The organism is Paenibacillus daejeonensis DSM 15491, assembly GCF_000378385.1.
GTDB classification, from domain to species: Bacteria; Bacillota; Bacilli; order Paenibacillales; family Paenibacillaceae; genus Paenibacillus_D; species Paenibacillus_D daejeonensis.
The window spans coordinates 1-57,671 of record NZ_KB899660.1 but is presented as its reverse complement, the minus strand read 5'-3'; the positions used below and the strand labels follow the sequence as shown (position 1 = coordinate 57,671).

Annotated in this window: 53 protein-coding genes; 17 read left to right on the top strand and 36 right to left on the bottom strand. The window is 49.7% G+C overall.

What is annotated here, in order from left to right; all coding sequences use genetic code 11:
• Nucleotides 1-529: 529 nt before the first annotated feature.
• On the top strand, nt 530-787 hold the full coding sequence (locus F556_RS0107050; protein WP_020616213.1) for a hypothetical protein: 258 nt from the start codon (nt 530-532) through the stop codon (nt 785-787).
• Nucleotides 788-1,054: 267 nt separating this feature from the next.
• Here F556_RS0107050 and F556_RS0107045 read toward each other — a convergent pair whose 3' ends face one another.
• The 8 genes from F556_RS0107045 to F556_RS33430 all read right to left on the bottom strand — a co-directional run bounded on the left by F556_RS0107045 (nt 1,055) and on the right by F556_RS33430 (nt 12,297).
• Nucleotides 1,055-2,527 carry a sulfatase gene (locus F556_RS0107045; protein WP_020616212.1) on the bottom strand — a complete coding sequence of 491 codons (1,473 nt, stop codon included), beginning with the start codon at nt 2,525-2,527 and terminating at the stop codon, nt 1,055-1,057.
• Nucleotides 2,528-2,542: 15 nt separating this feature from the next.
• Entirely contained in the window at nt 2,543-3,847 is a 1,305-nt protein-coding gene (locus tag F556_RS0107040; RefSeq protein ID WP_020616211.1) for a hypothetical protein, read from the bottom strand.
• 27 nt (nt 3,848-3,874) lie between these two features.
• Nucleotides 3,875-5,080 (bottom strand): hypothetical protein, encoded by a 1,206-nt coding sequence (locus F556_RS0107035; protein ID WP_020616210.1) that lies wholly within the window; start codon nt 5,078-5,080, stop codon nt 3,875-3,877.
• Nucleotides 5,081-5,154: 74 nt separating this feature from the next.
• Nucleotides 5,155-6,831 carry an extracellular solute-binding protein gene (locus tag F556_RS0107030; protein ID WP_026297154.1) on the bottom strand — a complete coding sequence of 559 codons (1,677 nt, stop codon included), beginning with the start codon at nt 6,829-6,831 and terminating at the stop codon, nt 5,155-5,157.
• A 55-nt stretch (nt 6,832-6,886) separates the two neighbouring features.
• Nucleotides 6,887-7,756, bottom strand: a complete 870-nt coding sequence (locus F556_RS0107025; RefSeq protein ID WP_020616208.1) for a carbohydrate ABC transporter permease — start codon at nt 7,754-7,756, stop codon at nt 6,887-6,889.
• A gap of 13 nt (nt 7,757-7,769) precedes the next feature.
• Complete coding sequence (locus F556_RS0107020) at nt 7,770-8,747, bottom strand: ABC transporter permease (protein ID WP_020616207.1); 978 nt, start codon at nt 8,745-8,747, stop codon at nt 7,770-7,772.
• Between the two features lie 164 nt (nt 8,748-8,911).
• Entirely contained in the window at nt 8,912-10,474 is a 1,563-nt protein-coding gene (locus tag F556_RS0107015; RefSeq protein WP_020616206.1) for a response regulator transcription factor, read from the bottom strand.
• Nucleotides 10,471-12,297: a cache domain-containing sensor histidine kinase gene (locus F556_RS33430; RefSeq protein WP_020616205.1), complete on the bottom strand. Its 1,827-nt coding sequence runs from the start codon at nt 12,295-12,297 to the stop codon at nt 10,471-10,473. Before F556_RS33430 ends, F556_RS0107015 begins: the two co-directional genes overlap by 4 nt.
• Before the next feature lie 195 nt (nt 12,298-12,492).
• On the opposite strand from F556_RS33430, the gene F556_RS0107005 reads away from it, so the two are divergent.
• Nucleotides 12,493-13,566 (top strand): SGNH/GDSL hydrolase family protein, encoded by a 1,074-nt coding sequence (locus tag F556_RS0107005; protein WP_020616204.1) that lies wholly within the window; start codon nt 12,493-12,495, stop codon nt 13,564-13,566.
• A gap of 3 nt (nt 13,567-13,569) precedes the next feature.
• Here the strand turns inward: F556_RS0107005 and F556_RS0107000 are convergent, their stop codons facing one another.
• Nucleotides 13,570-13,938 (bottom strand): winged helix-turn-helix transcriptional regulator, encoded by a 369-nt coding sequence (locus F556_RS0107000; RefSeq protein WP_020616203.1) that lies wholly within the window; start codon nt 13,936-13,938, stop codon nt 13,570-13,572.
• A 135-nt stretch (nt 13,939-14,073) separates the two neighbouring features.
• Between F556_RS0107000 and F556_RS33425 the strand changes: the two genes are divergently transcribed.
• From F556_RS33425 to F556_RS0106985, 3 genes are all read left to right on the top strand, one after another.
• Complete coding sequence (locus tag F556_RS33425; protein WP_020616202.1) at nt 14,074-15,246, top strand: MFS transporter; 1,173 nt, start codon at nt 14,074-14,076, stop codon at nt 15,244-15,246.
• Nucleotides 15,247-15,393: 147 nt separating this feature from the next.
• Nucleotides 15,394-16,125, top strand: coding sequence for a polysaccharide deacetylase family protein (locus F556_RS0106990; protein WP_020616201.1), 732 nt, complete (start codon nt 15,394-15,396; stop codon nt 16,123-16,125).
• Nucleotides 16,126-16,288: 163 nt separating this feature from the next.
• A complete protein-coding gene (locus F556_RS0106985; protein ID WP_020616200.1) occupies nt 16,289-16,684 on the top strand; it encodes a LysM peptidoglycan-binding domain-containing protein in 396 nt (131 codons plus the stop codon).
• Between the two features lie 15 nt (nt 16,685-16,699).
• On the opposite strand, the gene F556_RS37670 is transcribed toward F556_RS0106985, so the two are convergent.
• Both F556_RS37670 and F556_RS0106975 read right to left on the bottom strand, forming a co-directional pair.
• Nucleotides 16,700-16,873, bottom strand: a complete 174-nt coding sequence (locus F556_RS37670) for a hypothetical protein (RefSeq protein WP_020616199.1) — start codon at nt 16,871-16,873, stop codon at nt 16,700-16,702.
• A 72-nt stretch (nt 16,874-16,945) separates the two neighbouring features.
• Nucleotides 16,946-17,356 carry a hypothetical protein gene (locus tag F556_RS0106975; RefSeq protein WP_020616198.1) on the bottom strand — a complete coding sequence of 137 codons (411 nt, stop codon included), beginning with the start codon at nt 17,354-17,356 and terminating at the stop codon, nt 16,946-16,948.
• 320 nt (nt 17,357-17,676) lie between these two features.
• Between F556_RS0106975 and F556_RS0106970 the strand changes: the two genes are divergently transcribed.
• Nucleotides 17,677-19,470 (top strand): sensor histidine kinase, encoded by a 1,794-nt coding sequence (locus F556_RS0106970; RefSeq protein ID WP_020616197.1) that lies wholly within the window; start codon nt 17,677-17,679, stop codon nt 19,468-19,470.
• A complete protein-coding gene (locus F556_RS0106965) occupies nt 19,467-20,075 on the top strand; it encodes a response regulator transcription factor (protein ID WP_020616196.1) in 609 nt (202 codons plus the stop codon). Before F556_RS0106970 ends, F556_RS0106965 begins: the two co-directional genes overlap by 4 nt.
• On the opposite strand, the gene F556_RS0106960 is transcribed toward F556_RS0106965, so the two are convergent.
• The 12 genes from F556_RS0106960 to F556_RS0106905 form a co-directional block, all read right to left on the bottom strand.
• On the bottom strand, nt 20,076-20,852 hold the full coding sequence (locus F556_RS0106960) for an ABC transporter permease (protein ID WP_020616195.1): 777 nt from the start codon (nt 20,850-20,852) through the stop codon (nt 20,076-20,078).
• Nucleotides 20,849-21,742, bottom strand: coding sequence for an ABC transporter ATP-binding protein (locus F556_RS0106955; protein ID WP_020616194.1), 894 nt, complete (start codon nt 21,740-21,742; stop codon nt 20,849-20,851). The genes F556_RS0106960 and F556_RS0106955 overlap by 4 nt, the downstream gene beginning before the upstream one ends.
• A 148-nt stretch (nt 21,743-21,890) precedes the next feature.
• Nucleotides 21,891-23,810, bottom strand: a complete 1,920-nt coding sequence (locus F556_RS33420) for a heparinase II/III domain-containing protein (protein ID WP_020616193.1) — start codon at nt 23,808-23,810, stop codon at nt 21,891-21,893.
• A gap of 20 nt (nt 23,811-23,830) precedes the next feature.
• Entirely contained in the window at nt 23,831-25,486 is a 1,656-nt protein-coding gene (locus F556_RS0106945; protein ID WP_020616192.1) for a right-handed parallel beta-helix repeat-containing protein, read from the bottom strand.
• A 26-nt stretch (nt 25,487-25,512) separates the two neighbouring features.
• Nucleotides 25,513-26,631 (bottom strand): amidohydrolase family protein, encoded by a 1,119-nt coding sequence (locus F556_RS0106940; protein ID WP_020616191.1) that lies wholly within the window; start codon nt 26,629-26,631, stop codon nt 25,513-25,515.
• Nucleotides 26,632-26,654: 23 nt separating this feature from the next.
• Complete coding sequence (locus F556_RS0106935; protein WP_020616190.1) at nt 26,655-27,029, bottom strand: Rieske (2Fe-2S) protein; 375 nt, start codon at nt 27,027-27,029, stop codon at nt 26,655-26,657.
• 24 nt (nt 27,030-27,053) lie between these two features.
• Complete coding sequence (locus F556_RS0106930) at nt 27,054-28,667, bottom strand: extracellular solute-binding protein (protein WP_020616189.1); 1,614 nt, start codon at nt 28,665-28,667, stop codon at nt 27,054-27,056.
• 56 nt (nt 28,668-28,723) lie between these two features.
• Complete coding sequence (locus F556_RS0106925; protein WP_020616188.1) at nt 28,724-29,593, bottom strand: carbohydrate ABC transporter permease; 870 nt, start codon at nt 29,591-29,593, stop codon at nt 28,724-28,726.
• Nucleotides 29,594-29,605: 12 nt separating this feature from the next.
• Entirely contained in the window at nt 29,606-30,466 is an 861-nt protein-coding gene (locus F556_RS0106920; protein WP_051108694.1) for an ABC transporter permease, read from the bottom strand.
• A gap of 297 nt (nt 30,467-30,763) precedes the next feature.
• Nucleotides 30,764-33,070: a helix-turn-helix domain-containing protein gene (locus tag F556_RS0106915; protein ID WP_020616186.1), complete on the bottom strand. Its 2,307-nt coding sequence runs from the start codon at nt 33,068-33,070 to the stop codon at nt 30,764-30,766.
• A 208-nt stretch (nt 33,071-33,278) separates the two neighbouring features.
• On the bottom strand, nt 33,279-33,680 hold the full coding sequence (locus F556_RS0106910; protein ID WP_157272667.1) for a hypothetical protein: 402 nt from the start codon (nt 33,678-33,680) through the stop codon (nt 33,279-33,281).
• Nucleotides 33,677-34,606: a tyrosine-type recombinase/integrase gene (locus F556_RS0106905; protein ID WP_020616184.1), complete on the bottom strand. Its 930-nt coding sequence runs from the start codon at nt 34,604-34,606 to the stop codon at nt 33,677-33,679. Before F556_RS0106905 ends, F556_RS0106910 begins: the two co-directional genes overlap by 4 nt.
• A 248-nt stretch (nt 34,607-34,854) precedes the next feature.
• On the opposite strand from F556_RS0106905, the gene F556_RS0106900 reads away from it, so the two are divergent.
• A complete protein-coding gene (locus F556_RS0106900; RefSeq protein WP_020616183.1) occupies nt 34,855-35,199 on the top strand; it encodes a winged helix-turn-helix transcriptional regulator in 345 nt (114 codons plus the stop codon).
• 100 nt (nt 35,200-35,299) lie between these two features.
• On the opposite strand, the gene F556_RS0106895 is transcribed toward F556_RS0106900, so the two are convergent.
• On the bottom strand, nt 35,300-35,926 hold the full coding sequence (locus F556_RS0106895) for an FMN-dependent NADH-azoreductase (RefSeq protein WP_020616182.1): 627 nt from the start codon (nt 35,924-35,926) through the stop codon (nt 35,300-35,302).
• A 197-nt stretch (nt 35,927-36,123) separates the two neighbouring features.
• On the opposite strand from F556_RS0106895, the gene F556_RS0106890 reads away from it, so the two are divergent.
• Nucleotides 36,124-36,762: a DNA alkylation repair protein gene (locus tag F556_RS0106890; protein WP_020616181.1), complete on the top strand. Its 639-nt coding sequence runs from the start codon at nt 36,124-36,126 to the stop codon at nt 36,760-36,762.
• An 87-nt stretch (nt 36,763-36,849) separates the two neighbouring features.
• Here F556_RS0106890 and F556_RS0106885 read toward each other — a convergent pair whose 3' ends face one another.
• The gene (locus tag F556_RS0106885) at nt 36,850-37,161 is read right to left on the bottom strand and encodes a hypothetical protein (protein WP_020616180.1); all 312 of its coding nucleotides are present in this window, start codon (nt 37,159-37,161) and stop codon (nt 36,850-36,852) included.
• An 82-nt stretch (nt 37,162-37,243) separates the two neighbouring features.
• Here F556_RS0106885 and F556_RS0106880 point away from each other — a divergent pair, with 82 nt between their 5' ends.
• On the top strand, nt 37,244-37,477 hold the full coding sequence (locus tag F556_RS0106880; protein WP_026297147.1) for a helix-turn-helix domain-containing protein: 234 nt from the start codon (nt 37,244-37,246) through the stop codon (nt 37,475-37,477).
• A 378-nt stretch (nt 37,478-37,855) separates the two neighbouring features.
• Here the strand turns inward: F556_RS0106880 and F556_RS38715 are convergent, their stop codons facing one another.
• The 4 genes from F556_RS38715 to F556_RS0106855 form a co-directional block, all read right to left on the bottom strand.
• The gene (locus F556_RS38715) at nt 37,856-38,173 is read right to left on the bottom strand and encodes a cohesin domain-containing protein (RefSeq protein ID WP_020616178.1); all 318 of its coding nucleotides are present in this window, start codon (nt 38,171-38,173) and stop codon (nt 37,856-37,858) included.
• Nucleotides 38,174-38,563: 390 nt separating this feature from the next.
• Nucleotides 38,564-40,597, bottom strand: coding sequence for an alpha-helical endospore appendage domain-containing protein (locus F556_RS39045; protein ID WP_051108688.1), 2,034 nt, complete (start codon nt 40,595-40,597; stop codon nt 38,564-38,566).
• A gap of 80 nt (nt 40,598-40,677) precedes the next feature.
• Nucleotides 40,678-42,702 (bottom strand): alpha-helical endospore appendage domain-containing protein, encoded by a 2,025-nt coding sequence (locus tag F556_RS39170; protein ID WP_063824358.1) that lies wholly within the window; start codon nt 42,700-42,702, stop codon nt 40,678-40,680.
• Between the two features lie 389 nt (nt 42,703-43,091).
• Nucleotides 43,092-44,222 carry a response regulator gene (locus F556_RS0106855; RefSeq protein ID WP_020616177.1) on the bottom strand — a complete coding sequence of 377 codons (1,131 nt, stop codon included), beginning with the start codon at nt 44,220-44,222 and terminating at the stop codon, nt 43,092-43,094.
• Nucleotides 44,223-44,386: 164 nt separating this feature from the next.
• Here F556_RS0106855 and F556_RS0106850 point away from each other — a divergent pair, with 164 nt between their 5' ends.
• Nucleotides 44,387-47,479, top strand: a complete 3,093-nt coding sequence (locus tag F556_RS0106850; RefSeq protein WP_020616176.1) for an ATP-binding protein — start codon at nt 44,387-44,389, stop codon at nt 47,477-47,479.
• A gap of 18 nt (nt 47,480-47,497) precedes the next feature.
• On the opposite strand, the gene F556_RS0106845 is transcribed toward F556_RS0106850, so the two are convergent.
• The 7 genes from F556_RS0106845 to F556_RS0106815 form a co-directional block, all read right to left on the bottom strand.
• Nucleotides 47,498-47,800, bottom strand: a complete 303-nt coding sequence (locus F556_RS0106845; protein ID WP_020616175.1) for a hypothetical protein — start codon at nt 47,798-47,800, stop codon at nt 47,498-47,500.
• Between the two features lie 62 nt (nt 47,801-47,862).
• Nucleotides 47,863-48,780 carry an MBL fold metallo-hydrolase gene (locus F556_RS33405; RefSeq protein WP_020616174.1) on the bottom strand — a complete coding sequence of 306 codons (918 nt, stop codon included), beginning with the start codon at nt 48,778-48,780 and terminating at the stop codon, nt 47,863-47,865.
• A gap of 27 nt (nt 48,781-48,807) precedes the next feature.
• A complete protein-coding gene (locus F556_RS0106835; protein ID WP_020616173.1) occupies nt 48,808-49,407 on the bottom strand; it encodes a hypothetical protein in 600 nt (199 codons plus the stop codon).
• Between the two features lie 18 nt (nt 49,408-49,425).
• Complete coding sequence (locus F556_RS0106830; RefSeq protein WP_020616172.1) at nt 49,426-49,788, bottom strand: alpha-helical endospore appendage domain-containing protein; 363 nt, start codon at nt 49,786-49,788, stop codon at nt 49,426-49,428.
• 16 nt (nt 49,789-49,804) lie between these two features.
• Nucleotides 49,805-50,131 (bottom strand): alpha-helical endospore appendage domain-containing protein, encoded by a 327-nt coding sequence (locus F556_RS0106825; RefSeq protein ID WP_020616171.1) that lies wholly within the window; start codon nt 50,129-50,131, stop codon nt 49,805-49,807.
• A 12-nt stretch (nt 50,132-50,143) separates the two neighbouring features.
• Nucleotides 50,144-50,467, bottom strand: coding sequence for an alpha-helical endospore appendage domain-containing protein (locus F556_RS0106820; protein WP_483823569.1), 324 nt, complete (start codon nt 50,465-50,467; stop codon nt 50,144-50,146).
• 16 nt (nt 50,468-50,483) lie between these two features.
• Complete coding sequence (locus tag F556_RS0106815; RefSeq protein WP_020616169.1) at nt 50,484-51,605, bottom strand: glycosyltransferase; 1,122 nt, start codon at nt 51,603-51,605, stop codon at nt 50,484-50,486.
• Between the two features lie 184 nt (nt 51,606-51,789).
• Here F556_RS0106815 and F556_RS0106810 point away from each other — a divergent pair, with 184 nt between their 5' ends.
• From F556_RS0106810 to F556_RS0106785, 6 genes are all read left to right on the top strand, one after another.
• Nucleotides 51,790-52,119: an alpha-helical endospore appendage domain-containing protein gene (locus F556_RS0106810; RefSeq protein WP_020616168.1), complete on the top strand. Its 330-nt coding sequence runs from the start codon at nt 51,790-51,792 to the stop codon at nt 52,117-52,119.
• Nucleotides 52,120-52,142: 23 nt separating this feature from the next.
• The gene (locus tag F556_RS0106805) at nt 52,143-53,228 is read left to right on the top strand and encodes a polysaccharide pyruvyl transferase family protein (RefSeq protein WP_020616167.1); all 1,086 of its coding nucleotides are present in this window, start codon (nt 52,143-52,145) and stop codon (nt 53,226-53,228) included.
• Between the two features lie 10 nt (nt 53,229-53,238).
• The gene (locus tag F556_RS0106800) at nt 53,239-54,336 is read left to right on the top strand and encodes a polysaccharide pyruvyl transferase family protein (protein ID WP_020616166.1); all 1,098 of its coding nucleotides are present in this window, start codon (nt 53,239-53,241) and stop codon (nt 54,334-54,336) included.
• A gap of 17 nt (nt 54,337-54,353) precedes the next feature.
• On the top strand, nt 54,354-55,424 hold the full coding sequence (locus F556_RS0106795; protein WP_020616165.1) for a polysaccharide pyruvyl transferase family protein: 1,071 nt from the start codon (nt 54,354-54,356) through the stop codon (nt 55,422-55,424).
• 20 nt (nt 55,425-55,444) lie between these two features.
• Nucleotides 55,445-56,392 carry a glycosyltransferase gene (locus F556_RS0106790; protein ID WP_020616164.1) on the top strand — a complete coding sequence of 316 codons (948 nt, stop codon included), beginning with the start codon at nt 55,445-55,447 and terminating at the stop codon, nt 56,390-56,392.
• 106 nt (nt 56,393-56,498) lie between these two features.
• On the top strand, nt 56,499-57,671 hold a 1,173-nt coding region (locus F556_RS0106785), incomplete at its 3' end, for a collagen-like triple helix repeat-containing protein (protein WP_020616163.1).

Below are 57,671 nucleotides of genomic sequence, written 5' to 3'. Positions count from 1 at the left end.
TTGTTCAGATTAGTGGGGAACCAATAATTAGTATTCCGTATATCGATGATATATGAAAAATCGGATATTTGTCAACTGGTGGTATACTAAATCTGAACTCCCCCAAAATGCGGTGATCGGTTGATAGTCAACTATACTCCAGGAGACATCTAAGTTCCGATCCTCACCAATAAGAGAATCTACAAAACCAAATAAATCTGTCGCCGCCCATCTTCCGTAAGAGCGGAAGTGAGCGGTAAGAGGATGATTCGTTGCAATAGACACCGTCATAGCGAAGCGAGCGTAAGTCCTCCAAACACGCTTCGCCTATTGGTTAGTCAAGCTCATTAAGAGCTTTTTGCCTGATGATATGCCTCATCATGTAGAATCCACCCAATTAAAACAATCACCATGCCTGCATGATTTTCAACTGCGCAATAGATTTTAGTCCTATTCTTTCCTATTTCATGTCTCGAGGTAGTCAAGACTGTTCATCTGAAAACTTAATGGTATATACTTGAAGCAACTAAGAACAGGAGGATTATCTTAAATGCATTATCAATTTTTTTTGAAACGACTTTGTAATCGGTTTCTTTCCGGAAAAGTCTCCTCGGAGAAGTTCTGCTCCACATTTAAAGAATTATCAGATAAATTTAATAAACCAGGTATGGGTGGCGGGACTGCATATGAAATGATTAACTTCGCTATATTAGATAAAATCGTGAATGATTACTTAATTGACCTAAATGAATCGCGTTTTAAACAAACTATTGAAGCACACCTTAACGATGGCATGTTCTGGGATTAGTATCTTTAAGCCTAATTCTTGGCACCTGTCCGCCCCCTTTCCTACAAAATTAAACATGACCTTATTTAGCCTCACGTAAGCGTCGAGGCACAATATGAACTTACTTAGTTAAACAAAAAAACCACGCTGGGCGTGGTTTTTTCAGAAATCTTATTGTCTATAATACAGAAGGAATACGGTCCATATAAGCGACAGGAGCTGCGTGCTTCAGGATACTCCAATGGCGGTTATTGATCGTCGGCTAATTTCTTGCACGACCTATTAACGCTACTCCTGTCCCAGTCCCACTCGGACATACTGCCATTCTGGCGCCTCATAGCGCCGCATCCATTCGCTCATCTGCGCTTCGTAGTGCGCATGCAGTGCGGCATCCTGAATGGGAGAGCGCTGGTCCGGATCGGTGGCAAGATCGTACAGCAAAGGCTCATGCGTAGCGTTATGATGCGGCTGTGAAGGCACGGGGAAACAGTACACAGGCATTGTCGTCTGGGGCAGGAAAGCCCCCACCTCGCACCTGTCGTAAGCGGCCATGCCCCCTGCGCCAGCACTCGCTCTCGGCGGCGTGGCTGTGTGATGATAAGCCATACTGCCTGGCACAGGCTGCCGGCAGTAGGTATAGCGGCCATCCGTCAGGTTGATGTCCTTCCCGAAGTAGCCGTAGAGTAAGGCCTCGTGATGTGATCCATCCTCAACGAAAAGTCCGTCAAACGAGCGGCCGTGCACATACGTTGAAGGAACGGCGCCGTGCAGCTGCAGCAGGGTCGGCATGATGTCGATGGTGGACGTTAGTCCGCCCACCCGCTTCCCGTTCATCGGCGCGCCCGGCACATAGGCGATGAGCGGAATGTGAACCAGCTCCTGGTAATCAAACATGTAGTTTTTGGCCCAGTAGCCATGCTCCCCGAGCAGATGGCCGTGATCCGTGGTCAAGATCACCGCGGTATCCCGCCATAGATCGAGCGCATCCATAGTGTCCAACAGCTTGCCGAGCCAGGCATCTGCCATGGTCAGTGTGCCTGCATAGCAGGCGCGGATATGTCGGATCGCCGCATCGTCCTCCTCATCGGCATCCACGGGAGCGTAGGCTGGCCAATCAAAATGATAACGATCATCCCAGTTGTCGTTATACAGCTCGCGATACTTGGTCGGACACATAAATGGCTCATGAGGATCGAACACCTCCAGTTGCAGATGCCAGCGATCTTCCATGTGATTGCGCTCCAAGAACCGAATCGCCCGCTCGAAGCATTGCGGCGTCGGGTAGTCCTCCTCCCGCTCGGCATCCATACTTCCACGGTTCACCCAATCTTGCCGCTTGCTCTTGCCCCGAAATTCGGGGATCTGGGGCTCTCCGACGCCGGGATGCCAGGGGTCGCCTTCCTGGCCGCGCACGAACTCCCACGTGTTGAACGGTGTATGGTATCCCGCACCCTGCGCTTCAAAGTAGTGATAGTGGTCCGTAATCAGATGGCTGTAGACGACCGACTGCCGACGCAGCTCTTCGGGATAGGCTTCATCAAATGGCTGCAGCGGACACCAGCGTGATTCCATGAAGTTTAATCTCCCGGTCATTAACTCACGCCGCGCCGGCATGCAGGGCAGCGAGCCGCTGTAGTGTTGATCGAAAACGATCCCTTTGGCTGCCAGCCGATCGAGATGCGGTGTGTGAACCCCCGCGTTGCCATAGCTGGAGAGGTAATGGCGATTCAAGGAATCCATCATAATCAGTATGGTTTTCAATGCTCTCTCTCCCCTTCAAATTTTGAAGTTCAACGTTTTCTTCTTGTCCCCCAAGTAGAGTGTGACGATGCCTGTCCCGTACGCTGCATAAAGATGCGGATTGTCAATGAGCGGATAGCCGTCATCTTCCTTGAGCCGCTGACCGCCGATCCGGCTTGGCTGCCCGTAGTGGAGCGTGATCTCCCCAAGCGATGGAGAATCATAGACGAGCGCCCCGTCCTCCGGCGACTGGATACGTGCGGAGACAACCGCTTCTTTGAAATCCGCAAAAGACCCTGACTGGTCCCTACTACCCGCTTCCAGCAGCCAGATATTGTTCTTCTCCCGGCAGAATAGCTCCCGCTTCTTGTACTTGCCATGATCCGTGACAAGATAAGGATGCTGTGAGTATAGCGCCACATAAGCGTCATCCTTCCGCCCGAACAGCCAGCCATCGCGGCTCTCGGTTTCGTCGAACTCGGCAAATGGGAAATACGCATGGGTATAACCAGGCCCTTCACCCAAACGGTAGTTGAAGGCCAGCACATTCCGGTGAGCGAACATATGAGGATTGATATACTGTCCTCCCCAATAGGAGGGCCGTGTCATCTCCGATTTGTTGTCAAAACAGGTGACGAAGACCGGCACCTGGCCGCCAAGCAGCACCTGCCCCGCGTGAACCTGAGCGCCATGCTCGCCTGCCTTGGATTCGACCATCCCGGAAACCATGTAATCCCGGGTCCGGTACGTCGCGCAGTCTACGCCTGTCATTCCCCCATGCGGGAACAGTCCCATCTGCGTACGGGTGAATAATTCGCTCTCGCTGCCCGCGACCTTCTCCCATTCAGGATCCTGCACGTATGAGCTGCCGGCCATGGCGACGCATCCGATTGACATGTCGCGGACGAGCCGCCGCGGCCAGCCGAACAACAGCCAATTCATATGCCCGATCGCTTCCAGCTCCGGGTGGATGATCGACTCCTCATAGCTGCGGCCGTGCGTCGTTGCCATGATGCCCCTGCTGCTGTGAGAGGCCATGATGGGACAGATCAGATCAAGCAGCTGGCGGGCCAGCAGCCGCGCATAGCCCTTCTCCTCGCCAAAATCGACGATACTGAGCAAAGCCAGAATATCTTCTTCATAATAGGTATTGGAATGCCATTCCATGAACCCATAGGTCCCCCTCTCCCGAATCCAGCGTTCCGATGCCAGCCTGCCCTTGAGCGCATGGAATAGTCCGTTCTGGCCGCTGTTGGTGAACATCTCCCCCGGGAACAGCAGGCCGGCCACGTACTCCGCGCTGAAAAACAGAATCTCGTGATTCTCCGAGCGCGTAAACATCAGGGAGCGGCCCGGTTCATCCTCCCATTACTTGAAGCCGACAATACACGCTTTCATCCGCGCCACCAGCTCTGGCTGGATGCGGCCGGAGTCGGCATAATGACTATACATGCGCAGCAGCCCGTGCATCGCGAAGTCTGCGCAGTCGTACCGGTCTTCAATGTAAGTTATTGCGGTCTCGATCGCCGACGAATCGACGGACTCCCAGCGGCCAGCAGCCATCTTGGCGTACTCCCGGTACAGCAGTGATCGGTCATCGGCAGGGGCTTCCGCCATCTGTTCCAGGATGTAACGCTTGCGCCTATCAAAAGCCGCCCCCTCCGGAAGAGCCTGCAACCAATCTACACGCTCATATATGAAGGACAGGCCCTGAATCTGTTCGCCGGTATCCGCTTCATAGACGAGCGACAACAGATACTCTCCTGCTTCCGGCAGCTCGCTGGCTAGGGCAATCTCCCAGGTGCGTTGATCGCCAGTAAGTCGGGCCTCCAGGCTCCGTACGGTGCGCAGCGGCATCCCCCGCTTGCTGGTCGACAGCGTGGCCTTGAACGTGCCTGGACTGCCGATCGGCTCATCCCACTCCAGCAGGGCCCTCTCGTCGCCGCTCACGACGTTGCGCGAGACGAAGAAGCGCCGCCAGTCTGCTTCTAGCAGGTTGCGGCTCGCCGGGTCCAGCAAACGCGGCACCTCTGTCTGGAGTCGATCGTCCTGCGCAGTCAGCGTAAAGGAATTAATGCAATGCAAGTGTACGTTGGCCAACAGGATGACGATATGGTTGGTGCCCCGCATGAGTGGCAGCCGGATCTCGAAGGTGTCCTCTGTCCGCCCCACACGTTGATGGGCGAATTGCTCCACGCCATTCACCATGAGACGCGCCGAGCCGCTCAGCCACAAGCGGAAATCATAGTCGCCATCGTCAGGTGCGTGAAGCCTCGTATAGGCGTAAGTCACCAGCAAGCGCGCATGGATACCGAAGCGCGCCCAGGTCATTTTGTGCTCGGATTCGTCCGTTCGCAGCAACGACCATGGCAGCGTCTGACCGTACAGTGAGAGTGTCTTCCCTTCGGTTGGCTCCAGGCCGTCCAGCCGGGAGGCGGCTTCATCCAGCAGTTCGGCATAGGGGGCAATCGGTACCCGGTAATTGTCGTAGTAGAGCTCTGAGACGTTGAGATCGAACGGCCCCGCATACAACCAGTCACGGAGCGTCTGTGTAGTGCCAGTCGTTTTCATCATTTCCCCTCACTCCTTGTTGAGACCTAAAGAAAGGAGAACATGGCGGTGAGCCGGTTCTCCTCTCTTCATGCTCGTTAGTTGAGTACTTCCTGTCTTAACGCCTCGTACACTTCCAGCTGCTCTGCGACCATCGCATAGATATCTTCAGCGAGCAGCGCGTTGTCCTTGTTCTCGGCATACCAGTCTTTGTACCACGCCTCAATCTTCGCGCCGTCGCTCTTCTCCCAGATCCCCTGTGCTTCGGCAAGCGCCTGATCAATGCCATACTTCGTGCCCCCGACGACGCCCTTCATCCACAGATCCGAGATTGATTTCTCGGCATTGGAGTCGGAAGTTGCCAGATCCTTGGGCATCGCCGGCATATGCTCGGAGATCGTCAGCTCCGGATAAGGCTTATCCAGCGTCAGATAGGTCGCGCGCTGCAGATCATACATCTCCTGGTACTCTTCCTTGCGGGGGTCGCTGTTGAATTTCAGGATCGGCAGGCTCCCCTTGTTGAAGGTGAGCCCACTGTTTTGCAGCATCCGCATATCCAGTGTGATATCCTCTACTTCCTTCTTGTGCTTGTCGGCATCGATGATCTCGATGACCTCGCCATTCTTCTGGTAATGTGTCCCTTCATCCCCATAGGCGAGCCGCTCCATCGTGTCCTCCTGAATCAGGAAGTCGATATAGTGCATGACGCTCTCCGGATGCTTCGCTGTGGCAGCGATGACAGCCGTCATCTGTACCGGATTCGTGAGGGTTGGCGTGAAGGCGCCAAACTCGCTTTCCGGGAGCGGGATAAAGGTGAGCTCCGCGTCCGGCACATTTTGCTTCAACGGATCGACGAAGTTCTTAATCAGATTGACCGTGTTGCCTTCCTGGAACGGATAGATGCCGACCTTGCCGTTGACGAAGTCCTGCTGGGCCTTGGCTCCGTTCTCGTCGTTGATGAAGTCGCGGTCGATGATGCCTTCGTCATACAGCTGCTTGATGAAGGAGAAGTAGGCCTGGCGGCGATCCCAATCGATCACTAGCTCATCGTCTTGGACGACCCATTTGGTGCTGGCACCGAAGATCTGCTTCATCGTGATCTCGCCTCTGCCGCTGATCGACACGCCGTACGTATCCTTTTGACCATTGCCGTCTGGATCCTGTTCAGCAAAAGCCTTCGCAACGGTGTACAGATCATCGGTTGTCTTCGGAATTTCAAGTCCCAGCTTCTCCAGCCAATCGACCCGGATCAGGATGCCGCGCTGGGGCTCCACCCAGTTGATGCGTCCGAACTCGTACAGCTTGCCGTCTGATTTGGTCCCGGCTTTGCGGAGCAGCGGATTCTCCTCGAGCAGCTTCTTGTACCCTACACTATGCTCTTCGATCAGCTCGTCGATCGGCATGAGCTGCTTCTGATCGTACAGCGGGTTGCGGTTCGTCGGCGCATATTCGAACAAGAGATCCGGTGCGCTGCCTGAAGCGAACAGCACGTTAATTTTCTCGGACGAATTCGTACGGGGAATCGCGACAAATTTGACATTGGATGGTCCATTCTCGTTGATCCACTTGGTCCAGCGGTTGTTCTCGATCGTGCCTTCGTCCTGGGAGATATTGCCCCGGTCATAGATGGACACGGTGATGTCTTGCTTCTTGACCGACTGCTCACCATCCGTGCCGCTTGTGCTGCCGCCCCCACCATTGTCGCTGCAGCCTGCGACCAGAGCCGCACTGACCAGTAGCGCCAGCGGCGCATTCATCAATTTTCTCCTACTCATGCTTATTTCCCCCTTAGGTTGAATAATGAGACTCAGCTTCTTTTATCGCATCAGCCTAACCCTTGATCGAGCCCAGCATAACGCCTTTTACAAAATACTTCTGCAGAAACGGATACACAACGAGCATCGGAATGACCATGACCAGCACTCCGGCCGCTTTCAGCGATTCAGGCACGACCTGCACCTGCTCGCCGGTCGAGACGATCTCCTGGAGCAGACTCTGGCTCTGAATCATATTCTGTACGAGCACCGTCAGATTGTACTTGCTCGTCTCGTTGATATAGATGAGTACGTTCATGAAGGCATTCCAGAAGCCGACGGCATAGAACAAGGTGAGCGTCGCAATGGCTGGCATGGAGAGCGGAATCACAACCTTCTGCAGATAGGTCCACTCTGTACAACCATCGATGCGCGCGGCATCGTCGATTTCATCCGGTATATTCTCGAAGAAGGTGCGCATAACCAGGAGATTGTACGTACTGACGAGTGCCGGCAGCCAGATCGCGAAGTAGGAGTTGACGAGACCGAGCGATTTGACGACCAGGTAGGTTGGGATCAGCCCGCCGCTGAACAGCATCGTGAACACCATCGCCAGGGTAAAGAAGCGACGCCCGAAGAAGATTCTCCGCGACAGCGGATAGGCTGTCATGATCGTGACGCTCATCGAGAAAATGACGCCAACAACCGTAATGACCACGCTGTTCCAAAAGGCCGGGATGATTCGTGTGCCCCCGAACAACATCGAGAATGCGTCCGTATTCCACCCGATCGGATAGAACGTGACTCTGCCCGAGGCAATCGGCTGCAGATCGCTCAGCGACAGCGCAATGGTGTTGATGAGCGGGAACAAGCAAGTGATGCCTAGCAGCAACAATATAAAGCTATTAACGAAATAAAAGATTTTTTCTCCACGCGTGCTCTTCATGCTGTTCCCTCCCTCACCATAGGCCTTTGCCGAATCTTCGTGCCACCGCATTGGCTGCGAGCACAAGGATGAATCCGATCAGCGACTCGAACATCCCCATGGCTGCCGACAGACTGAATTGTCCACCCTGCAGACCGACCCTGTACATAAAGGTGCTGATGACTTCTGCAACACCAGAAACGATACTGTTCTGCAGCACATAGACATGGTCGAAACCGACCTCCATTAATCTGCCCATGGACAGGATGAACATAATGATGATCGTCGAGCTGATGCCGGGAATCGTAATATGCCAGATCTGTCTGAACTTGCTGGCGCCATCAAGACTCGCAGATTCATAGAGGCTGGGGTCGATGGCAGTCAGCGCCGCCAGATAGATGATTGCACTGAAGCCCATCTCCTTCCAGATCCCTGAACCGACATAGATGCTAATCCAGGAGCCTTCCTCGAACAGAAACGGATAAGGCTGGCCCGTAATCGCTTCCACCCAGTTGTTGATGGTACCCGATTCCACCGAGAACAGCGTGACGACGAATCCGCCGATGATGACCCACGAGAAGAAGTGGGGCAGATAGACGACGGTTTGGATGAAGCGTTTATACCAGCTTCTTCTTACCTCATTAAGCATGACTGCCAGCAGAATTGGAAACGGAAAGCCGACAAACACATTGAGGAAGGATAAGACGACCGTATTGCGAATGACATTAAACGTCTGGGGTTGGCGGAAAATGGTCTCGAAATTGTCCAGCCCCACCCAGGGACTGCCAAACACCCCATCGGCAAAATTGTAATCCTTGAAAGCAATCATCAGGCCACCGATCGGTAAATACTTGAATATAATGTAAAATAACACGCCTGGTATGAACATAAGCAGCAGCGGGATATTCGCCTTCCATCTGCGGCGGTTTGCGCTCACATCGGAAGAACTGCGCTTAGTCTCGCTATTGGGGCCACCTGGGTCCATGGCGGGTACGGTTCTGCCTGTTGCCATCGTATCGATTCTCCCTCCCTTGATGTCTCTTGATCTTCTGTCTTCATTATAGAAGGCCAAGGAGACAGCCGCCTTTGATTAGCAAAGGGAAATCTTTGGTTTGCAACGGAATGACCGAAGACGTCAGCGTCAACGGGGGAAGAAAAAAAGCTGTCCCGCAGCGTCTATCGACCCTGTGAGACAGCATCGCCGGATGTCCGCTCGCGCTTCCTGTATTCCGAAGGCGAGCAGCCTGATGCGCTTTTGAAGGCAGTGGCAAAATAGTTGGAGTCTGGGTAGCCGACGGCTTCGGCGACCTCCGCTACCTTCATGTCCGTATTTTTGAGCAGCAGCCTGGCTTTGTCCATCCGGAGTCGGGAGAGATAGCTGCTGAAGCTCTCCCCTGTCTCTTTCTTGAACAGATTGCCGAAGTAATTGGCACTGAGATGGGCATAAGCAGCCACATCCGACAGGCCGATCTCCTCCGCATAATGCGCTTGGATATATTGAACGGCGCGGGCAATGACGCCGCTATTGCGGTCCATCTGCCAGCTGGACAGCGCCTGTCCGAACCTTCCGACCTGCCTGCCGAGCCATGCCGTGACCTCCTCTCTGCTCCTGCAGGCGTGGAGATCCGCTGCCCAGCGGCCGATCTCGCCCGCCATCTTGGGGTCGAGCTCGAGCTCCTTGCGCATGATATCATTCATCGCCAGAGCGGCGCAGAAGGCTTCGATCTTCGCTTCCTCCGGCGATGCCGAAGCAGACGCCAACGTTGCCAGCAGCTGCTCGGCGTACGTCTGCAGTTCATCGGTGTTTCCCAGCAGCATCATCGCCGTCATTTCGCCCCGGATCAGCTTGACTTTGGATTCATTGACCATGGGGATTCCGTGTTGTGGCGCCCCGGCTTCCGCTCCCGTCTGTCTCAACTTCGATTCCATCCAGCCCTCAAGCGCTCCGAAGGATTCGAAGCTTCCGAACCGGTGGGACGATAGCGTGATGCCGAGCAGTTGCTTGACCACGGTCGCCGCTTCCTCGAACACAGGCTCCGCCTGGATCTCGGGTGGCAGCCAGAAGGCGAACCTGTCGTACGCCAGGGTGAGCCAGCGAATATGAGGTGACGAGATCGCCATCACCTCCTGCAGAATATTGCTGACCGAGAATTGGAGCAGCATCCTGTCGCTTCTGCGGTAATCCCTGCCCTGAGGCAGATAGCTGTCCACCTGGAGCAGCCAGAACTCGTACCCGCGGAGCTGTCGCTCCGCAGCAGCTGCTTCGCTCCGGTCATAGGGCAGATGTGAGAGTGCACTGCGCAGCAGGACATCTTCCTTGACCCGCTGCTCCTCGGCCTCCTTCTCCCGAACCAGCACCTGCATCCTGAACTGTTCGAAAGCCTCTCCGAGGATACGGCAGACCTCTTCTTCCCTGCAGGGCTTCAGGAGGAAATGCTTGACACCATGGCTGATAGCGGCTTGAGCGTAATCAAAATCCCGGTACCCGGTCAATATAATGACGGATGTGCTAGGACTCTCGACAGCGATGATCCGGGCCAGCTCTAGTCCGTCCATCAGCGGCATGCGAATATCGGTGAGGACGAGATCGGGCTTCAGCTCGCGGAATTTCGCCAGCGCCTCCTGGCCGTTGCCGGCTTCGCCCGCCACTGTCCAGCCCAGCGCATTACTCTCCACCAGCTTATGCAGCCCTTTCCGGATGAACGGCTCATCGTCAACGATCAACAGCTTTCCCTTCATGCGGATCCCTCCTCTTGTTCAATGGGTAACAGCAGCCGGATCTTGGTACCAGCTCCCGGCTTGGATTCCATCTTGAGACCGTATGGCTCCCCATAGATCAGATTCAATCTGCGGATCACGCTGCGGATGCCGATAGGGGTCCTCTTCTTGCCCACGACCGGCCCTTCGGTCGCTCGGGGTGCCATGGCCGAGGATACGATGTCCGACATTTCCTTCTCGTCCATGCCCTTGCCGTTATCGATAATATCGATACGCAGCGTGCCGTGCGCTTGATCAGGTGCGCTCTCCAGCTTCCCTTCACGGTCGACCGAGGCATGGATGATCAACACGCGCGAGGTCAATTTATCGGCAAAGGCGTGGACGAACACATTCTCGACGAGCGGCTGCAGGATCAATCTCGGTACCTTGGCCTTCTCTGCCCCCGGTCCGGTCTGGATGATTATCTCCAGCTCTTCCCCGTGCCGGCTGCTCTGGATCGCCAGGTAGTTGCGGATCTGGGCGATTTCCTCGGACAATAACGTCTCAGTGTCCGCTGGCTCCAGGGCATAACGGAGCATATCCGACAAGGACACCACGAGCTGGGCCGTTTCCTTCTCGTCCTTCAGATAGAGCTGCCAGTAAATCGTGTCGAGCGTATTATGGAGAAAATGAGGATTGAGCTGCGTCTGTAGCGCCGTCAGCTCCGCCTCCCGTTCATTCAGCTGCCGCTCGTATACTTCGCGGACGAGCGTATTGACATTCTCCGCCATCGAGTTGAAGCTCTGTCCGATATAAGCCAGTTCGTCCGAGGTGTCGATGACGACACGGGTCTCCAGGTTGCCGCCCCGCATCCGCTTCATGCCATGGACGAGCATACTCAGCGGCTTGAACAGCCGCCTGCTACTCCAGGATAGCAGCAGCATCGCCAGCAAGACGCCAACGGCACCGACGGCACTGGAAATTGTGAGCACCACCGAGCTTTTCTCCTGAATGGAATCCAGAGACACCCGACTCACCAGCGCAAATCCCATCTCCCTCGATCTGCTCTTCGCATACAGATAGGAAATGCCGTTCTCCTGCACGATCTCCTGCGCCCCCAGTTCAGCCGGGACGGGGATGCCGGACGGGTCGCTATCCTGCTGGTCGGTGTAGACGAGCTGATCCTGCCTGTCATACAGGAATACATTGGCCTTCTCATCGCTCACGAGCTCACCCAGATCCTCCGAGAACAGCGTGCGGTCGAACAGCATGACCATGATGCCGTACTGATCGAAGTCCTTATTCTTCATATAACGGGCCGCCACGAAAAAATGACGGTAGCCGCTGTCCTCAACCGAGCTCTGCAAGGCGATGGGAAACCAGACCAGATTACCTGACGAATCTGCCAGACGCAGCTTCACCTCCTCGTATACCTCCTGCCGCAAGGAGCTCCGGGCGACCGGCGAGAAGTGGAAGAAGAAACTGTTGTCCTTATTATCGTAAAGAAACATGGAATAGAACTTGTTTTCGTCATTCTTGACCTGATACAGCATCTTGTTGAGTTCATCCTGGTCGGAAATCTGGGTATGAGATTCGCGATCCTCCGTTTCCGCTGAGCGTCTCAGTACCTGTTCGACGTACGGATTAAAGACGATAAAATTGGAAATCCGGTAGATATCTCTAATCTGCAGATCAATCCGCGCGGCTGCTTGTTCACTGGCTTTGGAGAACTGATTGCTGACGACCTCCGAGAATAGATGGACCGTAATCCGATAGGAGATGTAACCGGATACAAGAAAAGTGAACATGATGATCAGCGCCATATGCAGCATAATACGCGAAGAAAAGCTGCCTTTCTTCCACATGCGTGTCCCTTCCCTTCCACTCCTCCCGCTTATCCTATCCATAGTAGCACCCTTGCGAGAACCAATCAAACACGCCGCTAGAGGTTCTGTTGAGATCAAAGAGTTTCCTTTGCAAATCAAAGACCTTGCAGCGGCAGGCTTCGGTATACTGGTAGAATGCGTGATTGGCGCAATTATGGATAAGGGGGAAGCGTTATGTTGTGGGAAAAGATCATGTTTCACAATGTTGCGGAGCTGGAGCCCGCACCCGGGGGAAGCGGCCAAACGCTGCAACGATTTCCGCGGAAAGTGAGAGAAGTGCTGGGCAGGGGCGCGCATCAGCGCGGGCGGTTTATGGCGCAAGCTTCCACAGGATGCGAGCTCCGGTTCGTCACCAGTGCCGAGCACATCCGCATCACCCTGTCGGCCACTGTGGAGGCTGGCGATATCCTCGTGTATCATGGGGATTATTTTCATGCTGTGCACCGGCTGACCCCCGGTCTCATTCATACGCTCCAACTCGACAAACCCGATCGCCTCAGGGTAATCGGACAGGAGACGCTCCCGTCAGGCCGCTTCTCGACTGACGTCTGGCGGATCGTCATCAGTCGCAATTATACCGCCGGGCTCGGGTTCCAGGTGGTCTTCCATGATCTCGATACCATGGGCCATCCTGTAAGGCCGCCATCGCCTGACGAGTTGCCGAGCCGGAGCTGGCTGGCTTACGGCTCTTCCATCACGCACGGCTCGGGCGCTGTCCTCCATCATTCGTCGTATGTGCAGCAAACGGCACGAAGGCTCGGCGCAGATGTGTGGAACAAAGGGATTGGCGGGGCATGCTTCTGCGAGCCCGAGATGGCGGATTATTTGATGACATGCGGGGATTGGGATGTCGTGACACTGGAGCTTGGCGTCAACATGCGCGGTCTGTTCACCGCGGATGAGTTTGAAGCGCGCGCCGCTTATTTGATCGAGGGAATGCTCCGGCAGCATCCCGGCAAGCCGGTGATCCTGATCTCTATGTTCCCAAATATGGACGACATCAAACAGGTGGAGGGCAGTGAGATGTCAGCAGCCAATCGGCACTTCAACGAGCGGTTAAGGCAGATCTATCGCAGGCTGGATCACGCCTGCCTGCATCTCGTGGACGGTCACCAGTTGCTCCCGGATCTCAGCGGACTAACGACCGATCTGATCCATCCTTCGGATGATGGGCATACGCGGATTGCCGAGCGTCTGGCTCAGGCGATGGAAGCGATCCTGAACGGACATGGGCTGCCGCGTCGCTGATAGTCATGATTTTGTTTCAACTGTGGAATCTCCATCACTGCTCTGCCCCGCATCCTTCCAACGTGCCGCCCATTTCTCCATCTCATTCAAAGCGGCTTGAAAGTCCAAGCCCTTTGCGGTCAAGGAGTATTCGACGGTTACTGGAACTGTAGGGAAAACCTCGCGCCGCACAACGCCACATTTCTCCAAATGCCGCAAAACATCCGTCAGCGATTGCGTGCGAATGATCGGAAGCTCCCGCCGCAGCTGCTGAAACCGCCTTGCCCCCTTAGAAAGCTCGTACATCACGAGAAATGACCATTTTGCACCTAGTATTTGCAGTACCGAGCATATGTTGCCGAACGCTTCATTTTTTTGCTCTGTTTTGTCCATATATACCCCTCCTCTCACTTACTAAAATTAAGTTGGTCAAAATTATTGGATAATATCCAATGATTTTGCCTTCTTACAAATTGTTCGTGCTCTGATTATAATACGTTCCAAGGGAAAAGAGGAGGCCGTGTTGTTATGAATCAAATGAAACCCATCTTATTTTTGTTAACGTTGGGCGTGTTTTTGACAGCTACTTCGGAATTGATTGTCACGGGAGTTATCGGCGGGATTGCTGCTGATCTCAATATCTCACTTGCACTTGCAGGCCAACTGGTTACAGTGTTCTCGCTATCCTTTGCCATCGGGACGCCAATCGTCGTATCCATTACATCCCGTTGGGATCGGAAGACAGTTTTGATATCTGCCGGAGTTGTGTTTACCATTGGCTGCTTAACTGCTTGGGTCAGTCCCAGTATGGATGTATTGATAGCATCACGAATCGTGTTAGGGATCAGCTCAGGGGTGTTTCTTGTTGTTTCTTTTGGGGTCGTGGCTAAGATCATGCCGCCTGAGCGTCTAGGCCATGCGGTCAGCATGCTAATTCTCGGTTTCAGCAGTGCGATGGTTATCGGCATTCCGATCGGGATTTTTATAGCCGACTGGTTGAGCTGGAGGGAGATTTTCCTCTTCCTGTGTGTGTCTAGCGCTGGAACCATCTATGCTATTTATCGCCTGCTCCCGGCTGTTGGCAGCGAAGCCCCCGTTCCGTTTCTGAAGCAATTCAAAGTATTCGGCCGTGGGATCATCATCACCGGGTTGCTTATTACTTTGTTCAGGGAGTGGGGCAATAACGTTCTGTTTGCTTACTTGATTCCATTCATGCAAACAATTCTCGATCTGCCTCCAGCCTACAGCAGTGTAACGATGCTTGTGCTGGGCATAGCCGGAGCCGCAGGGGCCCGGTTCGGGGGGTATGCGGTGGATCGTTGGGGCGCAACGAGCACAATGATTGGGGGACTCATTTTGCATATCGGATCGATTATCCTTATGCCGCTCTGGACAGGCTCGGTGTTTCCCGGTCTGGTATTGATCGGGCTCATGGTTATATCCATGTTTACAACCGGGCCGGCTATTCAGAGCTTTTTTATTCAACAAGCCTCTGGTGCGACCGGCATCGTACTAAGCATCAACACTTCATTCACCCATATAGGTCTAGCCGCAGGCGCGGCAACTGGGGGGCTGTTGCTCCAATCATCGGCCACCCTCCTCTATCATCCTTATCTGGCAGGGGCTTTGGTAGGCTTGGGGTTATTGGCGGCAATCGTTGGTTTCCTGAACCAACGGAATCAAAGAGCCTTGGGGAGATGACAAGCGGGAAAATAGTTGATTCTAAAATCCGCAGTCTTCTCTAGTCCTAAGCAAACTCTGTGAGCGTCATAAAACGTACCATATTAGCGAACACTACATGAAATGTTTGACTGACAGAGACAAACTATGGAGAGGTGATTCCTGCTAATGAACGCGTTCCAAATCAAATGGCTTTTGTTAAGCCTTCTCGTTTCCTCCGTTATAGGTGGATTTGACTTGCCCTCAAAGCACGACCGATCGTACTACGAACAAACAGGTGACGTTGTATGGGACGTTCCCATGAAAGAAAAACTGATTGCTCTTACTTTCGATGATGGTCCTAATCCCATCGCAACCCCACTGATTTTAGAATTGTTAAAAACCTATCATGCTAAAGGGACCTTTTTTGTGGTGGGTTATCGTCTGGATAAGTATCCTGACTTGGTTAAGCGTGAAATAAGGGAGTCTCATGAAGTAGCTAACCATACGAACCTACATACTTATTTCAAAAAGAACACCAGTAAGCAAGCCGTAAGAGCAGAAATACAATCGCTAAGCAGTAAATTTGAAGACCATAATATTCAGGAAAGTCCCTGGTTTCGTCCACCAGGGGGCTATTATAACGATATCGTTGTCCAAGTTGCAAAAGAGCTTGGTTATCATGTCGTCTTATGGTCGTGGCACCAGGATACAAAGGATTGGAGTAAACCAGGGGTAGATAAAATTATAGCCAAAGTATTGGACAACGCACGTAACGGGGATATCGTCCTTATGCATGACCATGTTGGAGGCTCAATGCAAACAGTCGAAGCGCTGAAAAAGATTCTTCCTGAATTGCAACGAAGAGGTTTTAAAATGGTAACCGTATCAGAGTTGGTCAGTCACGGGATAATGGAATAAATGGATAACGAACAACAGGCGGAGCATAAGCCCGCCTGTTTGCGTTCCAAATTAATCTCAGACGCAGATTCAACGTTTCCTTTCTATTTGCTGACATTTTATTGTAACCCAGCCAACCCTCCGGAAATATATATAGACAAATGACTATTTGGAGGTTAGCTAAATGAATCGCGGATTTTTCCCTGGTGGTGGTTTTGGTCGTCCATTTTTCAGGCCTTTTGCCCATCCATTTTTTCCTAATCGCACGTTGTTTCCGTTTTTCTTTTTTTCTCCGTTCTTCTTTCCCTTTTTTAGAGATGGTCAATCCGATGACATGTTATTCGCGCAGCATCAAGCCCAGCATGGGGAAACCTTAATTGCCATTGGTCATAAGTACAACATGCCCCATTCCATTCTGGAAGAAGCAAATCCTCATCTCAATCCAAACCAACTGAACCCTGGGGATACCGTATATGTACCTCGTCTCTCAAACATGGTTTGCCAAAAAACGTATAGCGAAATGCCAACTAATATGCAGCAAAGCCAGCCTATGATGCCTCACGGACAACACACAACTTAGCGAAATTAACACAGATTATTCATCCATTGCATATGCAAGGGCACGAAGCAGAATCACAGCTGCTTCAGCCCTTGTCCCGGTTTGTCCTGAGGCAAATTCTTCGTTCTCTCCCTGTTCGTTGCCTGGATTCTCTTTGACCGGCAGCTTTATAGCGAACACGGCAAATTTCGTAAAGTGATCGATGTTCACCGAGATGCAATCTCACTGTATTGTGCCTCCTACTTCTACCCAGTTATGCGAATATGGATTCCAGCCAGAAGTTCACAATGAATCTGTGTATTTACTAACCCCAATATCAATTAATTTTGATTCCTTATCAAAAGCAAAATAAACAACAACATCCGTTCGAAAATAGTAATTATTAAAGGAGTAGTAATATCCAATAAATGCACCAACTGACTGTACCCCAATTACTTTCCGAGGATTTTCATGAGAGTTAGTATAGCCGTTATTATGATTAACCCAGTCCACTTTCCATCGCCTTTTTGATTCTATGAAATGAATCACTTCATCGATCGAACTCCCAAGGGGAATTTGGAGCAGAATGCTGGTCTCCATTTCATCGTTGGGTTTTGTTAAAGGGTTCATCCAATAACGAAAACCTTCAAGAACAAATATAAGTATAATTACCAATAATATGACAGGTAATATGGTGAAGAATCTTTTTTTCATCAGTTCTCCCACCTCAAGAGTATCTATTTAAAAGTAATGATGTAATCAAATAAATTAGCGGCAGCATAACGATAGGAATGGTCCCATTCTTCTCATCAACGTATATAATGGCGTGTCTATTGGAAATTTCTTGTTCTATTGTAACTAAAATTGTATTCAAACAACAGCGGACTAACGACCGATCTGTATGGAGGCGATCCTGGAGGGGCACGGCCTAATGGCGAGATGAAAATCAGAAGATAAATCGTTGCCTGCTTGAAATCACTCAGGTATAGTGATAGAACGCAAGCTATACCAAGTAGGAACAGGAGACTTCGATTATGCTCTTAACATCCAATAGGTACAAAGCCATCCTGTTCGTTTTTGCAGCCGTGCTTGGAGTGTCCAGCTTCTATCTTTATCACATCATCGAGCCGCAAGCGTCTTATTTTTTTGTGTACGTGGTAGGAAACTTGCTGCTGGCTGCGTACCTGTTTTTTTCAAACAAGCCTAAACGGGAGCATGTACTCCCCATCCATCTTGCCTTGTTGGCGTTTTTGTTCTTTGAGGGGCCGTTGCTATTATTTCTAGGGGCGGGGCTGCTCTTTACCTTCGCATCCGTCTATTTCACTGCCAGAGCATCATTCCGTCCATCCATCAAGAAGGCCTATTATGCTATAGCCTTATTCGGTTTGGCAGCGGCTATCTTGGCCTATCCCGTGATGCTGTTCGGGGTATTCACCGTCTATATGACGATAACGGTCCTGCATTTGTCTTCTATATCTCGTTATCACAAATGGAGCGTTGGCATCGTCACTTTACTACACATGTTGTCCATTTTGACCCTCTCATCGAAGGTCTTTCTCCCGTATCAGGAGAATATGATCTTCTCTCTGCCCGTCAGCTTCGCCCTATATGTGGCAGTCCTGCTATGGGAGGATATCCAAAATCATCTTTACCGCTGCTTTCAGGCCTCCACCATCTTGTTTGCTTATGTCGTCATCCTCCTTTACGGTTATGCTCTGGCCAGTTATCAACTGAACACCTATGGCGAGAATCTCTTTGCGCTGTACAATATAATTGGCCTGATCCTCGGGGGAATCGTGATCTTGATATGTCTTTACATACGCAACCAACTGGTCACCCGGACAGCGCTGCTGCACGAGCGGCTCGACACCTGGTTTACGGAGAAATACGAGGACGCGCTAGCAGACTACAATACGGACCTCTCCTGGTCCGGGTTCGACTCGAAATGGGCAGAGCTGGTGCCAAATGACGGCATCCGCATCTGTTACAAAGAACGGGAGATGTTCGCCAGCGGCTACTTTCGTCAGCTTGTGATGCCGGTAGGGAAAGGAATCGATACCGGTGGTTCGGTATGCTTGACTATCCACGAAACCAACACCCATATGCCTTACGCCCCGGCGCAATATTACACCTACTATGCTCTTGCCGGGTATCTTGGCCGCAAGCTGGATCAGTGGCAGGAGATCCGCAAGCTGCACATCGCCAAGGCCGAGGCCGCCTCAGACTTTAGCAAGGAGCTGAAATTTCGCAAAGAAGTGACCTATTATCTGCACGACAACGTGCTGCAGAACATCATCGCCGTCAAGAACATCGTCACCGCCTTGCCCACCGAACAGACAGCGCTCAAGGAGCTGGCCGTCGAGACGCTGGGTGGGCTCAATACATCCATTCGTTCGCAGATGCACGACATTTACCCGTCGACACTCAAGGATCTTTCGTTCGAGCGCAACATTCATATCCTCATCGATGATATGCGCGAGCGGTACGGATACATTCCAACCCCTCACATCAAGCAGGGGATCGCCGGCAAGCTTGACGAAGAAGCGGCCTACTTGTTCTACAGAGCCATTCAGGAGTTGCTAACCAATACATGCAAGTACGGAGAAGCAGAGAACCTTTGGATCTCCCTCCATGAAGGGGAGGATCTAGTGCTCGACTTTCGGGATGACGGCAAACTGATCCAGGCAGAGGATCTGGAGGTCAAAATTAGACACCTCGGCCTGTCCAGCCTGAAGCATCAAGCCCAGTCGCTGGGAGGAACCTTCGACATGATGCAAGATGCGCTCGGCAAACAGTTCCTATTAACTTTACCAAGGAGAACGTCATGAAGATTCTATTATTTGACGATCATCAGTTGTTCGCCAAGAGCCTGGAAATTGTCATGGGCCAGCTTGTTGAAGCGTTCAAATATGTACAAATGCCTGAAAACATCATGGGAATTATCGAGAAGGAGCAGCCGGACATCATCTTGATGGACATTCACATGGGCGCTTACAGCGGATTGGATGTGTGCAGGGAGGTGCTGGCTCATGCTCCGGATACAAAGGTGGCGTTCCTGTCCGGTTATAATCTGCAGGAATATCACCGGGAAGCAAAGCGGATGGGCGCGAAGGGGTTTCTCGATAAAAACATGTCCGTGGAGCATCTCATCGATCATATCCGGCAGATCCATGCGGGCGGTGAGGTATTCATGCCGAGCAAGGAGGATGAAGAGGAGCTGCTAGAAGAGTTGACGCCGCGGGAAAAGGAAATTCTGCAATTTGCTAGCAACGGCGACACGCAGCAAGCGATCGCGGACAGGCTTTTGATCAGCCGACGAACGGTGAATAACCACTTGATGTCGGTCAACGACAAGCTGATGGTGCACTCCACCGTTGCGGCGATCGTAAAAGGAATTGAGCTTGGCATCATAAAGCTTGCCAATAACCGCTGATTAGCGGGTGAAGACTACGGCTGTTTTTTGGGATAGTAAGATCCGGTTAAGGATCATGCCTGCCACTACCAAGCCAACCGAGAAGCTGAGCAGGATCATATTGTCTCTAAGGACATGACCAATCGAGCTGTCACCTGTCCATGCGGTTAACAACGCATCGCGACCGTAGATGATGGGATTGATGTAATAAATGGCCTTCTGCAAGAACTCCGGGAACATTTGAAGCGGAAAGGTAAGACCGCCAAGAAACATTTGGTACATAAATAAGGTTAATGCGATCGGGTTGTAGGCCGTCGACTTCTTTAGCAGAGAAACGAGGAAAAAGACGGCAGCAAAATGGAAGACCAGAATAACGCACAGCGTCGCAAGGATTGGCAGCAGCTTATCTTGAGGGAACACGCTGCCGTCAAAAAAGTAGGTAAAGAGAATGAAAGAAATGATGACGACCAGTTGAAACACCAGCGTTGCAACGAAGAGCGTGAAGGAAAAGCGTAGTTCGCTGACGCCTAGGAACTTGAACTTCTGCAGATTACCGCTCTCTTTGGCGTTCACATAGAGGACGCCGAACACATTAAAGACCGCATTACCGATGATAATAATGATATACAGCGGGATGAGCAGATCGGTCAGCGAATTGTTGTTGACATTGGCATCCTGCAGCATATATCCAAACAGGACGTAGAAACCGATAGGCATCAGAAAAGCCATAAGGACAGACGGCAGATCCCGGAACAGCAGCTTGAGATGGTATTTGGTTAAGCTGAGTGATGTCTTCATTTGGTTTCTCCTTTCTCATCCAGCTGATAGCCAATCAGTTTCAGAAAGGCTTCTTCGAATGTCCGCTGCTGGAGCCGGATATCATACCCGCCGCAAGCCTGCAGATTGTCGAATACGTCTCTTTCCTGCTCTACCCGGTATTCGATCATGAGCTTATTCTTGTGCTTCGTATATTTGTACCTTAGATCAGCGTACCGGAAGCTGCTGTCGGTCAGACTGGTTGCCAGCTTCGAACGGTCGAATGCATGCTCCACCAGCTCCCCCACCGTCCCGTGCTGTTTCACGGCGCCGCGCTCAAGGATGATCACGTCATCTGACAAATATTCTACTTCGTCCAGGAAATGGCTAGTGAGCAGGATGCTGATGCCTTTATCCCTGCGGATCTTGTTCAGCAGGTCCCAGATCATACGCCGCGATACGACGTCGAGGCCGGTGGTCAGCTCGTCGAGGATAATCAGTTTCGGACTGCCGATCGTAGCCAGCAGGACAGCAATCTTCTGTTTCTCGCCGCCCGATAGTTTCTCCAGATATGCATGCTTAAAATCCTGCATCTGCACGCTTTCCAGCAGCGCTTCTACCGTCTCGCGGCTGTCTGTTAATTGGATGTACAGCTGCACCATGTCTTTGACTTTGGCTTTCTTCTCAAATGTGGAGGTTTGTGTCTGGACGCGAATCCATTTGTAGAGTTCCTTTTCAGGAAAGCCGTATGTAATCTGGCCCGCATAATGGATGTCCTGCATGATCGCCTGGATCAACGTGCTTTTGCCGGCCCCATTATGACCGACGATGGACACGATCTGGTTCTCTTCCACAGAGAAAGATACCCGATCCACCGCATTTCGCTCTGCACCCCGGTAACGAACCGACACTTCTTTTAGTTCAAGCAGCATGTAAATCCACTCCTTTGTCTGTCTACAATGCTATTCTAAACGATCGGGATGGCCGAGGCATGAGTAATTTGTGCAATCTTGGGTTTTTCTCATCACAAAGAACCAGCGCGGACGTGCGCTGGTTCTTTTGATTATGGTGGTACAACATTCAAGGAGTAAATTGTGCTCTGCACTTCTCTATTTTGCTTAAGGTTACAGAAAGTTTAAAAGTGTGCGAGTGAACGGTTTCAAATCGTGCTGTTATGCGATACAACTGCTGTCCCCATGCTTTGGCCAGCTTCCTATCGTTAATGGGAAGGGTTTCTATAATTATTTTATAAGGCTTTTCACCAAATTGCAGGGCAAAAGAACCAAGAATTACTTCTCCTTCCCTTTGTTCTGGTCGGAGGAGGGTCATGAAATGCAGCTCAATCCGGTTACTACCCGCTTGGAACTCTGCCTCCTCCACAATGACAACGCGGCTCCGACCGGATGACTCCCGAATAAGACTGCATGTTCTGCGCCAGCTCCGAATTCCGGCTTCCTGAGCATACGCCTGGGCTAGCTCCAGCGATAATATAGAGACCCTCCCCTGCTCCAGACAAGTCGTGGCTGTTGCCCGCGAGGACTGGCCCGGTTGCTGTGAATGGCCATTGACCGAAGGCAGGTTGTGGTATCCCGATTGCATGGTCCAAATGGTATACCGGTCCGGACCAAATGTGGCTGCCGAATACTCTTCCACGCCTATATCGATCAACACCGGCTCTCCGTCCGCATATACCATGAAGCTGCCGACGTCGTTATGATTATGGCTTTCCCCGTTGTGGCCTCCCTTGGCAGCAAGGAAGATCCCGCCTGATCCTTCCTCCCGCTCTCGTGCACACATAATTTCGGTATCAGGCATCCAGCAATGAAGCTGTTTGATCGGCTTGGTGTCCGCCTGCATTAATTCGCTGTACATGAACAGATTCAACAGCACATGCATAGGTGTTCGCGAGAAGGTCAATTCTTTATCGTTGCTCTGGTGGAAATAGTTCGACGCCATTGCTTGCATGGCGATATCGTCTATCCGTGTCCCGTAGCGATACACCCTGCAAGGCAATAACGAAACAACAGCTGGCGAATCCGCGAAGTTTACAAAATACGCTCCGTCAATATGCATCTTTTGAATATAGCTGCCCATGGCCTGAATTTTGGTGTCATCATAGAGTGAAATTTGTCTGCCACTTGCCAGTGCCAGTAATTCCAAGGCATCGAACAACGAACCTCCTGCTCGGCCCCAATTCGCCGGACCTTCATCGCAGCCGCCATCTTCTGGGTAAGCGTCGATAAAGCGATCCAAACTTCGGAGGATCTTGACAATCGCTCCGTGTCGCAGCTCCTCATCCGGCTCCATCAGTAGGAAAATCGCCAACAGGTTGGAATTAATCCATGGATTCCAATTGTTCAACTTAATGGGTGAATCGCAAAAACCCATCCAGGAATAACTGTCATGTTCAAGAAACGGCTTAATTAATCGCTCTCTAACTTCTTGATTTATTCTGCTGATTAATAGGGGTGACACTGCATCCAGGCGAGATTGAAGCAGATGAATCGTCCAGGCCAGTAGGGCCCCGGTCTCGGCCGCGAACAAGTCGATCACCGGCCTTTCTTTATCCGGTAATGATGCGGTAGCAAGGTGCGGATGCCGTTCTGTCAGCCCCACTGGCTGCATCGTGTTATGAGCCGGAATAACCCAGGAAGTCTCCTCACACATGCTCCATATTCCGTTCACAATATCGTCCAGAAAGCGGCCCTGGCTTTCCAAGCATTCCGCCATCACCAATGCCGTGAGCGCTTTTCGCCGGTCGAAACTTATATTCTCGTATCGGGTTCGATTACCATTCCGTAGGAACTCCATGAATAATGTTGCCGGAAGTACAGGCCAAGTGTATCCCAAATATTCCTCTCCTTGGCTCAACCAAACGTTCCTGACCTGTTCCGGCAGTGCCTCCCATGCCTGTCTATCATCGATGCTTGGATAGATTTGAATCGTCTCCACTGATGGAAGGTGCTGCCACAGGTGCTCTTCAAATTGCTCTGCAAGCATAGCCTAGCTCCCCCTATCCATCACGAACCGCCCGCCGCGGTGCTTACGAGCACTTGTTGTTCCTGCAGATCGGCTCTTCCTTCTTCATCCCACACTAGCAGTGCTACCGTGTACACCCCAGCCTCGTTATACGTATAACTTGGGTTTAACTGAGTCGATGGCAGCCCGTCCCCAAAGTCCCACAGCACATGGTCAATCGTACCGTCCGAATCTACAGAAGTATTCGTAAATTGGACGGCCTCGCCGACCTCAGCATGGAGTGTATACGTAAAGTTCGCCGTCGGCTTCTGATTGGAAAACCCTCTTGAGGTCAGCTGCGTATCGGTTACATTGCCTGTGACGATATTCCCCGCCCACTCCAGGTCCAGGGCAGTGGCAGGGTACTGATTGATCGACGCGCTTCCGTTATTGCTGATGTGGTTGTTCACTACGCTGAGCTGGTCCACCCCGGCACCGCCCGTGATCTCCAGACCCAACTTCTCATTACCGATAATCTCATTGCTATCCAAGGTTGTGTAGCTCGTTCCCCCGTGAATGCGGAAGCCGTGACCCGAGTGTGCAGGATAGAGCGCATCCGGATGGTTGTACTGTGTGCCCTTGAACGTATTTTTATAGAAATACATATGGCTGATCGGATTTAACCCTCCTTGAAGCTGCACGCCCCACTGAATCATATTTTGAATCGTATTATGGCCAAAGTACTGATAACGCCCGTTCGAATATTCAGACACGGAGATTCCGATTCGCTGCCCGCCGTCTACCAGATTCTCCGTAACAACAGCATTGCTTGACATGATCTCCAGGCCATATCCCTTCACCGATCCGTCATTGGCACTTACGGTATTGCGGCGAACCGCCACGGTGTCGGACCTGACAAGGCTGATCCAGTGGTCGACATCATTGTCCTCCACCAATGCACGGTCACAATCGGTGTGCAGCTCGATCGATAATCCGTATGAATGAAGTCCCGAGCCGGTGATCTTATTATCGCGTATGATCAGATCCGAGCAGCCGTTATTCGCGAAGATGCCGCCGCGGCCCGTGTCCGCGATGGTATTGCCTTCAATCAACGCTTCATCTGAACCAAAAGCGATGCGCATCCCGGCTCCCCACATATCTCCCACGCCAATATTGCTTATCGTATTGTTTGTGATCTTGGCTCCGGGTGAATTCGTAAAATAGATCGCATGCGGACCGAATGCCGTATTGGAGCCTATGTTCTGAATAGTGACATCGTTAATTTGATGACCGCTGCCGTGTTCGGCTCTAATGCCATCGCTAATTAACGCGCTATGCTCCCCCTCCAACGTCAGATGATTTATGGTTATATCTTCTAGAGCAGACAAATGAATCAGTGCTTTGGACGTCGTCCCGTGGTAGGCGATAACCGTTCCCGCCTGGCTTTCACCTTGGATTGTGATGCCCGATACAGTTGGTCTTAACGTGTCCGATATGCTGTAGCTTCCGTCGGGTATGAACACGGTATCTCCTGGCGCGGCCCCGTCCAGCGCATCCTGAATTGCCTGGGTATCGTCGAGCGTGTCCTGTCCATTGGCCCCAAAATCGGTGACATCAAGGGTGGCTGCCCTCACAGGCGCTGGTGCTGGCCCTGCAATCCCAACTGCAATTCCAACGGCCAACACGCCTGCAACCAAGCTCGCTTTGAGCTTAACCATACACTCACTCCTTCAATAGAATGATGTTACCCTTTTCTTTGCGGAAGGCCGTACAGGTCCGCCGCATTTTGGTAAAAAACTCGTTCCCATAAACCGTCTTCCAGTTTCGGAAACGCTTTCGCAGGAGAATCGAAATCCCAGTGCGGGTAATCGCTGCAATACAACAAACATTCGTTAGCATGGATCGAGGTGAGCAGCTTGTCAAACAATTCCCGATCCGGCGGGATTTCCAGCGGTTGCGACGTTACCCTGACGTTCTGTCGAAAATATTCACTTGGCGGTTTTTTGACCCAGGGTGTTTGGTGCCGCAGCCCTTTCCAGTCCTGATCCATCTTCCAAAGTGCCGGAGCGATCCACATGACACCGGATTCCTGCAGTACAACCCTTAAGTCCGGGAACCTTTCAAAGACGCCTTCATAGATAAAACTGGCCAAATGGGCTGCCATCACCTGGGGCCTCGCAGCCCTGTACTCCGCATAGTAGGTCACGTAACCGGCCCCTGTCGGGGCGGGGTTCATGCCCAGCCCCTCCATGCTGACATGGATCGTGAACGGCAGATTATGCTTCACGCACGCTTCATAGATGGGATAGTAAAAACGATGACCGTACGGCTTCTCCGCTCCGCTGGACACGATCACTTGAACCACATCCGGATGAGAGCCAACACGGTTGATTTCTTTGGCCGACAGCGCCGGGTCCTGCTTTGGAATGAACACGGAGCCCTTTAGCCTGGAGTCTTCGGCCAGCCAACGTTCCGCAATATAATCATTTTTGGCTGAAGCAATCGCAGCAGCAAAGTCAATATCCGGAAGCGTATGGGTCGAGTAATCGGATGCGGTCAGAATCCCGTATTCCAGATGAAATGGATCCAGCAGCTTGGAACGATAATGATTGACGATATCTTTGGTCGTTCTGGGTGAAGCGCTTCTCGGCCTACTTTCGCCTTCTATTAATCGTCCACTGGGTGTCCCATTTAAATAAATCGATGACACATTTCGGGCACCAAACGAATCCACCATGTCACGGTAAAAACGGGGCAGGTACTCCTTCACCTCGTTCATCGGCGTTTCATTGTGAATATCGCAATCAATGATCGTTTTTTTTAGGCGTTTTTTATTTTTTACCGCCGGTTCGCTTTCCTCCATCAGATTCACGCTCCTCACTTCTTCTATACATGCACGACAATATCTCCCTCTTCGACGGAAACGCCAAAGGTTTCAACGGTGACTTCATAGGACTTCGTTCGTGTAGCCGGATCAATAATCATACAGCCGGATTTGATGTCAAATTCCCACTGGTGCCACGGACAGCGTATGATCTCGCCTTCCCGTTCGTATTCAAAGTGTCCCGGACCCGAAGACACGACATAAGGTTTGATCAGTCCCTTACATAATTCGGCACCTTGATGGGGACAAACGTTTCGCAAAGCGTAAAATACACCATTTACATTAAACACTCCGATCGTCCTTCCGCCAGCTTCAACCAGCTTTTTGGAACCGGCAGGAATGTCGGCTACTTTCCCTACAACATAGCCCTTCGTCATGATGACCGTTCCTCCCTATTGATTTCAGTTGTCACCATAGGTCCGTGCATAGGCCGTATTGTACATGTCAACCAATTGATCCGCACCAAGTTTTTTGGCCTGTTCCAGCATTTGTCCGTAGGTCTCAACATTAAGAGGTTTATCCCCCATGATGAACTTGGTGATTTCCCCTTGAAGATACTGTTCCAGATTGCCGGATCTGGATTTCTCCAGTTCGAGCTCTTCCTCCGTTTTGACAAACCGCTTCGGGGGATTTTTGCCATGAGCCTTATACATCTCTTCATTCGCCAGCTCCAACTCGCTTAGGCCCGATTCCCAGGCAACGTACAACAGCGCAAAGTGATTGGCCAGACCATCATATCCGACGCCGTAATCCGTGCGAAGCGGAGCAATTGGATCGGGGAAGAACGAATCCAGATATCTGGGTGTGCCCTCCTCATCGAACGTATAGGTCTCTCCCTCAATGCCCAGATTCAGGTAGTTGATGCCTTCCTCACTATACAGATAATCCAGAAACCGTACCGCTTTCTCTTTGTCTTTGACCTTTGCCGAGATTCCTAGACCATTGTCATCAATGACAGATCTTCCAAATTGGTAATTCTCAATACCGTTAGCTGCGATAGGCGGAATCGCATTGATATTGTACCGCTCGCCGACGATCTCTTTGCCCGCATCATTGAGTGCCTTCATCGTTCTCTTCCAGTAGTAAGACACCAACGATTGTCCGGTCTCGAGACGCTCATACCATTGCGCAGAGGTCAACAGTGCAAATTCGGGGTCCAACAGTCCCTCATCATACAACTTTTTCATGTAATCAATCGCTTCCAGATATCCCTCCTGATCTGGAGCAAAAACGTATTTATTCTGAGCGGGATCCATGCCCATAATGCCTTCAATTCCCGTAAAGGCTCGAGCCATGACGGTATATAACCCCGATGGGCCGTGGGTCGAAATAAAGGTCAGCGGGTATGAGTCAGGATAAAGCGCTTTGAGTTCCTTTAATAATGTATACAGCTCCTCTGTATTGGTCGGCGGCTGTAACTGATGCTCTTCCATTATGTCTTGCCGCGCAAACCACATATAGTTAACTCCGCCCTGGCCCGGATAACTGGTCAGCTTCGGCATGAAGTACAAGCCTCCATCCGCAGCGGTGGCAAGCGCTTTCGCCTCGGGATACTCCTCGTAAAATTTCTTCAGATTAGGTGCAATATCCATATAGTCATTTAGATTAAGGAATACACCATCCGGACCATGGGCTCTAAAGTCCATGCCCCCTGTGTTGAATATGTCTGTAACCGAATTGGTGGCCATCATAATCTGACGCTTTTCGCTGGCGCCTTCCGGAGGAGCCGATTCAAACTTAACCCGGACGCCCGTTTTCTCTGCGATCTCCGTGAGCGGCTTCCAGTCTTCGCGCGGCGGGCCCTCGGTATTGGAGCGGTCGGTCACAAACCAGCTAAACGTAATGCCTTCCGGCGCAATCTTGGATGAATCGCTACGTGTTTCCCCATTAGATGAATCGTTCGACGAGCTCCCCGCTCCTTCATTTTTGTCACTGCAAGCGGCCATAAGACCAACGAGCAGGACCATGACGGACAGCACAGGTACGAATCCTATTAGCTTGTTTTTTCTTCTCATCTACTAACCTCCCATTAATCGTTCTTCTATAGTTGCAGATTCCTATGGAATCACTACTATCCTTTGACGCCGCCAATCATTGTGCCTTGCACAAAATACTTTTGAAGAAATGGATACACGAAAAGAATCGGTAAAATGGCAATGATCGTCAAGGCGTATTTTTGCGTAACAAGTACGGTGGTATCGAATTCGCTTTGCGCGCCTTCCAGACTCGCATCCGCGATAATGATGCTTCGCAGCATAATTTGCAAGGGATAAAGCTGTCGGTCATTCAGATAAATTAAAGCGTCGAAGAAAGAATTCCACTGATTGACCGCTGTGAACAAACCAATAGTCACCATCACCGGAAGCGACAAGGGTAAGACAATGCGGGTCAAGACCTGGAAGGAGCTGCATCCATCAATGATAGCTGCTTCCTCGACCTCCTCCGGCAAGGCGGCAAAAAAGGTGCGCATAATAAATAAATACCAGGTATTAATTAGCGTGGGAATAACAATGGCCCACATTGTATTGATCATACCCAGTTGATTGACGACCAGGAAGGTAGGAATCAATCCCCCGTTGAATAGCATCGTAAACCCCGCCATGAGCAGAATCAATCTGCGGCCGGGCAGCCAATGCTTGGCCAGCGGGTAGGCCATCGCTGAGGTGGCCAACAGGGTCAGTACAGTCTGAACTACTGTATAGCGGATGGTATTCCAGTAACTGATCCACAAATTCGGATTTTTGAATAATTTCTCATAGGCTGCCCACGTTATGGACTTGGGCCATAAGACCACCTGACCGCTGGACACCGCCGCATTGCTGCTTATAGATGCCGAAAAAACATACACCAGCGGATACATCATGAGGGCGATTAATACAAGCATCAGCAACACATTGCAGATATCAAAGAGTCTAGAGCCTATAGACATTTCACCCTTCATCGGCTATCCTCCTCACCACAAACTCGTTTCTGAATATTTTCGTGCTAGTCGATTAGCGATCACGATTAGAATAAATCCGAACACTGATTGGAATAATCCAACCGCAGTGGCAAAGCTGAAGTCCGCGCTCAAGACCCCTCTTCGGTAAACAAACGTTTGAATCACATCTGCAGTCTCATAGGTTAACGGATTGTAAAGCAGCAATATTTTCTGGAAACCCACCTCCATAAAGCTCCCCAGATTAAGAATCAACAAGATAATCATAACGGGCACCATACCAATGAAGGTGATATGGCGAGCCTGCTGGAATCGATTGGCTCCGTCGATTTTGGCTGCTTCGTATAACGTAGGATCGATCCCTGCAATCGCTGCCAAATATAAAATCGTTCCCCAGCCAATGGATTGCCACACGCCTGACCCGACATATATCGTTCTGAACCATTCAGCTTCACCTAAGAACATAATAGGCTTCATACCAAACCACTGCGACAGCAGGTGATTAATAATCCCCGTCGAGGGTGACAGGAAGTTGACTACGATCCCTGCAATGATTACGGTTGACAAGAAGTGGGGCAAGTAACTTATACTTTGCACGAAACGTTTGAACAGTACATTTTTCAATTCGTTAAACAATACAGCCAACAATATGGGGGCCGGAAATTGAAACAGCAGCTCATACACATTGATCATTACGGTATTACGAATGAGCTGCCAAGCGTTCGGAGTGTAATAGAAGAATTCGATGAAATGCTTTAGTCCGACAAATTTGCTGCCGAAAATTCCCCTTCCAAGTGAATAGTCCTGAAACGCAATGATCAGGCCGTACATCGGGGCATAGCGAAAGATTAAATAGTACAAGATGCCCGGAAGCATTAACAGATATAAAATCTTGTGTTTTTTCAGTGTGGAAGCAAATGAACGAAATCCGTTTTTCTTGGCGCGTGTTGGCAGCTCGTATCCAGATCCTGCAGGAACATTATGATTCATCGCCTCACTCCCTACTTTCTTGTGTTGTACAATTTTCACCTTATCCCTTCACTGGATCTTCTGTAAAGCAGCACTTTTTTTATGACGTCACATAACCGACACCTTCATAATCTCCGCCAAAAAACCGCTCTGCCGACACAAAAAGAGACTCCCTGAAAATAAAGAGTCTCAAATGAAAACCAATTACTTCTTTTGTGAAGTGCGATAGATCCCAGGGGTAACACCCTCATATTTCCGAAACACGCGAGTAAAAGAATTTCGTCCAAAATAACCGATTCTGCAAGCAATGTCGTCAATTATAAGATCCGTTTCAAGCAGCAATTGTTTTGCCTTCTCCATCCGGTATCTCGTAATATATTCAACGTACTTTTCACCAACAACCTCCTTGAACATCCGGCTGAAATGCCCCGCCGACATCCCCATCTGCTGGGAAAAATGTTCGATCGAAAGATCATCCCCGTAGTGATTGTCAATATACTTCAGCACGTCATCAAATTGTTCCTGGAGCTCGTGCGTTTTTGTAGATTGAAACAACGTATGATGGATGTCGCGTAGACAATCCTTTAGTTCATCCCAAGTGACACACCGTTCCACTCGCTCAAACAAGCTTGAATAATAGGATAGTCCCGAATCCTTCTGTCCGGACTCCAACGCCCTAATCCACGTATTCAAGATGTCATAGCACAAATTCTTCACCAGAGATTCTGGTGCATTCAGCCCGATCCCTTCATCCAACAGATCAAGCGCGGTTTCCAGCAACCGATCATAATTTCTAGACTTGTAAAAATTGATCATCTGATTTATCTCTTCATGTGACAAAAAGCGCTCCCACGCCATGCGATCATCGGATGCATGCTTTTCACTGCAAATCTTGATATCTGAAAACAGGCTTTTTTGCTTCAGCATCACCTTCGCATGATTATAAGATAATGCTAGATGCTCGACCTTCTCTACAACCGTCCCCACACCGATAGCGGCATTATAAAATGAAGCGTAGGCCTTAAGCGCCTGCCTCATGTTCCTCGCTGTTCTTTGTACTTCGTCATCATTGAAGCTGTGCCCGATTAACACGCACGCAATCATATCCGATTGTGGAGAACAAAACCACACGATTTCTTCCAGTTCCTTTCGTATGTTTTCCTTCAACTCCGCCACCATAAAAGACTTCGTACTTTCCGAGATCGGACTCGCATGACGCGCGTAATAGCTCAAGTCAATACAAAACACGACAAAAGTCATATTCCGCTCAAACGGCAACTGAATTTCTTTTGCATACATTTCAATGGAAAGACTATCCCGAAATTCGCCCAATAATAATTTGGATACAAAATTTTCTTGTACGACTGGAAGCATCATGCCGACCAATTGGGTCAGCTCCTTGTTTTCCGTTTTCAAATAGCCGGAAAATTGCTTGATGACTTCAAAATCATTTCCCCCATGTTCTTGATTGACGAAAGCTCGGCTATGTGGTGCCAAGCCTGCCTTGATCTCCATAATCGGGGTATAGATCTTTCTGCTTAATAAATAGGAGGCTAAGCCACCCACAATGAAGAAGAAAACAAGGAACCACAGGCTGAACGTTTGGATTAAACGGGCCGGCTTCATCAACAACTGCCAGTCTACCGCACTAACATAGTACCAGGACGGGTTGAATTGCGATTGTGTGAACGATAGCCTCTCGGATGTTGTAAGTTGGATCATCGTATCTTCCATTTTCATTTCCAATTGCTCGGCCAATAGGCCGGGCTCTGACGCCAATTCCCCGTTCTTACTAATGATATTTCCCGAATCGTCGATAATAGCCATCGCTGTATTCCAGTCCTCCTGAACACGGAGATGGTCAGATAATCGGCTCCGGTCCAGACTAAGGAACAGATATACTTCCGGAGTTACCGTGTTGAATGGGTAGCTCATGACTGTAGAGATGTTGGTTCCATTCAGATCATTCATGTCATAGGTAGTTATCGGTTGTTTCACTGAATAGGGCTGCGTGAAATCCATGACCTTGCTTCCTGACAGCCCGCCCAATAAACGTTTCTTGTCTTCCTCGCTTACAACGTACAACCAATCGAAATAGTAGTCTTTGGTCGTATACGTATTTTTGTCTAAAACCATATCATGATCTATAAAAACCAGAAAAGCGTTGGTGACGATCCCCTCCGACTCCAACATTCGAATCTGATTAATAAGAGAGTATGCTAATTCGCTGCGTTTTCTTGCATGAGCCCCTTCATCGATGACACTTAAAAACTCTTGCAAATTGGAATTGCGAAGAAAATTGATCATGTCCGCTTGCAAGGATGAAAAAAGGGCGTCGTTCGATTCTGAAAAGTTCGTGATTACTTTGTCGTTCGATTGTTCGAGCTGATTTTCGATCAGGCCTACTACATAGGAATGGGTCAATATACTCGCAACCATTGTGGGGATGATAACAGATAGAAAAAAAACGGAGAAATATTGTCTGAACAGTTTGCCGTTAAACGATCGCATAATCCCTCTCCCTCGCAGCAGCGCCCGTATTGGTTCTGACTTGTCGAGAAGCCTGCCTCTGAAAGACATCCTCCGACCGTCTGCCATCTACTGTTCAGACCCTGAATTTTCCTTTCAATATAAACACTCCGTGCGAGCTTGTAAAGTCGCGTTTTTTTCCGAAAGTCTCTTCTACTGCTATATGCCTTGAAACCGGGGATAGGCGCAGTTAGGACTGAAATAGTTTCGTGTGCAAAAAACAAGAAGCAGCGCCGCGGAGGTCTGCTTCTTGTGTGGAGAACTCTGAAAGCGATTGTCGGTTCTGACGGATAAAGTAAGGCACCGACAACATCCCATCATTGTCCCCCTTATACATCGGCTTCACAAGATCGGGCAACAGCTCGTACCGTCGGCCTAACCTCTCCGGATAGTGAGGCGTCGGAACTTCATCGGAAATCGCCACGCTGACAAGCTCTTTGGCATTCCCAGAGAACTGCCACTGCTGTGCTTCCATATTCGTATCGGTGCTGCCCTTCCGGTGAATGATAACCACTCTGTTCTTTCTACGAGCCAAGGCCTGTCCATTCATCCGATTGGAGAAGAAGCAATCTCCTATCAACTCGATTGTCATATATTTGCGGATATGGGTATGTTAACCGCTGCCATCGCATTTTTCTTCTGCTCGTCATTAACATGTGTATAAATCATTGTGGTTTCGATGGATGAGTGTCCCAAGAGCTCCTTTACAACACGAACATCGATTCCCTTCTTCAGAAGCATAGTCGCAAAAGAATGTCGTAGCTTATGGCAGGATAATTTCATATTGGATACTCTTGGATTTTCTTCTTTTAAAGCAGTAAACGTTTGATTGACTATGGTCTGGATCTGACGTACGGAGAGTCGTCGTCCCTTTTGAGAAACAAAAAATGCATTCTCTTTCTTCTTGTACGGTTCAATCCTTTCCTCTGCTATTTTACTCAGAATATCAACAAGAACCTTAGGGAGAGGGATCTCGTTCCATTTACGCCCTTTTCCGAAGACAGTTATGATGCCCTTTTCTCTATGGAAGTCATTAAGATCTAGCCGGTTGACCTCTCCAACCCTTAACCCGCAGTATCCCATCAGAAGAAATATCGCTGTATTTCGATTTCGATAACGACCGTCGATATACTTGAGACTTTCCACCATCTCTTCTTCTTCAAGGTAGACAGGCTTCTTATTCTTTTCGGTTTTTGATTTCTTCACTTCCATCGCTGGGTTCCTGGTAGCCATTTCGAAATCAATGAGCGCGATGTAAAATGACCTGATTGCTGAAAGCGAGCGGTTTCGTGTGCCATTACTAGCTAAATTTTGCTTACTGACAAGAAAGTTTATCACATTGATTTTCCCGGTGTTCTCCGGGACTTCACCACTCAACGAATAGAGATAGGTGTAAACTTCACGCATATATTCTCGTTGGGTGGCATCCGTAAAGCCTGCCTGCTTCATCCAAAGTGAAAAGGCATGAATATGCTGGTTATATTTCTCTTCTACTTCATGCTTTTGATTCATGTTCATCGTAATCTCATCCCACAACCTATCATTTAATCGATTTGAGAGGAAACAGCGCAAAATCTATGTTTGGCGCTATTAAATCGTCTTCATTATAGCACTTTTGTTCCTGTCATTTCGACCTCCTAATTCAGGAGAAAGTTGCTCGATTATTTTGGGCCAGAATGTCTGATCTGTGTTGGAAGGATGTGCTATAATATCCCCGTATCTACAAGTGTGCAAAACAGGACAGAGTGGCGATGAGGTGAGAATGAATGCAGTCCAAATATGATGAATGCAGAGTCCATTCGGTCGCTGATATGTTCGTTGGCAAGTGGAAATGTACGATCTTGCTGATCTTGCTGTTTGAAGGCACTAAGCGCTTCAGCGAGCTAAAGAATCAAATCCCCGATATCTCGAAGAAAATGCTGACCTCCCATCTGAGGGAACTGGAGGAAGAAGATATTGTGAAGCGGGTGGTCCATCCGACGGTCCCGCCCAAAGTTGAATATTCTCTCTCCGAATATGGAGAAACCATGGCTCCCCTGCTACACATGATGTCTGATTGGGGCACCAAGCATAATCATCGGATGCGTGAGAAACGTCAGAGCGTGACTTAGACGCAAGATGGAATTATTGTTCATTAGTCTTACTAAAAGTTCTAGACCCTAAAAGGCCGTATCTACGGTCTTTTTAGGGTCTAGAGAGCCAAACTTTGTATCAAAAGCTGGAAGCAAGCTCTCGCGTCGCCTGCAACCCCGATTCAATGATGATTTCTTTCTTGTCAGGGTATTGTGCATGACCTTCGATTACGACAATCTCTGGTGCAGTAATTCCCCATAGCCCGATCGAGGCTTGGACTAATTTTACAGCCATCTCCATAGGCATCATATATTCATTGGAGTAATCGCCGCCACGAGCGTTCAAGAGCACCACTTTCTTGTCAGCGGCCAGACCAATCGGCCCCTCCGCTGTATATTGAAAGGTCTTCCCAGCCTGTGAGAGATAAGAGAGGTAAGTAATCATCGGTGCTGGAACGGTAAAATTCCACATGGGAAAGGCAAACACGATTTTATCGGCTGCGAGAAATTGTTCGAGATAAAAATTGGCGATTTCAGCGATTTTCTTAACATCCGGGGCAGGTTCCATTCCTTGATTCAACATGTAAATTCCGGTTAAAGCCTTGTTGCCGAAGTAAGGGAGATCGACATCAAAGAGATCCACCTCCGTTATAAGATCTTGCGGATTAGCCGCGCGATAGGTGCTTAAAAAGGCGTCATACATTTGAACGCTAATTGCTTGTTCGCTTGGACGATCATTCGCTCTGATAAAAAGTACATTTGCCATATTTCTTCAGCCTCCACATTCATTATCTGTGCTTAATTAACCACAGTATAAGTATGCATGCAAAAGCTTTTTTTGAGAAGAAGGCACTAATTTGTACCCTGGTTACATGAAAGTACCCAAGAAAAAATCACGACTGGCGTGGTTCTCGCTTCCCAAATGGTACACTATAAAAAAAGCTATAGTAAGGGGTTGTAAACATGAGTGAAGGTAAAGAAAACATTCTAGCTCAGATCAATAGTAACACCAAACTAGGCGACTTGCGAAAGATCGCAAAGGACATCAAAAAAGACCATAAACTTGCTATGGAGCTTTGGTCAACCAAAGAGTATCTACCCAGACTATTAGCTATCTTGATTATGGATAAGAAACTTCTCTCACAGGAAGTGCTCAATAAGCTGGATCAGGATATGCAGACGCACCCGTTTGATGAGCGAAATTACCTAATGGATTGGTTAATGGCTAATCAGCTCTCTAAAGACAAGAAGACCATTGCCATGATGGAATCATGGGAAAGTAGCCCCTCTGCTCTTCAAAGGCGCGTATTCTGGTATTATCAAGCCCGACTCAGATGGACGGGGCAAACGCCGCCTGATAACACCGAAGACTTATTATCTAATATGGAGGCTAATATTACGACGGAAGAACCGGAAGTTCAATGGGCGATGAATTTCACTGCCGGCTGGATCGGCGTTTATGATGAGAGTTATCGTGCCCGTTGTATTAATCTTGGTGAGAAAACAGGTCTTTACAGAGGTCAAATGGTATCCAAAGGATGTACGCCCGACTATTTACCCGAGTTTATTACGATTGAAGTTAACAAACGAAAAAACAAGTAATTACACTTGTTAAGTGATCCATTTGTTTTCTAATACTTTCTCAAGCATACTCAAATATTCCTTTTAATCGCTTTCTTATTTTGCATTCTAATAGTTGCTATATTTCTGTTGAGTCAGCTTACGTCTTAGTTCCTTGAACAACTCATCCAGAAAAGGTTGGTCTACGTTCACTTGCTGAGCTGACTCCAAAATGTCCAACAATTGCTGCACTGATAATTGACCTAGCGCTCTACGCCCGCCCTTGTTCACTAATGATTTATCGTCTTCCAGTATGACCTCCTCTTCGATACGCTGATAATCTAAAACGACCCGCAACATTTCATCCGCCAAAACAAGCGTTTCTTCATAGTTAAGTCCTAACCGTTTTCGTTTCAGATAAAGGACTGTTAGAGCTGCCATTTTGAAATTCTAGTGTATAACACACTGAAAGTAAATGTGGATTACCCGCTGAACTATACTCATCTTGAGGTGAGTAGCTGTGATTTATGAACGAATAAGGAACATGCGTGAAGATAAAGACTTATCACAAGAAAAACTGTGCGAATATCTAAACATCAAACAGAGAATCTACAGCGATTACGAACGAGGGAAGTTGGATATTCCTACAGCGCTTTTAATCGGATTAGCCGATTTCCATCAAACGAGTATTGACTACTTACTTGGCCGCGCGGATCAAAAAGCCCCTTACCCTCCCCGTGCTCAAAAGCGCTCTTGAACAGCAATAAGTAATTCAGCACATGCTAACAAGGCAACTTACTAAATAAGACCATGAGAAAACGGAAGGCCGCAGCCTTCCGTTTTCCGTCCGTGTACCTGTTCACTTGTATATCCCACTGCGGGGCTTGATTTTTAATTTTATTAGTTAGTCAGAATAAGACGAGCCAATGCGGAAAGGTCGCCAATGTCGATCGTTCCATCATTATTGATTTCGTACTTCTTCACGCGTTCCAATCCGGACTATTCAATGTTTTGCCATAAGCTTTCGCAACGAGTGCCAGGTCACCAACGCTAACTCTGTTGTCATCGTTGAAATCACCTGGTACAACAGGATTGCGAATTTCAACGGCGCGGGTATTTCCATCCACTTCTGCCTCTAATCCTCGCCATCCGCAAGTATGACAAGTGTTACTGCGTTATCCGCAATACCAGCTGTATTCTTTGCCTTGAGGGTGAGCTTGACCAACGATACGGGCTGACCCACAAGCTCTAGCTTAGCCGCATCGTATTTGATTGTGATGTCCTGTGCATACACTCCCTGTTTGAGGCTTTCAAGTCCGTAGGTCACATCGAAGGTATCCCCAAACTGCACAACTGCTGGAACAGACAGTGTGGCTGAGCTAGTCGCTGTGTGTCTGGATTGCGCGAACATCCAGTCAAAAATGTTCTTGTAAGCGAACAGGCTCCGGCGCATCGAATAAAGGCTTCATGCGCACTTGTCCCGCAAAATAATCGGCCGGCCTTGGTTCGGTTAGGCGAGAGTCGTTCGAATATTCGATAATCCACAATAATCATATCCAGGAATTCATTCACTTAATGCTCATCATAGCCGCGAAATTTCCGATTTATAATAAAGTTGTCGATCGATTAGTTGAGAAAAGCGTCATTTTTTATTCTCAATCAGATCATCCTGGATTTCTAATTCAGATTTTATAATACCAGTAAAACACCTTCAAGTGGTTAGGGAATTAAGCTCCCTGCCGATTTGAAGGTGTTCCGGTTCCTCAGACAAATACCCCGCTGTCATGACCACTCTCAACATTCTGAGGTTTACCAGCGGGGTCTGGTGAGTTCAAGGGAGGTATTAGTCTGAAAGTTTTATAATGGTAAGCTGAGCAGACAAACGACTATTGATTGTAACTATGTTTACATTAACACCGTTATTTACTAAATTAATGGTATCTCCGTCATTCTCTATTTTGAGAAGTACATTGATCCCCAGCTGATTCACTGTGTTTCCGAAAGGTATCCTTATAGCTCTTCCGCCTGCAATAGAGTCGGGAACATTGTTTACTCTCAATTCAAAAGACAAAGTAGGCGTTGTGTTTGTACTCGTGTGAACGTACCACGAAACCAAATACGTGCCAATCGTTAAGCGAACTGCTGTATTAGTAGGTTGAGTAGATTGCAGAACAATATCGGTTCCCCCATGATCTACAATTATGTTATTTAATAAGACTGAATTTCCTGAGTTTACTGTTACAGAACTTGAGGTGTTAGCTACAGTAAGGTTAGGGGTTGGTCTTTTTGCACCTGTAGCTCCAATTGGACCCGTCATGCCGGTAGCCCCTGTGAGCCCCGTGTAGCCGGTCAAGCCAGTTGCTCCGGTGAGGCCAGTTGCACCCGTCAGACCCGTCAATCCGGTCAAGCCAGTTACTCCAGTGAGGCCGGTCATACCCGTGAAGCCAGTCATGCCGGTCATACCGGTTGCTCCAGTTAAGCCGGTCATACCCGTGAAGCCGGTGCTTCCATTGCTACTCACGCCTGTAAGTCCAGTTGCTCCGGTAAGCCCTGTTAGACCAGGAGCACCTGTCAATCCGGTGAGACCCATCTTCCCTGTGGTCCCCGTCAATCCGGTAACGCCAGTTAAGCCGGTCAAACCCGTCAAGCCCGTCATTCCCGTCTCCCCTGTTGAACCATCAGTTCCGGTGAGGCCGGTTGCGCCAGTCATACCGGTGAGGCCGGTAAGCCCTGTAGCACCAGTCATACCGGTGAGGCCGGTAAGACCATTAGCACCACTGAGCCCTGTAGCACCCGTCTGGCCTGTGCCACCGGTGAGCCCCGTGAGGCCAGTCTGACCTGAAACTCCTGTTAGACCAGTTAAACCTGTGGATCCTGTAGCGCCTGTAAGACCTGTTGATCCAGTGAGACCTGTGGGACCAGAGAGACCAGTAAGACCTGTCATTCCCGTGTTACCCGTCGCTCCCGTCTGACCGGAACTTCCCAATATGCCCGTTAGACCTGTAACCCCTGTTAAACCCGTCAATCCCCTCGAACCGGATTCGCCAGTCAGTCCTGTAGCGCCAGTCAGTCCTGTAGCGCCAGTCTGTCCCATGGATCCGTAAGCACCCATCAGACCAGTAAGACCTGTCGCGCCATTAACGCCCGTCGCACCGGTGGAGCCTGTCTGTCCAGTTTGTCCTGGTAGCCCTACCCCCGTTGGTCCGGTTGGACCTTGCTCTTCAATAGGAATCCATCCACCCGGATAGGTTTGTCCCCCATCCTGACTACTGCGGTAATAGAGTGATGGGTTGGATATATATAGCTGCTGCACGTATTCCCCAACTCTCGACACGTACACTGTCCATACAGCAGGATGATCAACTAGGGGGCCATCAGGTGGGCCTTCACCTTGTGAGCTTCCGGAGCTATACACCCCTGGCTCATTTAATGTGAATAAGGGACGATTTTGCGGTTCTTCAATAGAGACAGGGAAGACTCCTTCGTCTGCTCCCAGAACGACATTACCAGTCAGCCCATTTACACTCTCAACGCCGCTTGGTTCGCCAGTGGCACCGGTTGCGCCGATTGGACCCGCCAAGGAAGGCATGTTATTCGCCGTTTTTAGCTTGGAGTCCAACATCATCTCTTGCCGGAAGACGGTACTCAGCATAGACTCCGCGCTATCGTTGACTCGCAACAGTTGTTCCAATGTTGCCGGCGGTCCGCTTAATCCCGACAAGGTCCCAAGCGCATATTGGATTTTCTCGCCCTCAGCATTAATAATATGGGCCAATCCTAACTCTTCCATCGCAATAGATGAAAAGAGCAGGTTTAACACTTCATCCCGAGTCAATGAGATTGTGGGTGTAATGTTAGGAAGATTTGGATTCGACATGTTTTTTCCTCCTTTAAAAGATTAGGAGGTGCAGGTTGACCATTACCTACACCCCCGCTCCATTTCTTAAAATGTAATGCTTAATCCGACACTTTTATTATGGTTAATTGAGCTGCCAGACTGGAATCTGTAGTAATTAAAGTAACTTGAGCGGCGCCATCATTGTTAAGACTTATGGTGTCACTTGCCCCCGTAACATCAACCAACACATTGATTCCCAACGAGTTATTACCGGCTGGAAGGGTCGTAACTACCGTTCTGCTACCTTTAATTGTATCGGTCACATTACCTTTTCTGACCTCAAATGCCAAAGGACCGTTAGTGGCTAAAGATGCTTGAACAAACCAAGATATAAAATAGGTTCCAGTCAATAAAGTGATTTCCGTCGATGAAACATGCTGAATATCTGGTCCGCCGTTATCAACAATGACAGTTGGAAGGGGAACAATTCCGCCACCACCGGGTACTTGAACCGAAGCATCGGTATTAACCGCCACAAGATTAGGCCAGGTGCCCGTCGCCCCCGTGTTACCGCCGATGCCTGTGAGACCCGTTGCGCCTGTCATACCTGTCGCACCTGTCAGACCCGTTGCGCCCGTGAGGCCGGTTACCCCAGTCAGACCAGTTACACCCGTGAGTCCCATCAGACCAGTAAGCCCCGTGACGCCTGTCATACCTGTGAGACCTGTATATCCGGTAGCACCTGTCAGGCCAGTCATCCCTGTCATACCTGTTGCTCCAGTTATACCGGTCATACCCGTAGCGCCGGTAGCTCCTGTGAGTCCGGTTGCGCCGGTAGCGCCCGTGAGTCCGGTTGCGCCAGTCAGACCTGTTGCTCCCGTCAATCCCGTCGCCCCTGTCAATCCCGTCGCCCCAGTCAGACCAGTAGCACCCGTCGGACCATCAATTCCGGGTAAGCCGGTTACTCCGGTCAGGCCTGTCGCTCCCGTGTATCCTGTCGCGCCGGTCAAGCCTGTCATACCTGTTGCACCTGTTAATCCCGTCAGGCCCGTTGCGCCGGTCAGGCCAGTTAGGCCTGTCAACCCAGTGACACCCGTTAGGCCTGTGGCACCTGTTTCTCCTGTCAGACCTGTCGCTCCCGTAAGGCCGGTGGCGCCGGTCAGGCCTGTCGCTCCCGTAAGGCCGGTTGCCCCGGTCAGGCCGGTTACCCCGGTCAGCCCCGTTACCCCAGTCAGACCAGTCATGCCTGTCAAACCAGTGACACCCGTTAGGCCTGTGGCACCCGTGAGACCAGTAGCACCCGTAAGGCCGGTTACACCAGTAAGACCTGTAAGGCCTGTCAGCCCCGTAGCTCCCGTAAGACCGGTCAACCCCGTCAATCCGGTGAGTCCAGTCATACCCGTGACGCCTGTGATGCCTGTAGGCCCTGTGAATCCTGGCGCACCAGTAACCCCTACCCCCGTCGCTCCAGTTGGTCCTTGCTGACCAATTGGAATCCATCCACCCGGATAGGTTTGACCGCCATCCTGACTGCTCCGATAATAAAGAGCAGGGTTCGAGATGTACAACTGCTGGACATAGTTTCCAACTCGACTTACATACACCGTCCAGACGGCTGGATGAGTCACATCATCAGGACCATCCGGTGGTCCTTCACCAGTAGAGGTCGCCGAGCTGTAGACACCTGGTTCGACAAAATCAGACAATAGACTATCCTGAGGCGAATCATCAGAAATAGGAAAGACGCCATTATCAGCATTGAGGACAACGTCCCCGGTCTCGCCATTAACACTGAACACACCGCCGGGTGCCCCAGTTGCACCGGTTACTCCAGTCGGGCCCACTACGGTCGGAATAGTGCTTGCCGTCTTCAGCTTGGAATCCAACATGAGCTCCTGACGGAAGACGGTATCCAGCATAGACTGTACGCTTTGATTGACCTGCATAATTTGATCCAGAGTTGCAGGCGGACCGCTTAACCCTGGCAAGGTACCGAGTGCGTACTGGATTTTCTCGCCCTCTGCGTTAATAATGTGGGCTAAACCTAGTTCTTCCATAGCAATCGATGAAAAAAGCAAGTTGACTACATCGTCTCTGGATAACGCGATGGAAGGTGTAATATTGGGAAGATTCGGAAATGACATGTTATTGCCTCCTCACACGAAGATACATTATTCTATTTTCTTGTGCTTGATAGTGTAACTTGTAAAGGCCTAATTTTCATTTTGTTTTCTGTAACAATGATTTTTGGTACGCTTAATTTGTATGGCAAGACAAAAAGAGAAGCCCATGGATTACTCCTGTAATCGCTAAACTCCATCAAACAAAACGCATGCCCTTCAACCGATGTCGAAGGGCATGCGTTTTGTTTGATTTCGAACTATAAAAATGGCATTGCTAGGATTGATTGCGAAAACCACAAATCACATTACTATGGTTTTAATGTAATGGAGAACCTTGTTGGCGCAAGCAAACACAACCACCTTGTAAGGCTTGCCATCTCACCCGTTATTTAATCGCTTTAGTCTATTGATTACTTAGCGGCCCATTCTTCATACCAGCGTTCGATTTCGAATCCAGGCCTCCCCCCCGTTTCCGCAGACAATAAGGAGACAAGATTCGTGTATTGGGCTTCTACTTCTTGAGGAAGATTCAAATGGTCATACAGTTGCATAAGCGCAAGCGCAATGTCCTCCAGCCACGGCTCAAACTCTTGTATCCGTCGATACACGGCTAGTGCTTCTTGGTGGTAATTGAATTGAATGTACCACTGAGCAAGCGCCGACGCGGTACTGCGCCACATAATATGCAAACGTTGTCTTTCAGATTCACACCAGCTGTAATCTTGTTCTGCAAAATATTTCCCCGTATACTTGTCGACAATTTGCTTATGATCTTCCACCGTCTCGGAATCAAGGGGGGCCAGCCCATTCCATTGGTTCTCCCACCTCTCTGTGTCCAGTGATACAAGGCCCATATCCAATACATAATTGTACATTGCGTAATGGATGGTAATGATTTGCTCGCCGAGCAAATCATTTAATTGGGTACGCAACCGATTAATGCTGGTATACAAATTGGCGATTGCTCTTCGCTCGTCAAGTTCCGGCCACAGCATGTCCAACAAACCATCGCGGTTGACTGATTTCCCGCGATTGTGCAGGAGGTAGGCGAACAACTCTTTGATCTTAGCGGTACGAAATTTAATCCGTAGCGGCTTCTCCTCTGTGTTGTGGCTTATCGTCAGATCACCCAAACAATGCACAGTTATTAAAACTTCATCAATATCTTCTCCCGATGGGCTAAGCCGCCTTCTTTTTAGCAAGCGCAGTGCCTTATGTAGTCGCTCTCGGGTCACTGGCTTCACAATATAATCCAGAACTTCAAGTTCGTAAGCTGCCAGAGCATAATCATGATGAGCCGTTGTAAAAATGACATCTGTCGAACTGGCGACGCTTCGAATCTGTGCGGCCGCTTCAATGCCATTCAGTCCTGGCATGTGAATGTCCAGGAAGACCACGTCGGGCTGCTCATCTTTGATTTGTTTAAGAGCTAGCCGGGAATTCGTATGGACACCAATCACCTGGCATTTATCTATGTTTCTCAATAAATGTTGAAGCCGCTCAAGCGCGAGTAGTTCATCATCCACCAGAATTGCACGCATATGACCACTCCATAGTTGCATTATATTGGGCTAATCCAGTTATGTACCGTATCTTACCACTATTGATTCTGTGATAGAACTTAAATTCGAGGCAATGAAATTTTTTTTACATGAGTAATAATGCGAAAGGATTTGGTTAATTGGTGTTGAATGTACTATAGTTTATGACTAAGTTACAAACACCTTACATTTATCGTCGTGTGTTGCCAATTCTCTTGCTTTGCATGCTCCTGTTGCTTGGGGGGCGTTGGCTGTGGAATGAGCGCTTCGGCTTACCGGAAGAACCGTATGCGGTGCAAGGTTTTCTTGACTTGGGGGAATCGGATCTGTGGAGCAAAGGTCCCTTTTCTCTGGATGGTGAATGGCTCTTCTACCCTAACCAGTTGCTCTCCCGTGAGGATATAAATCATTCTCGCGAGGATGTTGTACAGGTCGTAACTGTTCCTGGAAGCTGGGATCAGGCATTTCCGTCTTCTGGTTCTTACGGGTACGGTACGTATCGTCTACTGGTTCTGCTTGACAGTTCCCTAGAAGAAATATCTTTATGGAACAGTAAGATTCAATCTTCGGTTGAAATTGAAATCAATGGACAACTTGTACTAACGCTTGGTAAAACCGAGGCTATACAGGAGAAATATACTCCGGAGCGACAAGCTTTTACAGTCCCTTATGCGTTGCAAGGTGCTACTGAGCTGGACATTTTGATACGAGTGGCAAATTTTGATGATCCATATAGCGGGGGGATTACGCGCTCGATTTATTTGGGTTCAAGCGAAAGCGTTGCGCAAGAGAGTGGGATCTCGCTGGATCTTCAGAAGACAACGTTTATCTTACTGCTTCTTCATGCCATTTACGCATTCATCCTATTTTGTTTTCACACTAAGCAGCGCGCGTTGTTTTATTTCTCAATGCTATCTTTGTTTGCCGCTCTTCTAATCGCCACGGACCACGATGTCATCCTAAGTAGTTGGCTTCCCTTTAATTTTACATGGTTAATTAAATTAAAAACGATTTCCTATGTGCTTTTCTCTTGCTTTTTACTTGCCATTGCCAGAAACCTGATTCATGCAAACCCCAGGTCAGTCATCTATTTTTTGTATCGCCTCGCCATCAGCTTGTTCATTTTATTTGTGCTGTTTGTCCCGATAGAGTTTGTGTATGCTGCTGTTCATTATCGCTTGTCTGATCTGCTGTACATTTTGCCAATGATTACAGCGCTCTACCTATTCATGAAGATGGCATTGGAACGTCACAAGGATGCGATGTATTTGCTAATCGCCGCCTCCAGCGCGATATCCAGCGCGGTTTGGGGTATTATCCACGGACTGACGGGCAGTTCGAATTACATGTATTATCCCATCGATATCATCGCAGCTATTGTTGCTTTATCTGCTTATTGGATCAAGCAGTACTTTCGCAATGTTATGGAAATCCGCGAGCTTAATCAGAAGCTACAATCTGAAATTCGTCACAAAGACCAATTTTTAGCCAATACGGCGCATGAGCTGAGGACACCACTACACGGCATGATCAGTATCGCCCATCAAGCCTCTGAGGATGTGAAGTCTGACAAGACCGAGCGGCAGCAAGAGAGAATGCAGGATATTGTTCGTATTGGCCGTAGGATGTCTCAGCTGGTAGAGGATCTGCTGGATATGGTTCGCTTGCGAGAGAGCCGTATCATCTTGAATAAGGAGCATGTGTCATTGCAAGCAGTGATCTCAGGAGTGATCGATATGCTCTCCTTTATGATTGAGGGCAAGGATGTGCAGCTAACGTCCACTCTTCAAGATCAGGAGCTAGAGATCCATGCCGATGAACGGCGGTTGGTGCAGATTCTATACAATCTGGTGGATAATGCGATTAAATTCACACCCAAAGGTCAGATTACGGTTTCGGGAGAGAGAAACGGGGATCACATTATAGTGACGGTATTGGATACGGGGATTGGCATGAGAGAATTTCTGCTGGAACACATCTTCGAACCTTATGAGCAAGGAAGCGACGAAATCCGGACGAGCCGCGGGCTCGGACTGGGATTGAGTATCGTCAAACAATTAGTGGAGCTGCATGGCGGTGAAATACAGGCAGCATCGTCACCAGGCGCTGGAACCAGCATTCAATTGATGTTTCCTTATGTGGCGTCTCCAGAGCGCCGAGCTGTGCCCGCCTCCATGCAGACAGTCGATAACAGCTTGCCTTCCATCCACCATGCGTCAGTAGAGGACTCCGGGCCTCGCGCGCATGCCAACTTGGCTCAAATTCTGGCTGTGGATGACGATCCCATCAATCTAAAGGTATTAGCTGGTATGTTATCGGGGAGGAATTACCATCTCGTGACTGTTACTTCACCCAATGAAGTCCTACAGCAGTTACAGAATAGACGATGGGATCTTTTAATTGCGGACGTGATGATGCCCGGCATGTCAGGGTATGAATTAACCAGGCAAGTCAGAGAACGCTTCTCGATATCTGAGTTGCCCATTCTGTTGTTAACTGCACGTGGGACGCCTACCGATATTTATACCGGGTTCCTGGCAGGCGCCTCGGATTATGTAATGAAACCTGTCGATGCGGTGGAGCTGAAGCATCGCATTGCCTCGCTAATTCATCTGAAGCAATCCGTTGACGAGCGCCTCCGCATGGAGGCGGCATACTTGCAAGCCCAGATTCAGCCTCATTTCTTTTTTAATACACTGAATGCGATTATGGCTCTCAGTCATATGGATATTCCGAGGATGCAGCAATTGTCCGATGCATTCATTACCTATCTGCAGACCAGCTTCAACTTCATGAACACCGAGGAAGTTGTGCCTATCGAGCACGAACTGGAACTGGTTAGAAATTACTTGTACATTGAGCAGGAACGATATCAGCATCGATTAAATGTCGTATGGGACATCCCCGAAGAGCTTGAGTTGCTACTTCCACCGCTGACTATTCAGCCACTGGTAGAAAATGCAGTGGGCCATGGGATAGCGAAATCTCTGAAACATGGTACGCTAACGATACGGATCATGCCGAAAGGTTCTCTCGTGACCATCGAAGTCCTCGATGACGGCGTCGGTATGGAACAACAAGTTATTGATGATGCACTGAAATGGCCTGGCGATCATCCCGGCAAGAAACGCGGAATCGGGTTGAGCAATATTCACCGACGCCTCCTGCAAATTTACGGCCGCGGGTTGACGATCAGGAGTAATAGAAGTAACGGTACCGAGGTAACCTTTGACATCCCGCTGTATGATGATGAATGAAACGTCCCTGCTTCATTATCAAGCGGGTCCGCAGCTCTCGCGGTGGTTCCGGATAAATTCGTGGATGCCTTCAGCAACTTCATTAGAGGTCAATTCATTCTCCAATCCAGGGAGGATGAATTGATCTACTACACAAGAGCGGATGGTGTCGGGAATGCCGCAGCCGGCAATGAATTTATCCATAATGAATTGCCATTTAAAGAATCGGTCCCAGTCGATAAACTCCATCTCCTCCAGATCATTAATCCGTGAAGATAGAGCCTTCATTACATCAAACATGGATGCTGTGAGTTGAAGTAAATCCTGTTGCTGAGCGGGCATATCGTCTCTCCTCTCGATAACCTTCTTGTATCTGTAGTGTAGAGGGAGTGGCTAACCAATTTCTAACCAGACCTGTCCGTCAGGTGTTCTCTCAATCCAATGCGAAGCGTTCCTTGATGGATGCTGACAGTCACTCTGTCCAGCTCCAGCAATTCGTTGATACAAGCATGAACGATCTCTGTCACCAGCCAATACTGTTCAATTCCATCCTCCAGCGCATGGTTTTGCATCAACTTGTGTACTAGCTGCTCTACCGTAACTGATTGCTCCGCAAGCTGCTGCTCGGTCTGGAGGACCAAGCGATTGAAGCGTTCCAAGTGTTGATTGATGAGCTGTGACAAGTCCCGATAGATTCCCCCATGATAGAGTACATAGGCTTTTGGACGCATGGCGGCCAGCTTGCGAAACGAACGACGGGCCGCGCCAAAATGAGTATAGAGCAGTATCGTTTGTTTGCGCAGAATTCGTTCCCCGAACAATGCATCGCCGCAATACAACACTTGATCCGGCGTCATAATACCAACCATGCCCGGGTCGTGGCCTGGCAATGGCAGGATTCGGAAGTTCACCCCTGCAATCTGAACCTCCTCGTCTCGCTCATTCAATAAACGAAGGACATCCAGAAGCTCCTGTCTCAGATTCTCTCCCAGCTCTGTAATCGTTACGTTGCGTAAGCCATGCTCGAAGCCATGCCCCCTTCCCAAGGAAGAAGGTGTAGCGTAGATCCGAATCTCCGGATAGCGCAGAGCATAATAGGCATCGCCGCCGCGACTGCTATTGTGCGTATGGGTATGAATAATTGCGCGGATGCTGAACCCTTCTTGACTCAACGCATGATCAATCTCTTCCGCCGTTCTCTCATCTGGGCCAGAGTCCATTAGAATGGCCGTCTTGGTCGTCTTGTCGAGGTACAAACCAACTGAGCATTTGCCCGCATACATATAACTGGACCCGTAGACAGGAATGATGGTCTCGTTCATTGGCACCCCTACCCTCCTCCTTGGCTCTTAATGTATCGTACGCTCATACATGCGGTTGCCGATTTTAATTTTGACGATTTCTTCAGGAATCAATAGAACCGATTCTCGCTTGGCTGCCGTCATCGGGCGAATGGGTTCTGGCTTTGCCTTCGGCCTGGCAACTGCGGTTTCTTTAGGAATTGGTGCTGGTGCAGGCTCAGGCTCTGGTTTCGTCGGAATGGCTTGATGGGAGCTGTCTTGCGCAGCAGGTGGCATCTGATACAACTCGGCCAGCTCCAGGAGACAAGATCGAAGCTGCTGGGGGAGCGTTATCCTGGGCTCGGACTCGTTACGAATGTTCCATTGCTGCATGAGCTCCTGGATCTCCCGCTTCTGCTCCAGGAAGGCAATCCGATGATCTCCTGCGGACAGAGCGGATGGGATGCCTAACAGCTGTAATTGCTGCTGAATGCGCTGGGAGAGCTGGTGAAGATCGATTACCGTCCGGGTCATCCTCAGTAGCTGGGCATGCAAGACCGCTTGCCCCCTATACCCTCCCGTCCCTCTCATAAGCTCAATGCCCTGGAACAGACCTAATAGCGAGCGTGTAAGCACAATTAGTGACGGTTCCCAGGACTTGTTGCTCATACAAGAGCCGCCTCCCCATCAATAGTCTAAATCTTCCTCATAACGATCCTCCACTATTCTGAAGTCTTCTTCCATGTCGATATTCGTCTCTTCGGGTTTCAGTTGAAGCAAGACATCCATCTTCTTCATCACCATCCATTTGGACATCAGGATATTGTCAAGCAAGGCGGCGAAGGTCTGATTGTAGTTGATGATCTCCGAGGTGGTCGGATTGGTGGGAAAGTCCAATCGTTTACCGGTAAAGGCATGGGTCTTCTCCGACTCCGCGCGAATCAACTGGGATAATGATTCATTCTCCGACACGATCGAGCGTAACAGCTGCAGGACGGCTTCATCATAGGTGCGGGGATACCACGTATCCCTGTCCTCTGGCAGACTCATTGTTCATCCCCCTTCCCTATTCCTCTTCGACTTCGTCCCATGTGCTGTCAGAGTGAGACGGATATCGTTCCAGCTTAAGAACATCTTCCAGCTTCAGTTGCAGCAGCATTTGATTGCGTATGACATTGCGGAGGATCCGATCGACACTATCGTTTATCTTCAATACATCACAGAAAGAGACACAATGATCTTTTACTACTCGGTTGATCTTCTCGCTCTCGGCTTCAATAATCTTGGAGAGGCCGATTTCTTCCATGGCGATTGAAGTTAAGAGCAGAGTAACCGCATCTTCCCGGCGGATAGTAATCTTGGGATCGATATCTGGAACATTGGGTAACGACATGACTTAACCTCCTTAGTCCTCACGTACAGGTCGGGACAGATTGCCTACAATGAGCTCCATAATATCCTCAATGAAGATTTCTTTGTTAATGATTTCCTTCATGGCCAGATTCAGTTTCTCATGTTGCTCCAGAAGCGTATCTACCGGGCTGCCCGGAGTGGGGTCGGCATTCGATAATTGAATTGTTCTTCGCATTTCTTCGCTTTGGGAGTAGATCCGCTCGGCAAACGTCAGGCGCTCCAGTGCGATACGTACCAACAAGGAATTGACAGCGGGATCGGTCTTCGGTTCCTGAAGCAGTGCGCATCGCCTCCACCTTGTGCTTAGCGTACACAAATGGTCAATGGATGTATTATACGGGAGTATCCAAGTTGATAGACCTTAACACCCGATGCAGGTCAGCAGCTGCCTCCCGGTATTGCGGAGCCAAGGTTAACGCATGGGCATAACATTTCCCTGCGTCCTCTGGCTGTTCCAAACCTTCATAGCATTTGCCTTTGTAGTACCAGGCCCGATACGAGCCGGTGCCTTTGAGGGTAAGGTGCCGACCATCCCCTTCCCCCATGTCCAAGCAAGCATCAAATACCCGAAGTGCCTCTTGGAATCGTCCGTCCATGTGCAAGAGGATTCCCTTATAGTACAAGAGATCGACATACCCCTTGTGCATCATAATGGCATAATCGATAGTCAGAAGTGCCTCTTTGGCACGGTCAGGCGTCAGCATCATTTCATACTTGAGTTTATAGAGCAGAGACGGCGGATGCTTCCGAATTCTCAGAAATTCCAGGATGGACTTGTTCACATAATAGATGGCCGACTCTATATTCCCAATGCGGTAATATTCACTAGCCATATGGTACTCAACCCAGGGATCGTGCTTGGGCACCGCAAGCTCACGTCTTAACAGCTGCATATTGCGTTTAAATTTGTCTTTGAGCTCCGTTTCTGAATCTAGATAGCCATAATGATAGATTGTCACAGCGAGCTTCACGACCACCGGTGAGGAGTGAATGGTATCAGGGATATAGAGAATTTCATGAATTCGATTCCTGAAGCGAAATCCGCGATCTCTTCGAAATATCCGGTATTGATCTACGACATATACTTCGTCCGGGTCTGGAGCCTTACCTGTGTAATTGACAACTTGCACAGACATCAGATCCACATCCTGTACCTCAGCAGCTGTGCGGATCAGGTGGGCATCCGTTCCGTGCAGCTCTTCATCAGCGTCAAGGAACAGAATCCAATCTCCACTGGCTGCCTCCAAACCATAATTTCGTGCGTCGGCGAAGCTGCCTCTCCAGAGTTGGCGCAGAATTGTTGCACCGTATGTCTGGCAGATCTCGATCGTCTGATCCGTTGAGCCAGTGTCAACAATAATCATCTCATCGACGACATTCTTCACGCTCTCCAGACACCGCCGGATATGGCGTTCCTCATCCTTCACAATCATACACAGTGATACCTTCCCCATTCTCTCACTCCTGTTCATGAGGGTACGCTAGTGCTCTGCCCTGAGCGCTTTTTCAAGTCATATGTATGAGTGACAGCTAACGATAAGACCGCTAATCCTAAAAATTAGCGTACGTTTTTTTAACATAGACGAATGCCTAAGCATATATTATGTAACAAACAGACGAATGAGGAGGTGTGTCCGTATGTCGAATCCGAATGTGCCTAATGTAACGCCGACGATATCGCTCACCAGAGATCAGGCGATTAATCTGCTACTGGCTTCCATAGCGATGGAGGAGTTGGGGTTGGCCCACGTCATCAATGCCGAAGGAGAGAAAATCCAGTATGCCTTGGGGACGCTGCCAGGATCTCCACAGACCCGGTATACATTAAAAGAAATCTTGGCCGTCAATGACAGCGCCCGGGAAATGCTGGATTCCGTGTTCCGCGAGGAAATGATGCTTGAATCCAAGCTCAAGCAAGTTCTTAAGCTGCTGCAGGACAGTCATGACCGCCATGATCCGTGTAAATAAATCCCGTAACAGGAGGTGAATGTGTGGTCAAGATTCTGTATATCGGTTGGGTTGGGTTTAACAATCTTGGCGATGAACTGATGCTCGATGTATTCAGGCAGCGTGTGGCGCAGATGGGAGATCATTATCGAGTCAAAGCCGTCAATGTGGAGCCCGAGTCGTTGAGGAGAGTCAATCCGCAGCAGGTTGACTACATTGTTGTGGGGGGCGGCTCCCTGCTCAGCAACATTCATACGAATTCGTTCTTGCTCGGATGGCTAAGCCAAGCTCAGGATCTCGGGGCCAAGGTTATGATCTGGGGATCTGGGATGGACCGTATTCCAGCAACGGCACTAGCAAGTTTGCGTGAGCAGCGGGAAGCCAATCTGACCATCTCCCCTCAAGCAGCCATGACGATCAAGCGTGTTGTCGATCGATGCATCTGGACGGGAGTCCGAGGACCGCTAACGCAGGCTCTGCTGTATCAGATGGGGATTCCGCGCGTGAAGATTAGTGGTGACCCGGCCTTCCTGCTGCCCGAGTATGCAGCAATGGAAACGCCAGAGCAGTCCCCTCGGACCGTGAAGACGATTGGGGTCAATTGGGGAACAGCCAACAACAACGTTTACGGGCAAAACGAGCTACGTGTAGAAAATGAGCTCGCCCAGACGCTCAAGCAATTCATCCGTCAAGGCTATCATATTTACTTCTATACCATGTGGGATCAAGACCGCGCATCTGCCAAGCGCCTCTTTGACAAGGTAGGCGGAGAGGCAAATCAAGTTACGTGGGATAGCAAAGTTCATCACCAAAATCAGCTGATACAGATTCTTGCGCCTTTTGCGTTTACCATCAACTTCAAACTACATGCCAATTATATTTCGCTGGCCGCCGGTGTACCCTTTATTGCGCTGGGTTATCGGTTCAAGGTATATGATTTTGCCTATTCCGTTGGATTGCAGGATTATGTGCTGTCGATGAATACGGAGAATATTGGCGAGTCGATTATAGCTCTGGGGTCGAAGATCGAACACAATCGACAGGGACTCGTGACCAGCATGGCCCAAGCTCATAGCAAATATGGCCAGATCGTCGATGAGCCGTTCCGTCTTCGGTTGTTCGATCGTTAGGAGGTTGGCATTGAAGAAAATATTATATATCGGCTGGGGCGGGCATCTCAATCTGGGGGACGAAATCATGCTTGATGTGTTCAAGCAGCGCTTGCGTTCTACCGGAAATGACTATCAGTTAGAAACGGTGAATGGCGAGCTCGCATTTCTGTTAAATGCCAACATTAAAGATTACGATACGATTGTCGTTGGTGGGGGCACGATGTTCAATGGGTTAAGCGATATTATGGATGTGGCACTGCTTGAGCTGTTGCAGGATGCGGTCCGCATGGATAAGAAATTTCTCGTATGGGGCGCGGGAGTGGATGGATTACCGCGGTCCTTTGTCTCAAGCTTACTCAAGCAAGAATCACCCCCCTTTCCTTTTCCTAGCTCACTACTGAGAAACATTCGTGAGGTGTTCGGAGCAAGCCTATGGTCGGGCGTTCGAGGCCCGCTATCTCAGGCAATCCTACGACAGCTTGGCGTCGATGAGGTGAAGATGAGTGGCGATCCTGCCTTGCTTCTTTCCAAGGCTGAATTGCAGATTCACCCCTATTCCAAAGAATGGAGCAACGTACCAAAATCCAAAATTATCGGGGTGAACTGGGGGACGGCTCATAATCGAATCTATGGGACGGATGAAATCAGGGTAGAGAATGAGCTTGCGGCGGCTTTGCAGGATCTCATGAAACAGGGATATACCGTCTATTTGTATACGCTCTGGGAACAGGATCAAGCGGCTGCGCAGCGCTTGTACAGCAAGATTAACCACAACGGAAATGTGTTCCTGAACACGAAGATCTGTTCACAGGATGAACTGCTAAACATGTTGGATGAGTTTGAGTTTACCATAAACTTCAAGCTGCATGCGAGCTGTTTATCCTTGTGTGTTGGGGTCCCCTTTATTGCCCTGGGCCATCGTTTCAAAGTGTTTGATTTCGCACATTCCGTAGGGATGGAGCGCTATGTGCTTCCTACAGATGAAATGGATATGGAGGAATCGATTCTCAAGATGGTTGCATCCATGGAGAAGACGAGGCCTTTTGTGATCAGCCAAATGACAGCTGCACGTTGGCGGTTAATTGAGGTTGCGGAGGAGCCTTTCCAGAGAAGACTGATGGATTGAAATAAAGGAGGCGCAACATGAAAAAAATTCTATATATAGGTTGGGTGGGATACCGGAATCTCGGAGATGAGCTGATGCTGGATTTGTTTAAACAGCGGTTGCTTGCTTCAGGGGGAGAATACCAGCTGGAGGTACAGAATAATGAGCCCGGCTATATGCAAGATGCGTCGATTGAACCTTATGATTGTGTCGTTCTGGGCGGAGGGTCGATCTTAAGCGGATTAATGCAAGTCATTGACCCTGTTGTAATCAACTTTTTGAAACAAACCATTCATCTGAACAAGAAGCTGGTAATTTGGGGGTCTGGCATCGATTGGCTGCCGCATTCGTCAATCGCTGCACTCCAACGACAAGAACCGGTTGCACTGGATATTCCCGAGTCGCTTGTCACTACGCTCAGAGAGGTATTCGCACATAGTGTATGGGCGGGTGTGCGTGGGCCCTATACTCAAGCCATACTTACGCAGCTTGGTGTCCATAACGTACAAGTGAGTGGAGATCCGGGATTCCTCATGACCCGTACTCGCGATACAGGGAATGAAACTTCTGAGCGAATCATAGGTGTGAACTGGGGAACGGCATTGAACCGGATTTATGGCGGAGACGAGTTGCGAGTCGAAGATCAGCTGGCTGAAGCCTTATGCAGATTCGCAAGCGAAGGCTACGCCATCTATCTCTATACCATGTGGAATCAGGACCAGACGGCTATTAATCGGCTCTACCACAAAATTAGTCCGAATGACAAAGTGATCATGGATAAAAAGATTTATCACCAAGATGATTTAATATCCTTGATCCAATCCTTTGACTTTACGATCAATTTAAAGCTGCATGCCAATTATCTCTCGGTGGCTGCTGAGGTTCCCTTTATCGCTTTGGGCTATCGATTCAAGGTATTCGATTTTGCCCACTCGATCGGCATGGAAGATTATGTTATCTCAACCAATGATCCCAATCTTAAGGATCGAATGCTAGAGACCGCTGGTCAGATATCAGCCGTGCGGCCGCATCTGGTCTCCCTTATATCCCATGAACGTCAACGGTATGCCGGCTTAATTCATGCCCCTTTTACATTACAGCTTTTTTAATTGCGTCAGGAGTGAAGACCATGGCAAAATTGAAGCTGCTCGTTCTCACAAGAGATGACCGCAACTATACTGTACCCGCCTCCCACTATTTCATGGAGGAGCTTGCGAAGTCAACGGAATTAGTCATTTCCCACCAATCGGGCAAGGTAACGGAGATTATCGAATCCCTGGAGTTTGTACCAGATTTCGTGTACCTCCACGATTATATGGAGAACTTCTCGCCCGTCGTGACCGGTCTCAAAGAGCTGAACCTCCCTTATGCCGTAAGTTTACACGACTTGCATTATGAGCAGGAGCGACGCAAAGTCATCATGAAAGAAGAGGGTATCCGTCATGTGTTTACGTATTATAGGGACCGGTTTCGCGCTTGGTATCCTGAGTTCGCAGAGAACATGATATGGAGTCCGCACCATGCCAACACGGATCTCTTTAAGGATTATCAGCTGGAGCGGGATATTGGGATGTTGCTGACGGGTGCGATGTATGACAATGTGTACCCCTTGCGTAGTGCCATAGCCAAGCGGTTCCGAAACCATCCGGAATTCAAGCATATTCACCATCCGGGCTATCGTCAGATCGGTGGAGAGGAACAGGATGTCTGGGTGGGTGACCGGTTTGCCCTGCTTTTGAATAGAGCCAAGATTAGCTTCACGTGTAATTCTACGTTCAAGTATTCCTTGATGAAATATTTTGAGATTGCGGCTTGCAATAGCTTGTTGATGGCGTCTCACTCTCAAGAAATCAGTGATCTGGGGTTTATTCCGGGTGTCCATTACGTGTCCATCGACGACCATAACTTTGAGGAAAAGGCCAACTATTATCTCAAGCATCCTGAAGAGCGGGAGCGCATTGCCCGTAACGGTATGCACATGGTTCATGAACGACACTCTACCAAGGTTAGAGTATCTGAATTTGTAGAAGCTGTAGAGGGAATTTGCCTGGGTTCCTCCCCTCTCCCTAGCGTATGATTTATCGTCAGTGTCGGCAACTACGACAAAGTTAGGTCTTTCATCCGTTGCCGTTCTCCCCCATCTAGCATAGTTTGGATTATCTTGTGTATAAGGAGGACTACACATGTCCAATCCAAACCTTCCCAACATTACCCCTACTATCTCATTATCTCGTGATGACGTTGTGAACTTGCTCTTCTCCTCGATTGCGATGGAAGAACTGGGCTTGGCCCACATTATCAATGCTGAGGGAGAAAAAATTCAATATGCTCTCGGCACCCTTGCGGGGGTCAGCGGTCCGGCTGCCACGTTGGATCAAATCCTGCAGGTGAATCAGAGTGCGCAGTCGATGCTCGACACGGTGTTCCGGCAAGAAATGATGCTGGATTCGAAATTGAAGACTGCATCGAATCTGCCAACCCTGGCAGGACCTGCCGGAGCAACGGGAGCGACAGGTGCACCCGGCGAGCCGGGTGGGGTATTAAGCGTCAATGGCCAGACCGGCGAAGTCGTGTTAAGTGCTGATGATGGGGTCTTCCCCATCAACAATGAAGAGCCCTCGGGCAGCAACCTGGATAACTATACAACAGCGGGGGTGTACAGCTCGGATGATCCGAATGGCCCCCCACCGCAGGGGGGTCCGGATGATGTCGCGCATCCCGCCGTATGGACGCTGTATGTGTCACAGGTGGGCAGCTATATTCAGCAGCTCTATATCTCCAATCCGACCCTCCAGTACCGGAGTAGCCAGGACAACGGGGTTACCTACACGGACTGGATTCCAATTGGCGAACAAGGCGCAACAGGTCCGACCGGGGCTGGTGAAACTGGAGCTACGGGTGCGACGGGTCCCCAAGGCAATACCGGTGCAGATGGTGTTACGGGTAACACCGGAGCCACGGGTCTGAATGGGGCTGTGGGTGTTACAGGGGCGACGGGACTCCAAGGTGCCACAGGTTTCACTGGAATGACGGGCGCGACGGGTGCTCCAGGGGCTACCGGGATGACGGGTGCAACTGGGGTTCAAGGTGCGACGGGCGTCACGGGTATGACGGGTGTGACCGGTATCCAAGGTGCGACAGGCATCACCGGCATGACGGGCGCGACGGGTCTCTCAGGTGTCACGGGCGTGACCGGCATGACAGGAGCGACGGGTCTCCAAGGTGCCACTGGCCTCACGGGTATGACGGGTGCAACGGGCCTCCCAGGTGTCACGGGCGTGACCGGTATGACGGGTGCGACGGGTGTTCAAGGTGCGACTGGCATCACCGGCATGACGGGTGCGACAGGTATCCAA

Coding starts and splice junctions, on each gene's coding strand:
- F556_RS33425 (WP_020616202.1), top strand. CDS start 14,074: ATGAATCAAATGAAACCCATCTTATTTTTGTTAACGTTGGGCGTGTTT.
- F556_RS0106910 (WP_157272667.1), bottom strand. CDS start 33,680: ATGACAATCGAGTTGATAGGAGATTGCTTCTTCTCCAATCGGATGAAT.
- F556_RS0106790 (WP_020616164.1), top strand. CDS start 55,445: ATGGCAAAATTGAAGCTGCTCGTTCTCACAAGAGATGACCGCAACTAT.
- F556_RS0106795 (WP_020616165.1), top strand. CDS start 54,354: ATGAAAAAAATTCTATATATAGGTTGGGTGGGATACCGGAATCTCGGA.
- F556_RS0106945 (WP_020616192.1), bottom strand. CDS start 25,486: ATGGTTAAGCTCAAAGCGAGCTTGGTTGCAGGCGTGTTGGCCGTTGGA.
- F556_RS0106810 (WP_020616168.1), top strand. CDS start 51,790: ATGTCGAATCCGAATGTGCCTAATGTAACGCCGACGATATCGCTCACC.
- F556_RS0106930 (WP_020616189.1), bottom strand. CDS start 28,667: ATGAGAAGAAAAAACAAGCTAATAGGATTCGTACCTGTGCTGTCCGTC.
- F556_RS0106885 (WP_020616180.1), bottom strand. CDS start 37,161: ATGGCAGCTCTAACAGTCCTTTATCTGAAACGAAAACGGTTAGGACTT.
- F556_RS0106925 (WP_020616188.1), bottom strand. CDS start 29,593: ATGAAGGGTGAAATGTCTATAGGCTCTAGACTCTTTGATATCTGCAAT.
- F556_RS33405 (WP_020616174.1), bottom strand. CDS start 48,780: ATGAACGAGACCATCATTCCTGTCTACGGGTCCAGTTATATGTATGCG.
- F556_RS0106990 (WP_020616201.1), top strand. CDS start 15,394: ATGAACGCGTTCCAAATCAAATGGCTTTTGTTAAGCCTTCTCGTTTCC.
- F556_RS0107035 (WP_020616210.1), bottom strand. CDS start 5,080: ATGATGAAAACGACTGGCACTACACAGACGCTCCGTGACTGGTTGTAT.
- F556_RS0106835 (WP_020616173.1), bottom strand. CDS start 49,407: ATGAGCAACAAGTCCTGGGAACCGTCACTAATTGTGCTTACACGCTCG.
- F556_RS0106970 (WP_020616197.1), top strand. CDS start 17,677: ATGCTCTTAACATCCAATAGGTACAAAGCCATCCTGTTCGTTTTTGCA.
- F556_RS0106920 (WP_051108694.1), bottom strand. CDS start 30,466: ATGCTTCCGGGCATCTTGTACTATTTAATCTTTCGCTATGCCCCGATG.
- F556_RS0106895 (WP_020616182.1), bottom strand. CDS start 35,926: ATGGCAAATGTACTTTTTATCAGAGCGAATGATCGTCCAAGCGAACAA.
- F556_RS0106825 (WP_020616171.1), bottom strand. CDS start 50,131: ATGTCGTTACCCAATGTTCCAGATATCGATCCCAAGATTACTATCCGC.
- F556_RS0106940 (WP_020616191.1), bottom strand. CDS start 26,631: ATGGAGGAAAGCGAACCGGCGGTAAAAAATAAAAAACGCCTAAAAAAA.
- F556_RS0106855 (WP_020616177.1), bottom strand. CDS start 44,222: ATGCGTGCAATTCTGGTGGATGATGAACTACTCGCGCTTGAGCGGCTT.
- F556_RS39045 (WP_051108688.1), bottom strand. CDS start 40,597: ATGTCGAATCCAAATCTTCCTAACATTACACCCACAATCTCATTGACT.
- F556_RS0106965 (WP_020616196.1), top strand. CDS start 19,467: ATGAAGATTCTATTATTTGACGATCATCAGTTGTTCGCCAAGAGCCTG.
- F556_RS0107020 (WP_020616207.1), bottom strand. CDS start 8,747: ATGGCAACAGGCAGAACCGTACCCGCCATGGACCCAGGTGGCCCCAAT.
- F556_RS0107005 (WP_020616204.1), top strand. CDS start 12,493: ATGTTGTGGGAAAAGATCATGTTTCACAATGTTGCGGAGCTGGAGCCC.
- F556_RS0106830 (WP_020616172.1), bottom strand. CDS start 49,788: ATGAGTCTGCCAGAGGACAGGGATACGTGGTATCCCCGCACCTATGAT.
- F556_RS0107025 (WP_020616208.1), bottom strand. CDS start 7,756: ATGAAGAGCACGCGTGGAGAAAAAATCTTTTATTTCGTTAATAGCTTT.
- F556_RS0106845 (WP_020616175.1), bottom strand. CDS start 47,800: ATGCCCGCTCAGCAACAGGATTTACTTCAACTCACAGCATCCATGTTT.
- F556_RS33420 (WP_020616193.1), bottom strand. CDS start 23,810: ATGCTTGCAGAGCAATTTGAAGAGCACCTGTGGCAGCACCTTCCATCA.
- F556_RS39170 (WP_063824358.1), bottom strand. CDS start 42,702: ATGTCATTTCCGAATCTTCCCAATATTACACCTTCCATCGCGTTATCC.
- F556_RS0106915 (WP_020616186.1), bottom strand. CDS start 33,070: ATGCGATCGTTTAACGGCAAACTGTTCAGACAATATTTCTCCGTTTTT.
- F556_RS0107050 (WP_020616213.1), top strand. CDS start 530: ATGCATTATCAATTTTTTTTGAAACGACTTTGTAATCGGTTTCTTTCC.
- F556_RS0106815 (WP_020616169.1), bottom strand. CDS start 51,605: ATGGGGAAGGTATCACTGTGTATGATTGTGAAGGATGAGGAACGCCAT.
- F556_RS0106850 (WP_020616176.1), top strand. CDS start 44,387: ATGACTAAGTTACAAACACCTTACATTTATCGTCGTGTGTTGCCAATT.
- F556_RS0106905 (WP_020616184.1), bottom strand. CDS start 34,606: ATGAACATGAATCAAAAGCATGAAGTAGAAGAGAAATATAACCAGCAT.
- F556_RS0106900 (WP_020616183.1), top strand. CDS start 34,855: ATGCAGTCCAAATATGATGAATGCAGAGTCCATTCGGTCGCTGATATG.
- F556_RS0107030 (WP_026297154.1), bottom strand. CDS start 6,831: ATGAGTAGGAGAAAATTGATGAATGCGCCGCTGGCGCTACTGGTCAGT.
- F556_RS0106955 (WP_020616194.1), bottom strand. CDS start 21,742: ATGCTGCTTGAACTAAAAGAAGTGTCGGTTCGTTACCGGGGTGCAGAG.
- F556_RS0107000 (WP_020616203.1), bottom strand. CDS start 13,938: ATGGACAAAACAGAGCAAAAAAATGAAGCGTTCGGCAACATATGCTCG.
- F556_RS38715 (WP_020616178.1), bottom strand. CDS start 38,173: ATGCGCCGGAGCCTGTTCGCTTACAAGAACATTTTTGACTGGATGTTC.
- F556_RS0106960 (WP_020616195.1), bottom strand. CDS start 20,852: ATGAAGACATCACTCAGCTTAACCAAATACCATCTCAAGCTGCTGTTC.
- F556_RS0107040 (WP_020616211.1), bottom strand. CDS start 3,847: ATGTTTACGCGCTCGGAGAATCACGAGATTCTGTTTTTCAGCGCGGAG.
- F556_RS0106890 (WP_020616181.1), top strand. CDS start 36,124: ATGAGTGAAGGTAAAGAAAACATTCTAGCTCAGATCAATAGTAACACC.
- F556_RS0107015 (WP_020616206.1), bottom strand. CDS start 10,474: ATGAAGGGAAAGCTGTTGATCGTTGACGATGAGCCGTTCATCCGGAAA.
- F556_RS0106985 (WP_020616200.1), top strand. CDS start 16,289: ATGAATCGCGGATTTTTCCCTGGTGGTGGTTTTGGTCGTCCATTTTTC.
- F556_RS0106935 (WP_020616190.1), bottom strand. CDS start 27,029: ATGACGAAGGGCTATGTTGTAGGGAAAGTAGCCGACATTCCTGCCGGT.
- F556_RS33430 (WP_020616205.1), bottom strand. CDS start 12,297: ATGTGGAAGAAAGGCAGCTTTTCTTCGCGTATTATGCTGCATATGGCG.
- F556_RS0106975 (WP_020616198.1), bottom strand. CDS start 17,356: ATGAAAAAAAGATTCTTCACCATATTACCTGTCATATTATTGGTAATT.